The sequence below is a fragment of the Vibrio anguillarum genome (assembly GCF_001989995.2).
GTDB lineage: Bacteria > Pseudomonadota > Gammaproteobacteria > Enterobacterales > Vibrionaceae > Vibrio > Vibrio anguillarum.
Window position 1 is genome coordinate 1 of the sequence record NZ_JAHGUP010000024.1, and the last position, 57,671, is coordinate 57,671.

The 57,671-nt window shown below is 44.1% G+C and carries 51 protein-coding genes (1 of these 51 running past the window's edge); 24 read left to right on the forward strand and 27 right to left on the reverse strand.

Going from position 1 to position 57,671, the window contains the following annotated elements:
* The 5 genes from PL85_RS05710 to PL85_RS05730 form a co-directional block, all read right to left on the reverse strand.
* The coding region (locus tag PL85_RS05710; protein WP_215809349.1) for a vWA domain-containing protein at window positions 1-1,349 on the reverse strand (1,349 nt) is incomplete at its 3' end.
* Window positions 1,342-2,310, reverse strand: coding sequence for a vWA domain-containing protein (locus PL85_RS05715; protein ID WP_115340275.1), 969 nt, complete (start codon window positions 2,308-2,310; stop codon window positions 1,342-1,344). The genes PL85_RS05710 and PL85_RS05715, both read right to left, overlap by 8 nt.
* 7 nt (window positions 2,311-2,317) lie before the next feature.
* On the reverse strand, window positions 2,318-2,788 hold the full coding sequence (locus tag PL85_RS05720) for a DUF4381 domain-containing protein (RefSeq protein ID WP_013867999.1): 471 nt from the start codon (window positions 2,786-2,788) through the stop codon (window positions 2,318-2,320).
* The gene (locus tag PL85_RS05725; protein WP_017048975.1) at window positions 2,785-3,711 is read right to left on the reverse strand and encodes a DUF58 domain-containing protein; all 927 of its coding nucleotides are present in this window, start codon (window positions 3,709-3,711) and stop codon (window positions 2,785-2,787) included. Before PL85_RS05725 ends, PL85_RS05720 begins: the two co-directional genes overlap by 4 nt.
* Window positions 3,712-3,731: 20 nt before the next feature.
* The gene (locus PL85_RS05730; protein WP_017044390.1) at window positions 3,732-4,688 is read right to left on the reverse strand and encodes an AAA family ATPase; all 957 of its coding nucleotides are present in this window, start codon (window positions 4,686-4,688) and stop codon (window positions 3,732-3,734) included.
* 282 nt (window positions 4,689-4,970) lie between these two features.
* Between PL85_RS05730 and PL85_RS05735 the strand changes: the two genes are divergently transcribed.
* Together PL85_RS05735 and PL85_RS05740 are read left to right on the forward strand one after the other, a co-directional pair.
* Complete coding sequence (locus tag PL85_RS05735; protein ID WP_088721560.1) at window positions 4,971-6,887, forward strand: methyl-accepting chemotaxis protein; 1,917 nt, start codon at window positions 4,971-4,973, stop codon at window positions 6,885-6,887.
* A gap of 58 nt (window positions 6,888-6,945) precedes the next feature.
* Window positions 6,946-7,146 carry a restriction endonuclease subunit S gene (locus PL85_RS05740; protein ID WP_013867995.1) on the forward strand — a complete coding sequence of 67 codons (201 nt, stop codon included), beginning with the start codon at window positions 6,946-6,948 and terminating at the stop codon, window positions 7,144-7,146.
* Window positions 7,147-7,265: 119 nt separating this feature from the next.
* On the opposite strand, the gene PL85_RS05745 is transcribed toward PL85_RS05740, so the two are convergent.
* A complete protein-coding gene (locus tag PL85_RS05745) occupies window positions 7,266-7,946 on the reverse strand; it encodes a DsbA family oxidoreductase (protein WP_013867994.1) in 681 nt (226 codons plus the stop codon).
* Window positions 7,947-8,218: 272 nt separating this feature from the next.
* Between PL85_RS05745 and PL85_RS05750 the strand changes: the two genes are divergently transcribed.
* Window positions 8,219-9,580 carry an alpha-amylase family protein gene (locus tag PL85_RS05750; protein WP_115340274.1) on the forward strand — a complete coding sequence of 454 codons (1,362 nt, stop codon included), beginning with the start codon at window positions 8,219-8,221 and terminating at the stop codon, window positions 9,578-9,580.
* Between the two features lie 85 nt (window positions 9,581-9,665).
* Here the strand turns inward: PL85_RS05750 and PL85_RS05755 are convergent, their stop codons facing one another.
* On the reverse strand, window positions 9,666-11,534 hold the full coding sequence (locus tag PL85_RS05755) for a methyl-accepting chemotaxis protein (protein ID WP_115340351.1): 1,869 nt from the start codon (window positions 11,532-11,534) through the stop codon (window positions 9,666-9,668).
* 88 nt (window positions 11,535-11,622) lie between these two features.
* Window positions 11,623-12,231 carry a hypothetical protein gene (locus PL85_RS05760; protein WP_017043337.1) on the reverse strand — a complete coding sequence of 203 codons (609 nt, stop codon included), beginning with the start codon at window positions 12,229-12,231 and terminating at the stop codon, window positions 11,623-11,625.
* A 176-nt stretch (window positions 12,232-12,407) separates the two neighbouring features.
* Between PL85_RS05760 and PL85_RS05765 the strand changes: the two genes are divergently transcribed.
* A complete protein-coding gene (locus tag PL85_RS05765; protein WP_174223881.1) occupies window positions 12,408-13,514 on the forward strand; it encodes a 1-acyl-sn-glycerol-3-phosphate acyltransferase in 1,107 nt (368 codons plus the stop codon).
* 53 nt (window positions 13,515-13,567) lie between these two features.
* Here the strand turns inward: PL85_RS05765 and PL85_RS05770 are convergent, their stop codons facing one another.
* Together PL85_RS05770 and PL85_RS05775 are read right to left on the reverse strand one after the other, a co-directional pair.
* Entirely contained in the window at window positions 13,568-14,194 is a 627-nt protein-coding gene (locus PL85_RS05770; protein ID WP_013867989.1) for a hypothetical protein, read from the reverse strand.
* Between the two features lie 121 nt (window positions 14,195-14,315).
* On the reverse strand, window positions 14,316-14,618 hold the full coding sequence (locus PL85_RS05775; RefSeq protein ID WP_115340272.1) for a YfcZ/YiiS family protein: 303 nt from the start codon (window positions 14,616-14,618) through the stop codon (window positions 14,316-14,318).
* 510 nt (window positions 14,619-15,128) lie between these two features.
* Here PL85_RS05775 and PL85_RS05780 point away from each other — a divergent pair.
* A complete protein-coding gene (locus PL85_RS05780; protein WP_013867986.1) occupies window positions 15,129-15,590 on the forward strand; it encodes a TetR/AcrR family transcriptional regulator in 462 nt (153 codons plus the stop codon).
* A 93-nt stretch (window positions 15,591-15,683) separates the two neighbouring features.
* Here PL85_RS05780 and nadE read toward each other — a convergent pair whose 3' ends face one another.
* Window positions 15,684-16,514, reverse strand: coding sequence for an ammonia-dependent NAD(+) synthetase (nadE, locus tag PL85_RS05785; RefSeq protein WP_115340271.1), 831 nt, complete (start codon window positions 16,512-16,514; stop codon window positions 15,684-15,686).
* Between the two features lie 104 nt (window positions 16,515-16,618).
* Here nadE and PL85_RS05790 point away from each other — a divergent pair, with 104 nt between their 5' ends.
* From PL85_RS05790 to PL85_RS05815, 6 genes are all read left to right on the forward strand, one after another.
* On the forward strand, window positions 16,619-17,131 hold the full coding sequence (locus tag PL85_RS05790) for a nicotinate-nicotinamide nucleotide adenylyltransferase (protein WP_164996821.1): 513 nt from the start codon (window positions 16,619-16,621) through the stop codon (window positions 17,129-17,131).
* A gap of 40 nt (window positions 17,132-17,171) precedes the next feature.
* On the forward strand, window positions 17,172-17,681 hold the full coding sequence (locus PL85_RS05795) for a hypothetical protein (protein ID WP_017046067.1): 510 nt from the start codon (window positions 17,172-17,174) through the stop codon (window positions 17,679-17,681).
* 489 nt (window positions 17,682-18,170) lie between these two features.
* Window positions 18,171-18,737 (forward strand): diaminobutyrate acetyltransferase, encoded by a 567-nt coding sequence (ectA, locus tag PL85_RS05800; protein ID WP_017046068.1) that lies wholly within the window; start codon window positions 18,171-18,173, stop codon window positions 18,735-18,737.
* Between the two features lie 11 nt (window positions 18,738-18,748).
* Window positions 18,749-20,014, forward strand: coding sequence for a diaminobutyrate--2-oxoglutarate transaminase (ectB, locus tag PL85_RS05805; protein ID WP_115340270.1), 1,266 nt, complete (start codon window positions 18,749-18,751; stop codon window positions 20,012-20,014).
* A 9-nt stretch (window positions 20,015-20,023) separates the two neighbouring features.
* Window positions 20,024-20,410 carry an ectoine synthase gene (locus PL85_RS05810; RefSeq protein WP_013867980.1) on the forward strand — a complete coding sequence of 129 codons (387 nt, stop codon included), beginning with the start codon at window positions 20,024-20,026 and terminating at the stop codon, window positions 20,408-20,410.
* Window positions 20,411-20,458: 48 nt separating this feature from the next.
* Window positions 20,459-21,874 carry an aspartate kinase gene (locus tag PL85_RS05815; protein WP_115340269.1) on the forward strand — a complete coding sequence of 472 codons (1,416 nt, stop codon included), beginning with the start codon at window positions 20,459-20,461 and terminating at the stop codon, window positions 21,872-21,874.
* Window positions 21,875-22,007: 133 nt separating this feature from the next.
* On the opposite strand, the gene PL85_RS05820 is transcribed toward PL85_RS05815, so the two are convergent.
* The 6 genes from PL85_RS05820 to proV form a co-directional block, all read right to left on the reverse strand.
* Complete coding sequence (locus tag PL85_RS05820; protein WP_115340268.1) at window positions 22,008-23,354, reverse strand: magnesium transporter; 1,347 nt, start codon at window positions 23,352-23,354, stop codon at window positions 22,008-22,010.
* Window positions 23,351-23,917, reverse strand: a complete 567-nt coding sequence (locus PL85_RS05825) for a mechanosensitive ion channel domain-containing protein (RefSeq protein WP_013867977.1) — start codon at window positions 23,915-23,917, stop codon at window positions 23,351-23,353. Before PL85_RS05825 ends, PL85_RS05820 begins: the two co-directional genes overlap by 4 nt.
* A 136-nt stretch (window positions 23,918-24,053) precedes the next feature.
* On the reverse strand, window positions 24,054-24,584 hold the full coding sequence (locus PL85_RS05830) for a MarR family winged helix-turn-helix transcriptional regulator (RefSeq protein ID WP_013867975.1): 531 nt from the start codon (window positions 24,582-24,584) through the stop codon (window positions 24,054-24,056).
* A gap of 4 nt (window positions 24,585-24,588) precedes the next feature.
* Window positions 24,589-25,596 (reverse strand): glycine betaine/L-proline ABC transporter substrate-binding protein ProX, encoded by a 1,008-nt coding sequence (gene proX, locus PL85_RS05835; RefSeq protein WP_017043349.1) that lies wholly within the window; start codon window positions 25,594-25,596, stop codon window positions 24,589-24,591.
* A complete protein-coding gene (gene proW, locus PL85_RS05840; protein WP_017043350.1) occupies window positions 25,593-26,699 on the reverse strand; it encodes a glycine betaine/L-proline ABC transporter permease ProW in 1,107 nt (368 codons plus the stop codon). Before proW ends, proX begins: the two co-directional genes overlap by 4 nt.
* A 2-nt stretch (window positions 26,700-26,701) precedes the next feature.
* Window positions 26,702-27,889, reverse strand: a complete 1,188-nt coding sequence (gene proV, locus PL85_RS05845; protein ID WP_013867972.1) for a glycine betaine/L-proline ABC transporter ATP-binding protein ProV — start codon at window positions 27,887-27,889, stop codon at window positions 26,702-26,704.
* 327 nt (window positions 27,890-28,216) lie between these two features.
* Between proV and PL85_RS05850 the strand changes: the two genes are divergently transcribed.
* From PL85_RS05850 to PL85_RS05875, 6 genes are all read left to right on the forward strand, one after another.
* Entirely contained in the window at window positions 28,217-29,053 is an 837-nt protein-coding gene (locus tag PL85_RS05850) for a tetratricopeptide repeat protein (protein ID WP_214649638.1), read from the forward strand.
* 187 nt (window positions 29,054-29,240) lie between these two features.
* Window positions 29,241-31,151, forward strand: a complete 1,911-nt coding sequence (gene speA / locus PL85_RS05855; RefSeq protein WP_026027469.1) for an arginine decarboxylase — start codon at window positions 29,241-29,243, stop codon at window positions 31,149-31,151.
* A complete protein-coding gene (gene speB, locus PL85_RS05860) occupies window positions 31,152-32,081 on the forward strand; it encodes an agmatinase (RefSeq protein WP_013867969.1) in 930 nt (309 codons plus the stop codon).
* Between the two features lie 266 nt (window positions 32,082-32,347).
* The gene (locus tag PL85_RS05865) at window positions 32,348-34,258 is read left to right on the forward strand and encodes a methyl-accepting chemotaxis protein (protein ID WP_020977858.1); all 1,911 of its coding nucleotides are present in this window, start codon (window positions 32,348-32,350) and stop codon (window positions 34,256-34,258) included.
* A gap of 53 nt (window positions 34,259-34,311) precedes the next feature.
* Window positions 34,312-35,994, forward strand: a complete 1,683-nt coding sequence (locus PL85_RS05870) for a pyridoxal phosphate-dependent decarboxylase family protein (RefSeq protein ID WP_064626289.1) — start codon at window positions 34,312-34,314, stop codon at window positions 35,992-35,994.
* Window positions 35,995-36,152: 158 nt separating this feature from the next.
* Window positions 36,153-36,872, forward strand: coding sequence for a carbonic anhydrase (locus tag PL85_RS05875; RefSeq protein ID WP_115340266.1), 720 nt, complete (start codon window positions 36,153-36,155; stop codon window positions 36,870-36,872).
* Between the two features lie 120 nt (window positions 36,873-36,992).
* On the opposite strand, the gene PL85_RS05880 is transcribed toward PL85_RS05875, so the two are convergent.
* The 3 genes from PL85_RS05880 to PL85_RS05890 form a co-directional block, all read right to left on the reverse strand.
* The gene (locus PL85_RS05880) at window positions 36,993-38,708 is read right to left on the reverse strand and encodes a putative bifunctional diguanylate cyclase/phosphodiesterase (RefSeq protein ID WP_115340265.1); all 1,716 of its coding nucleotides are present in this window, start codon (window positions 38,706-38,708) and stop codon (window positions 36,993-36,995) included.
* A 296-nt stretch (window positions 38,709-39,004) separates the two neighbouring features.
* Window positions 39,005-40,309: an inosine/guanosine kinase gene (locus tag PL85_RS05885; protein ID WP_013867964.1), complete on the reverse strand. Its 1,305-nt coding sequence runs from the start codon at window positions 40,307-40,309 to the stop codon at window positions 39,005-39,007.
* A gap of 113 nt (window positions 40,310-40,422) precedes the next feature.
* Window positions 40,423-40,899: a CreA family protein gene (locus PL85_RS05890; protein WP_026028212.1), complete on the reverse strand. Its 477-nt coding sequence runs from the start codon at window positions 40,897-40,899 to the stop codon at window positions 40,423-40,425.
* Window positions 40,900-41,087: 188 nt separating this feature from the next.
* On the opposite strand from PL85_RS05890, the gene PL85_RS05895 reads away from it, so the two are divergent.
* From PL85_RS05895 to PL85_RS05905, 3 genes are all read left to right on the forward strand, one after another.
* Window positions 41,088-41,597: a hypothetical protein gene (locus PL85_RS05895; RefSeq protein WP_013867962.1), complete on the forward strand. Its 510-nt coding sequence runs from the start codon at window positions 41,088-41,090 to the stop codon at window positions 41,595-41,597.
* Window positions 41,598-41,667: 70 nt separating this feature from the next.
* Window positions 41,668-43,458 carry an HD domain-containing phosphohydrolase gene (locus PL85_RS05900; RefSeq protein ID WP_115340264.1) on the forward strand — a complete coding sequence of 597 codons (1,791 nt, stop codon included), beginning with the start codon at window positions 41,668-41,670 and terminating at the stop codon, window positions 43,456-43,458.
* A 141-nt stretch (window positions 43,459-43,599) separates the two neighbouring features.
* Window positions 43,600-44,292 carry an HAD family hydrolase gene (locus PL85_RS05905; protein ID WP_172859073.1) on the forward strand — a complete coding sequence of 231 codons (693 nt, stop codon included), beginning with the start codon at window positions 43,600-43,602 and terminating at the stop codon, window positions 44,290-44,292.
* Here the strand turns inward: PL85_RS05905 and PL85_RS19020 are convergent.
* Complete coding sequence (locus PL85_RS19020) at window positions 44,249-44,461, reverse strand: hypothetical protein (protein ID WP_010318303.1); 213 nt, start codon at window positions 44,459-44,461, stop codon at window positions 44,249-44,251. The genes PL85_RS05905 and PL85_RS19020 overlap by 44 nt on opposite strands.
* A 114-nt stretch (window positions 44,462-44,575) precedes the next feature.
* A complete protein-coding gene (locus tag PL85_RS05910; protein WP_064626276.1) occupies window positions 44,576-45,244 on the reverse strand; it encodes a DUF2238 domain-containing protein in 669 nt (222 codons plus the stop codon).
* A gap of 306 nt (window positions 45,245-45,550) precedes the next feature.
* Here PL85_RS05910 and PL85_RS05915 point away from each other — a divergent pair, with 306 nt between their 5' ends.
* Window positions 45,551-46,174, forward strand: coding sequence for a DNA-J related domain-containing protein (locus PL85_RS05915; protein WP_174223880.1), 624 nt, complete (start codon window positions 45,551-45,553; stop codon window positions 46,172-46,174).
* A 166-nt stretch (window positions 46,175-46,340) separates the two neighbouring features.
* On the opposite strand, the gene PL85_RS05920 is transcribed toward PL85_RS05915, so the two are convergent.
* The 4 genes from PL85_RS05920 to tesA all read right to left on the reverse strand — a co-directional run bounded on the left by PL85_RS05920 (window position 46,341) and on the right by tesA (window position 52,078).
* Entirely contained in the window at window positions 46,341-47,996 is a 1,656-nt protein-coding gene (locus PL85_RS05920; protein WP_115340350.1) for an ABC-ATPase domain-containing protein, read from the reverse strand.
* Window positions 47,997-48,083: 87 nt separating this feature from the next.
* Window positions 48,084-49,994 (reverse strand): sensor domain-containing phosphodiesterase, encoded by a 1,911-nt coding sequence (locus PL85_RS05925; protein ID WP_115340349.1) that lies wholly within the window; start codon window positions 49,992-49,994, stop codon window positions 48,084-48,086.
* A 200-nt stretch (window positions 49,995-50,194) separates the two neighbouring features.
* Window positions 50,195-51,394 carry an enoyl-ACP reductase FabV gene (gene fabV / locus PL85_RS05930; protein WP_115340262.1) on the reverse strand — a complete coding sequence of 400 codons (1,200 nt, stop codon included), beginning with the start codon at window positions 51,392-51,394 and terminating at the stop codon, window positions 50,195-50,197.
* An 81-nt stretch (window positions 51,395-51,475) separates the two neighbouring features.
* The gene (tesA, locus tag PL85_RS05935; protein WP_064626273.1) at window positions 51,476-52,078 is read right to left on the reverse strand and encodes a multifunctional acyl-CoA thioesterase I/protease I/lysophospholipase L1; all 603 of its coding nucleotides are present in this window, start codon (window positions 52,076-52,078) and stop codon (window positions 51,476-51,478) included.
* Here tesA and PL85_RS05940 point away from each other — a divergent pair.
* The 3 genes from PL85_RS05940 (at window position 52,077) to PL85_RS05950 (ending at window position 56,949) form a co-directional block, all read left to right on the forward strand.
* Entirely contained in the window at window positions 52,077-52,751 is a 675-nt protein-coding gene (locus tag PL85_RS05940; RefSeq protein ID WP_013867953.1) for an ABC transporter ATP-binding protein, read from the forward strand. The genes tesA and PL85_RS05940 overlap by 2 nt on opposite strands.
* On the forward strand, window positions 52,751-55,192 hold the full coding sequence (locus PL85_RS05945) for an ABC transporter permease (protein ID WP_115340261.1): 2,442 nt from the start codon (window positions 52,751-52,753) through the stop codon (window positions 55,190-55,192). Before PL85_RS05940 ends, PL85_RS05945 begins: the two co-directional genes overlap by 1 nt.
* Before the next feature lie 275 nt (window positions 55,193-55,467).
* Window positions 55,468-56,949, forward strand: coding sequence for an FAD-dependent oxidoreductase (locus tag PL85_RS05950; RefSeq protein ID WP_115340260.1), 1,482 nt, complete (start codon window positions 55,468-55,470; stop codon window positions 56,947-56,949).
* Window positions 56,950-56,993: 44 nt separating this feature from the next.
* On the opposite strand, the gene PL85_RS05955 is transcribed toward PL85_RS05950, so the two are convergent.
* Window positions 56,994-57,671, reverse strand: the 3' portion of a protein-coding gene (locus PL85_RS05955) for a 5-oxoprolinase subunit C family protein (RefSeq protein ID WP_174223878.1). It continues 252 nt past the right edge of the window; 678 of the gene's 930 nt are visible here — the last part of the coding sequence; its start codon lies off the right edge, out of view; its stop codon occupies window positions 56,994-56,996.

Here is a 57,671-nt window from a genome sequence, read left to right on the forward strand (position 1 = left end):
TGTTGCTGTTGCTGTTGCTGCGCTTTTTTTACGATTTCCAAATTATGCTGAGCATCTTTATGGTTTGGGTCGCGTTTTAACACCTCTTCATACAAGGTTTGGGCCTTTTCCAATTCTCCATTTTGCGCGTAGGCGTTGGCCAAGTTGTATTGCACTCGCGCACTGTCTTGTGGCAGTTGAGAGAGGGTCTCCACCGCTGCATGATATTCCCCAGCCTGATATTGAGCGATGCCTTTCCACTCTAAGTCTGTAAATTGTTCACTGGCCGCTTGATACTCCTTTGCATCAAACGCTTTTTTGGCTTGTTGATTGCTATTTAGCCAAGGTGAAGCCTGTACACTATTGCTGTGCAGTGTAGGGATGAAGAGCAGTAACAAAGAAAAAATGACGCCACGGCGAAACAAAAGCAAACACGGGATAATGAGGAGCAGCACTAACCAATAGCCATTGTTAACGCGCTCTTTCACCCTTTGTTGACTCTTGGTTGTACTGTGTGGTTGTTCGTTTTGGTCTAGTTTAGCGATCATCGCGACATCGCTATTGTCTAAGCTGATTGGTGTAAATAATCCATTTATAGTCTGCGCGAGCGACTGCATATTGGCAAAGTTGGTCTTGGCCACCACTGTCTGCCCTTGTGCATTTTTCAGTAAGCTGCCATCGCTGAGCGTAATGGGTGCCCCCGCTTGTGTGCCAATGCCTAAGATCACCAATTTCCAACGCGTATTGGTAAGCTGTGTTTCAATCTGAGTTTGCTCTTGTGAGTCGATGTCATCGGCCAATAACACAATGTCACCTTGTGCAAGGCCAGCATTTTTCATTATGTCGATGGCTAATTGAACCGCGCGAGCTGCATCTGCGCCGGGGTAGGGCATAATATCGGGCGATAGATTGGGCACTAAGTTGCTTAGGGTTGCGGTGTCGGTGGTTAATGGGCTAACGGTATAGGCATCACCTGCATAGGCGACAAGCCCTGTGCTACCTTCTTGCCATTGCGTGAGTAAGTCGAGCGCTTTATAACGCGCTTGCGTTAAGCGGTTGGGTTTTATATCAGTAGCGTACATCGATAGTGACATGTCCATCACTAATACGCGCGCGTTACTATTGCTGTAACTGGGGCGTGTTTGAGATTCAAAACTCGGACCAGCCAGCGCCAGTACTGCGATCAGCCAACTGATGCCGATGATTACGATGGCCGCGTTATGTTTTTTAGCGTTCAAACCCATCGCCTTAGCCAGATGCGGTGCTATCAAAGAGTGTCGTTTGGCACGCAGAGTGAACCAGCCCAGCAGTAGTGCTAAGGGGAATAGTGCGGTTAACCACCAAGGTGTAAGAAAAACAAACTCAGACATGATTTCTCCTTAGTAGCGCTAAGAGCATAGAAAGCACGAGCGCCATCGCCAACGGATAACCAAACCATTCGCTTTGTGGACGCCAAGTTTGGCTTGCTTGGCTTATGGGTTCTAATTGATTAATGGTGTCGTATATTTTGGCGAGATCTTGGCTATTTCGTGCGCGAAAATATTGGCCGCCAGTCATGGTCGCTATTTGTGTTAACGTCTTCTCATCTAAATCTTCCGCGGTATTGATTTTTCGAGTCATAAAAAACTCTTTGACCATCATTTCGCCCGCGCCAACACCGACTGTGTAAATGGTGGCATTGTATTTTTGGGCAATTTGCGCAGCTTCGATTGGGTCGAGCACGCCAGCGGTATTGCTGCCATCGCTGAGTAAAATCATCACCCGCTGTGGGGCATCACTATCGATAAACGTTTTGGTCGCAAGCCCAATCCCTTCACCAATGGCGGTTTGGGTGCCGATCAGCTTAAGGACGGCTTGATTAAGCTGCTGGCGAATGGTGTTTCTATCCAGAGTCAGAGGCGTTTGTAGATAGGCGTGATCGGCAAATAAGACTAACCCAAGGCGATCACCTTCGCGCTTGTCAATAAAATCAGAGAGCACATTTTTAACGGCGCTCAAACGATCAATGTACTGATCGCCAAGCAGCATATCTTCTTGGCTCATGGAGTAAGAGAGGTCAACCACCAGCATCAGATCTCGGTGTTTGGGCTGAGCAATAACCGGGTCGCCAAACCACACTGGACGGGCTGCGGCGATCAATACTAAGCACCAAATAACGCTTGCAATGATTTTAGCGATGATCTGGTTTGGTGCTTGACGCTGATTATCTTTAGGAAGGTAGGGCAGGTGAATCGCTGCCCTTTCTTTTGCTGGTGGTAAGAATCGATAAACGACCAGCGGGAGTGGCAGTAGACATAGCATCCACCACCATAATAACTCTATATTTGCCAAAGCCTAGCTATCTCCGTTTTTTAGGCGGCAAAGCATCATTAACCCATTGATAGCAGTGATTAATCAGCTCTTGGCTGTTTTCTGTTTTCTGCTTTTGGTATAACGCTTGCTGCCACAATGTTTCATTGGGAACAAAAAGAGGGTAAGAAATTTGTGAATCTAAAAAGGTGTACCACTCTTTGCCGGTAAGATGTGCGATTTCCATACGAGGGTAGTAACAAAGCGCGGCTTGACGAAGTAGCTCAATCGCTGAAGAAGGAGTTAAATGCCCAAATTGGGGGTTGAGTAAACGCAGCGCCGTTTTTTTCGGGGCTAAGCGTTTACGACGCCAACGAATGGCTAACACCAGAATCAGCAGACAGAGCAGTATGCCCGCCGCGCTTGCCCACCATCCCCAAGCCAAGGGAAACCAAGAGGGTAGCTCAGGCAGTTGCATCGCGCTTAAATCTAAAAGTGTAGCTATTGATGATTCCTTCATTCTTTATATCCGGATAGTTGTTGCAACAAAGGTTTCTCACTAGAGAGTGAGGTATAAGAAATTGCCATAGTTTGACTCAATGATTTTAGTTTTTCTTTTTGAGATTCAAAGGCTTTTTTTAACCCTAAGCGCGTACTATTTTTCGAAAAGTTGAGCCAGCTCGTCTGTTGGTCATCGGTTACGCGTTCTACACCGCGAAATTGGGTCTCTCCTTGCTCTAATGGATCGTAAATGTGCACAATTTTTACACGATTATGTCGCTGCAATTGGTTGAGTATTGGTTGTAATGTGGCATTGAAATGGACGAAGTCACTGATCAAAATCACTTCACTGCCTTTAGGGCACAAACGATTCAACGCAGTTAGGCCGCGCTGCATGCTGTGTGATTTCGTTTTATCAAGCTCCAGCAGCTGTTGGTTTTGTAGTGTCACCAACTGTTGCAACAGCTGTAATGGCCCTTTTTGGCGGCTAGTCGGTTTTAACTCAACCAGTGTCGAACCAGTATCAATCACCGCGCCCACTCGGTCCTTATTGGCAATGCTTAACCAACTGAGCAAGCTTGCCATGTGCGCCGCTTGCACTGATTTGAGCATTAACTGCGATCCAAACTGCATAGAGCGGCTCAGATCAACGTAAAGAATGACGGGTTTTTCTCGTTCTTCACTGAACAGTTTGGTATGAGGCTTTCCCGTACGCGCAGTAACGCGCCAGTCGATGGTCCGAATATCATCTCCTGCTTGGTATTGCCTGACTTCAGCAAAGTCCATTCCTCGGCCGAGTTGCTTGCTCTGATGCTGCCCCAATACTTGCGCCCATAAACTTTTAGCAGGTGGCAGCCAGCGAATAGCGTGCTGCTTGTAAGGCAACAGTTCAGCCAATGAAAGTGTGACACCCGTACTAAACGGTGGAAGTGACTCTTGCATAGTAAACCTTAGTCTTAGTGCTAAGCACTACCAACCAGTGAAAGTAAGTGAGTGATAACTTGGTTGGGATGTACGCCCTCAGCCTGTGCTTGGTAGCTCAATAATAACCGGTGGCGCAAAACCGGAAATACCATCGCTTGAACATCTTCAGGGCTGACAAAATCACGCCCACTGAGCCATGCATGAGCGCGAGCGCATCGATCAAGCGCGATGGTTGCTCGCGGGCTGACGCCCATCTCTAGCCATTGTGCCAACGTGGTATCGTAGTCTGCGGGTTTACGTGTTGCCATGATCAGGCGAATAATATATTGCTCAATAGGTTCGGCCATGTGAATGTTCAGCACTGCTTGCCGAGCACTGAAAATATCGCTTTGGCTTAATGTTGGCGGAGAGACTTTCTCAATTCCCTGCGCTTCTCCGCGGTTCAAACGTAAAATGGCGAGTTCATTTTCAGCGTCTGGATAATCAACATTTAAATGCAATAAAAAACGATCCAACTGCGCTTCGGGTAGAGGATAAGTACCCTCTTGCTCGATCGGGTTTTGGGTAGCCATCACTAAAAAAAGTTCAGGTAACGGGTAGGTTTTTCGACCTGCCGTGATCTGTTTTTCGGCCATCGCCTCGAGCATCGCAGCTTGTACTTTGGCTGGAGCGCGGTTGATTTCATCAGCCAATACTAATGAGTTAAAAATCGGGCCCGCTTGAAAAGTGAACTCACCTGTTTCAGGGCGGAAGATATCGGTACCGGTTAAATCGGCGGGGAGCAGATCAGGCGTAAATTGGATTCGATGAAAATCACCTTCTATGCAATCGGCGAGTGATTTCACGGCACGGGTTTTTGCAAGGCCAGGAGGCCCCTCGACCAAAATGTGCCCATCAGCAAGAAGTGCAACTAATAACTGTTTAACCAAACCTGTCTGGCCTATGACTTGCTGATTTAAATAGTGTTGTAGCGATTGAAACGCGTGCGATGGCATTGAATGGGTCTCCTGCTGTTTTGCTGAATTAGTAATTTATTGATTCGAAAAGTTCCATGAAAAGCGTGATGCATCAACTGATTGGCGAATTATTATCCATTTGGCGAAACGAAAGAATGTTTGGTCACCATACTCGACTATGCTTAGGAACAACCATTGTTGGCCATGATCACATTCTACGTGAAGATAAATCGATTCTATCGATAAATTTCTCAAGAGAGAGGGTTTGTTGCCGATACAAAAAAGTTATTCATGACAAGCCAATAATAAAGAGCGCAAATAATGTTCAAACTTAATTCGATGAGTATTAAGCAAAAGGTTGTATTAGGAATTACGTTCGCGGTACTCGCTTCGACGGTTATCGTTGGTGTAATGGCGCAGCGTCAAGCACGAGAGGTACTGGAGCACCGATTAATTGATATCGAACTTCCCTCGTTACTTGATCAAATCAGTAGCCAGATAGATCGAGAAGTATCGCAATTGCTCTTTTCTGCTGAGCAACTAGCCAATAATGAATTTATCAAGCAAGCCGTTCAGACGACCGATATTAATGCTGACGCTGAGGCGATGCTGATTAAGCAGCTCAATAATGTACGCGATCAATATTCGTTAAATGATGCTTCTGTGGCTAACCGAAAAACGGCGTATTACTGGAACCAAAATGGTTTTCTGCGTCAGCTTAATCAACAGCAAGATGGCTGGTTTTTTGGTTTTACGCAATCGGGACAAAAGACCATGGTCAGTATGTTCCAAGAGGCAAGTGGCGAAGTAAAAATGTTTGCCAACTACCAAAATGTCAGTGGCGATACGATGTCTGGTTTGTCGAAATCAATGGATGACATGGTGAACCTGCTCAATGGATTTAAAATCGAGGACACAGGTTTTGTCTTTTTGACCAACTCGAAAGGGGAAGTGCAAATCCATCGCCAAAAAGAGAAAGCTAAAGCCTCATTAACACAATTGTACGGCTCAAACGCAAACCAACTATTGAATAAAAGCCGCTTCAACCTGATTTCGACAACCTATCAAAACCAAGATGTTTTTGTCGCTAGTGTCTACGTGAAATCGATGGACTGGTTTGTGATTGGTTCAGTACCTGTGTCGGAAGTCTTCGCAGAATTAAATGCCGTTGCGCAAAAAATGTTGTTCACAACCTTAGCTGTGGCGGGTTTATTTATTTTGATGGGTCTTTTTCTCGCTAATAGTATTGCCAACCCAATTAAACAGATTGCACAACGCTTTACCGATTTAGGTAAAGGCGATGGTGATTTATCGCAACGGATTGAGGTATTGGGCCGCGATGAAATCGCTCAATTATCAGCGGGCTTCAACGGTTTTATTGAGAAGATTCATCAATCGATGAAAGAAGTTGCTTCTACCAGTCATGCATTGCAGTCGGCGGCGGGTCGGGTGTCGGAAAAATCGACGCGAACTCATGACAATAGCCAAGAACAGCGTGACCAAACTATACAAGTGGTGGCGGCGATCAATCAAATGGGGGCGACTATCAGTGAAATTGCTTCTAACGCGGCGACGGCAGCTGAAACAGCAAATCACGCGGCTGATAACACTGAAGTAGGACGTGAAGTGGTAAGCAAAGCCAAAGATGCCATCAGTCGTTTAGCCGCGGATATCGAAAATACGGGTAAAGTGGTGGAGCAGCTAGCATCGACCACTCAAGATATTGGCTCTATTTTAGGTGTTATCCGTGGTATTTCTGAACAAACCAACTTGCTGGCATTAAACGCTGCAATTGAAGCGGCGAGAGCTGGAGAGCAAGGTCGAGGTTTTGCTGTGGTGGCAGACGAAGTGCGCAATTTGGCCAGCCGCACGGCCTCTTCAACGGAAGAAATTCAAAAGATGATCAATCAATTACAAAACGATGTAAAAGATGCGGTCTCGGCGATGTCTTCTGGTAAGGCTGTTACACAGGAAGGGGTTGACGCTTCCGATGAAGCGGTGAACGTTTTAGTGAATATTTCAGAGCGGATCCACGATATTTCCGATCGCAACACGCAGGTTGCCACGGCAACTGAAGAGCAATCAACGGTGGTGCACACAATCAATCAAAATATTGAAGAGATCAACGCCATCAATGAAGTGACCACCAGCACCGCAGAAGAGTTGGCAGAAGCGAGCCAAGAGCTGCGTGATCTGTCTGGCCGTTTAGATAAAATGGTGGGTAGCTTTAAGCTCTAGAATCATGAGGGGGAAATCGGTACACTTCCCCCATTACGTTTATGTTTAGGTAAGTAAAATGAGTGATTTCGAAAAAGAGTTAGCACAATTGTCACAACAGGTGGCGGGTGAACCTGAAGTGAAACTGCCTTCGTTGGAAGAGCAAAAAGCGATTGTGGCTGAACTTAAGCAGCTAGAAGCGGAAGGCAAGCTGACGCCAGAAGTGCTGGAAAAGCATTTTGGACAGTTCTTTACAGAAACGGATACTCCCGTCCATTAATTCAAACCCACTTTATTTAATTTAGAGCACACAAGTTTATTTAGAGTACACAATAGTATTTAGAGTACACAATAGTATTTAGGGCACACAGTAGTGGTGCCCTTTTTTATCAGAAAACGTTATTGAGTCATAGGAAGCTGTTGCGCGATATCTTCGAGTGCCTGTTGAAGGATCTCTGTCGTTTGCGCGCCTGAGATAAGATGGCGTTGCTCAATGATCAAGGCTGGCACAGCTTGAATTCCTGCCTCTAACCACTGTTGCTCTGTGACAGAAACGGTTTTCGCCCACGACTCATCAGTTAAAACTGCGCGGCAGATTTCTCTGTCTAAACCAAGGCTCTGTACTAGGTCGAGCAAGACATCATCGTCATCTAAGGCTTGCCCGAAAGTGAAATAAGCACGAAATAGTGCCATTTCCAGCTCTAATTGTTTTCCTTGGCTATTCGCCCACATTAATAATTGATGTGCTTTACGGGTATTATAAATACGCATGTCGTCACTGAAATTGAATTGAAAGCCGACTTCTTGCCCTAGGGCGCTGAGGGTTTGGCGTGCTTGTAAACTTGCTTCTATCGACGTGCCATATTTTTTGGCTAAATGTTGCTGTAGGTGTTCACCACCTATAGGCATAGCAGGGTTGAGTTCAAAAGGGTGCCAATGGATGTCTGCATCGATCGTATCGCTGAGAGCCAGCAGCGCTTGCTCTAACCGCTTATAGCCAATGATGCACCAAGGGCAGACAACATCTGACACGATATCAATGCGTAGTTTTTTCATTTTCTTCCCTACCGCGATTGGCAATTCACTGACCTTAATTATAGCGAGATTATCAGCATAAACTGTGACTTGTTGTGTAGCCCTTTGGAAAGCTAGGCGCTTTTTTATCGCTCTACGCCTTTTCTCTCATACAAACAATATTGCAATAAGGCTGATGGAATTGCTGAAACGCTCTCTATACTCTAAAAACGTTAAATGCAGAGAATTAAACTGCGCTTTGAGAAACAAGTGACGTATTGTGAGGTTTCGCCTCTTTCAACTTGTGAGTTAACCATGATGAACAGGGACATTGACGTATGACAAATGTTCAACCAACCGATGTGATTTTGCATGCTTTTGATTGGCCGTATCGTTTAGTCGCTGAGCGTGCAGAGCAAATTTTCCAACTGGGTTATAAAACGGTGTTGATTTCACCGCCGATGAAATCGTTCAAAACCGCTCAAGGTACAAAATGGTGGCAACGTTACCAGCCGCAAGATTATCGCATCATTGATAATCAACTGGGCAATACCCATGATTTTAAACAGATGGTTGAAACCTTAACCGCATTAGGCTTGCGAATTTATGCCGATGTGGTGTTCAACCATATGGCCAACGAATCCAAATTGCGTTTGGATTTACAATACCCGAGCGCACAAGACTTAGCTTCCTACCAGAATAAAAGCGATGAGTACCAAGCGCTGCGCCTCTTTGGTGATCTGACCCAGCCACTCTTTGATAAAGATGACTTTGTGGAAGCGTTTGGCATAAAAGATTGGAAGGATCGTTGGCAAGTGCAAAATGGCCGCATTACTGGAGGGGCGCATGATCCGGGCCTACCCACGTTGCGTGATAATGAACATGTGGTTGTACAACAACAGGCTTATTTAAGGGCGTTGAAAGCGTTAGGAGTCAAAGGATTTCGAATTGATGCTGCTAAGCATATGTCTATTGAGCATTTGAAGAAAGTATGGGCCGATGACATTACGCAAGGCATGCATATTTTTGGCGAGATCATTACTGATGGCGGTGCAACCAAAGAAGAGTACCAACTTTTTCTAGAGCCTTATCTGCAAGAAACCAAGTTGGGTGCTTATGATTTCCCACTATTTCAAACGGTATACGATGCGTTACAAACAAAAGGTAGCCTGAAATGGCTGATTGACCCTTATTGTTTTGGTCAGGCGCTTTCCAACAACCGAGCGATTACGTTCACCATTACGCATGATATCCCCAACAACGCTGTGTTTGCCGACCTAGTCATGGATGAAGCCTTAGAAAATATCGCCTACAGCTACATTCTTGGTCGCGATGGGGGAGTGCCATTAATTTACACCGATTTAAACACCAGTGGCATTCTGAACCATGCTGGTCTTCCGCGCTGGCAAGAGGCATGGTGTTCGCCACAAATGGCGGCGTGTATTGCTTTTCATAATAAAATGCATGCGTTGCCAATGAAAACGCTAGAAGCGAGTGATGACTTGTTAGTGTTCAGCCGCGGTAAGGAAGGGATAGTGGTTTTGAACAAATCTCAACGCAGTCAGCGCGTTGAAATTGGTTGGGCAAATCCAATGGTAGAATTGTTTACGAAGCAGCAGTATCAACCCAATAACCAAAAGATTGTCATGGATATCGCCGCTCGTTCTAGCGCCATGCTTTGTCGGCTATCAAATGTCTGATGGTGAATAAAACGGTGAGTCGTTAGAAAAGTAAAGGCGCGTAATCAGCGCCTTTACTGGTCTACCCAGTTGCTGCGGTAGAGGATTAAACGATAAATTTATTCAATATAGCATCTTGTTCTCTGATATTTTCGGTTTGAGCTTGCATGGCGATATTGGCATTGTCAGCGGCGTCTGCAACTTGAACGGAAAGATCTTTGATCTTAACCGTGTTGTTGTTGATCTCTTCTGCTACCAAGCTTTGTTCTTCGGCTGCCGAAGCTATTTGGATATTCATATCACTAATTTGCTGAATAGCATCGCGGATTTTCAGCAGAGCATTATTCGCTTCTTCGGCACGATTGACCGCCTCAGCTGCCGTTGTTTTACTCTGATTCATCGCATTGGCAACAGACGTAGCGCTCGACTGCAACTTCTCAATCATATTACGGATCTCCGTCGTGGATTGCTGCGTTCTTTGCGCCAGCGTACGCACTTCGTCTGCAACGACCGCAAAGCCTCGGCCTGACTCTCCAGCCCGAGCCGCCTCTATCGCCGCGTTTAGTGCCAGCAAGTTGGTTTGGTCGGCAATGTCGTTGATCACTTTCAAAATGGTTTCGATGTTTGCCGTTGCATTTTCTAGTGCACTTACCTCTGTTACTGCTTCATCAATACGCGTCGAAAGATTATCGATCGCTTGCGTGGTTTGGGTCACAACATTGGTACCAAATTCTGTCGCATCATCAGCATCTTTTGCCGCCGATGCCGCGCCTTGCGCGTTGTTGGCGACATCGCCAGAAGTGGTGGCCATCTCATGCATGGCCGTAGCTAATTGCTCAAGTTCATGCAGTTGATCACGCATCGCTTCGGCCGATTCTTGCAACCCCATCGAGGTCATTTCCGAACCGCGTAAAATTTCTGAACCGATGGCTTTAGACTGGGTAATTTGTTGTTGTAAGGCTTCAGTAAAGGTATTGAAACCGACCGCTAATACCGAGAATTCTTTATCCGTGTCGGTGGCTAAGCGTTGGGTTAAGTCACCACTACCAGAGGCAACGTTCTGTATTGCATTATTGAGTGCATCAAGCGGTTTCATCAACAGACGGATAAGCACAAGCAGTATCGTAATACTGAAGACTAAAGCGATTAACGTATAGATGATCGAACTGTTGCGCAGTGTTGCTAAAGACGCATAGGCGATCTCTTCATCCAAAACGACACCGACGTACCAGTCCTCTCCAGGGACTTTTGAAAAATCTAGTGTGTAGTGTTTGCTATCGATCAGCACTTGTTTAGGCTCTTCGACGATAACGGCATTGCCTAAGTATTCTTTCATTGGCTTGCCGTTCATCTCTGCTCGAGGGTGGGCTATGGTTGTGCCATCGGATGAAACAATAAACACATAGCCTGCATCAAATAATTTTACGGTGTTGACCAATTCTGCTAACCCAGCAAGGCTAACATCGTAGAAAATGGCGCCGATAAATTTGCCGTTATCTTTAACTGGGGTAGCAATAGACACCAATATTTCATTCGTGGCAGAGTCGGCGTAAGGCGCAGTAATAATCAGTTTGTCGGCATTTTTTGCATCAATATACCAAGGGCGCACGCGTGGATTCCATGATGCGCCTGGGTTCCAAGTAGGATCATTACTGATGTAAGAGCCATCACTCTCAAAACCGACCCCAGCCAGTAAAAAAGTTTGTTTGACAATCGGCCTTGTGATGACCTTAGACATACTTTCTCGGTTAATGTCGACTTCCAACATGCTGGTGGCGTAAGCGGCAATGGCCTTGCGGCTATTGATCTCTGCACCAGCTGTATTGCTAACCCCATCCACTATTTCAGTTACACTCGCTTCAACTTGTGACTTCACTTCTTTTTGGACGGTGAAGTATTGTTGTATCGTCAGCAGAGTAACGGTGACCAACAGCAGCAAAGATGACGCCGCGACGATCTTATGGCTGAATTTCATGGCAATCCCTTCCATCAATAAATATTAATAAATGTATAGTTAGGGATTGATCATTCAGCCAGTAAACAATCCATTTTTAAGCGAAAAATTACAAATTTCGCCCGAGAACTAAAAGCGCAAGTTGTTGGCACTCTTGTTCATTTCCTTGGAAAAGCTCATCGACGATTTGGTTCAGCTTGATGCCAGACAGTTTGCGCTTTTGTGCCTCACGAACACGTAGTGCTATTTGACATTCAATTGGTAGCTCACTTACTTGATGTGGTTGCCACGCTGATAGTTTTTCGCTGAAGTTGTTTAACGATAATTTGGGTTTAAAATGCGTGGCTTCACTTTTTAGTACATGAAGAAGGTGCGAATAGATTTCATCGTTAGGTTGACATTGACTCAGGTGATCACAAGCGGCTTGGCTCAGTTCAGATAAGGTAACGTAACCCGCTTGATGGGAAAAATCGGCGGTTAAACGTACTGAAAAATCGACACGCTGCCACTGCGTATTAGGAAAAATAGTCAGCGAGCATAAACAGTCAAAAGGGATCCAAAAACTCTGCTTTGCTTCAACTGAATATTCATGTTTGCCAAGTTTACACAGTACTAATCCGCTCATTACTCGAATCAAACTGTGTTTGATGACTTTCTTGCGAGGGGTGACAACTAAGTTAGCAGACAGTAAGGCTTCAAATTGAATCGCGTAGTTCATGGTACTTCTCACTGATTTTGGGGCGCTAAGAGTACCTTGTCTCACAGAAAATGCCAAATATGCGAACTAAAATCACCTTATTCTGGTCTGACCTTAGTGAATCTGTTACGACTGTAGCTGCGAGCTACGTCAACTATGCGTAGAATGAGCCAGCTTTTTATTTGATGTATGAATATATGACCACCACAACTGATCCTTATGTAGATATCCGTCCTTACAACGACGATGAGATTCCAGCGGCTATTGACCGTTTAATCAATGATGAAGAATTTATCTCAGCTATTTTGCAACATCGTTTTGATAAACGATCTGCTTGGCTAAAATCGATACTGAGCCCTTTTGTAAAAGCATACTTAAAGTTTAAATGGGCCAAACTCACGTCCGTGGAAGCAATCCAACTTGAAGTGAAGAAATACCTCACGAAAACGCTAGAATCAACGACACAAGGTGTCACCTTCAGTGGTCTCGATAAATTGGATAAACAGACGGCTTATTTATTTATTTCGAACCACCGTGATATCGCGATGGACCCAGCATTAGTCAATTATGGCCTGTATACGTCTGGTCACAAAACTGTGCGTATTGCGATCGGTGATAACTTATTGAAAAAGCCTTGTACCACAGAGCTGATGCGTCTTAATAAGAGCTTTATTGTGAAACGCTCAGCTAAAGGTCCGCGTGAGATGATGAAAGCGCTCAGTACCTTATCTGCCTACATTAAACACTCACTTGAAACTGGAAATTCTATCTGGATAGCGCAAAAAGAGGGGCGAGCAAAAGATGGCAACGATTTTACCGATCCGGCCATTTTGAAAATGTTCCATGTGGAAGGGCGCAAGCAGAAAATAGAGTTTGCTCAGTATATTCAATCGCTCAAAATTGTCCCGGTCGCGATTTCATATGAAAATGATCCGTGTGATACGGCCAAAGCGTGTGAGTTATATGAAAAAGCGACGCATGGGCGTTATGAAAAAGGGGAATTTGAAGATATTGAAAGCATTGTCCAAGGTATTGTCGGTGAGAAAGGCCGAGTACATGTTGGCTTTGGTGAAGTGATTACTCAAGCATTTGAAACGCCAGAAGCATTGGCGCAAGAGATTGATCGCCAAATTCACGCAAACTACAAATTATTCCCGATCAATAAGTTAGCGGCTGGGATAGAAAGTAGTGATATCACGCCAGATATCCGCGCTCACTTAGAAAGCAAGCTGACCCAAATCCCTGAAGGGGCACAGCGCTATTTACTCGATAGCTACGCCAACCCAGTAAAGAATCAGCAATAATCATTAAACGATGAAGAGAGGGGCTCACGGCTTCTTCTCTTCTTTTTTCTAGCCTATCTTGCGACCGCGCCGCCAAGGGTCAGTTTGCTTGGCCATTTACTGATGACATTACCTCCCAAATAAATATTGCCATTGACGGTCATCGTGTCAGGAAATTCGGTGATTTTGGAACCTCCAATAAACAAACTCCCTTCCACGACTAAACCTTCGGGCAATTGGGTTAATGGCGTTCGAATTACGCTCAAATCTCCCTTGACTAAGAGATTCGCAGGCAGCGTTTCAAGCGGTGTATCCGTGAAATTCAGGTAACCACCGACCTTGATTCTCATTGGCCACGATTTGATTTTACTACCCAGTAAGTTCGCATAACCACGAATGGTGGTACCTTTTGGAATATTCTCTAGCAAGCTATTAGATGCTTCTAAACTACCCTGCACATTCAAGCCCTTAGGCAGGGATTTTATCGATGTCTTAGCAATATTTAGGTTGCCTTTAAGCGTGAGATTTTCGGGCAATGTTGTGTAGGGTTTATTACGCAAATAGAGATTGCCGTAATTATCAAGGTGGTTAAGAATTTGATATTGATCGAGCGGCTGTGACCATGCACAAGAGGCATAGAGAAGGTTGCATAATGTTAGTAAAAGCGAAAACTTATTCATAAAGCCTGCAGATGAAGACACGATACCTAGAGTATCGGCAGATTACGGTTAAGCTTCAATAATGCATTGCCTAGGATGAGAAAGCAAAGTGCTTGGGCGATAAAAAAGCGAGCCATGATTAGGCCCGCTAAGAGCAATTAGATTAACGAGCCAAAGAGCGCGACTTCAGTTCAAAAATAAGTTTTTCGGCACTGACTTCAAATTTGAAACGTGCATGCAATTCAGTAGAGTTATCATCTAACGGTGAAACTTCAAACTCAACATTATCTGAAACCTGTTTGGCAAGAGCGAGGTACTTCTCAAATTCAGCTTCTAGCTGAGCTTTGTTGGGAGCCATGACCATCACTTCGGCAACTTCATCACCTTCTTTGATAATAAAGCCAATTTCGCCAGCGCAGCCACATGCTTCGCAGACTTGGATATCAACGTCTTTTTCGATCCTCATTGTGAATCCTCTTAGTAAATGTATGGACATTCTAACGGGCAAATCGTTTATCAGCCACAAAAAGCCAATCAGGTTTGGGGTAAATCGCGTCTTATTTTGGTTGTTCGAAAGTTTTTAGCCATCGTTATGAATTAATGAGTGTGATACTGCTCAAATAATCACTAGTTTTTGTGTCATAAATTTGTCAGAACAGTGTTCAGTTCGTTGCGAATTGTTGATGATTGTAAGATTATTCGGTTGAAACAATTATTAATATTATAAATTGCGCTTCATCCATTAGTGGTGATGACTAATAAACTGGAAATTTAAGTTTTATTAGTGATAGCTAAAGGAGTGACAGTAACAAGCCAGTAGATAACGCTTTTAACAAGATAATTCTGGTTTGAATTTACTGTTTTAAAGGATGGTTTTTTAGACAGAAAATGCCATACCACGAGGGGTGATTCGCGAAACGGCACTATCATCGCAATTGAGTTAGATGGATTAATAAAAAAGAGAAGAGTCTGGACCATGCCAAAGCGTAGTAAAGAAGATACTGAAATCACCATTCAGAGAATAATGGATGCTGTTGTCGATCAGCTATTGAGACTGGGTTACGACAAAATGTCGTATACCACGTTGAGTCAGCAAACAGGGGTTTCACGAACGGGGATTAGCCACCATTTTCCAAAGAAAACCGATTTTACGGCCGCTTTAGATGGGCGGATTTTTAAGCTGTTTGTTGAGCATTTAGATTTTGAAAATGACCTTTCAAGCTTTTCAAATAGCTGGATAAATGCGCTGGAAAATGCACAATTTTTGGCTATTTTGCGTTTATTATTTCATCATGTTGTGACGACTGAAAATGCGGATGAATTTGCAGCAAACGGTGTCGATCGGTTATACAAAACGGTGGCTGTACAGTTTGGCAAAGAGAGCGCAAGGGAGCTTGAGTGGCTGATTGGTAAATCACTGATCAAAATGAGTCAATAATTTGGCACTTTGTGCAAGCTTGTATTGTCGACTTTAACACTAAAGCCAACTGAGAGGTTGGCTTTAGTGCTTTTTATAGAGAGATTGTGTCGATCAGTCGTACAACGTTGGGATCGGTTGACGTTTATGCTGAGTTGCTGTGTAAATCGCAACAAGACGGTCAATCACGTGCTGGGAAACAGGCTTCCCTTCTAAAAAATCATCGATTTGGTCATAACTTAAGTTTAACGCATTTTCATCTGCTTTTTGTGGTGCGAGCTCTTCTAAATCCGCAGTGGGTGTTTTTTGAACCAATTGTTGTGGTGCACCTAATTGAGCCGCTACCGCGCGCACTTGACGTTTACTCAAGCCAAACAGTGGTGCTAAATCACACGCGCCATCACCAAATTTAGTATAAAAACCGGTGATGTTTTCTGCGGAATGATCCGTGCCGAGCACTAACGCACCAACAAAACCTGCAATTTCGTACTGCGCAACCATGCGAGCGCGCGCCTTTACATTCCCTTTCACGAAATCAATTTTGGCACTGTCAGTTGGAGTTAAGCTTGTGCCTTGTAGCGCATCAAGAGAGGCTGAGTGCAGGCCATCTACACCCGCTTTAATGTTGACCGAAATTGAGTGTGTAGGTTGAATGAAGGAGAGAGCAAGCTGCGCTTCATCCTCATCTTTTTGTTCGCCATAGGGTAAACGAACGGCGATAAACTGATAGTCGTTAACAGCGTATTCTTGGTTGAGTTGTGTCACGGCGAGCTGGGCTAGACGGCCGCACGTTGTTGAGTCGACGCCACCACTGATGCCAAGCACTAAAGACTTACAACCAGATTCTACCAATTTGCGTTTAATAAACTCAACGCGCCGTTCAATTTCATAAACAGGGTCAATGGATGAGAGAACACGCATCTCATCACGGATCATTTGTTCCATTAGGGTTCCTTTTCCTGCAAGCAATATAAATCTTTGGTGTATCATACCGAAATCATCAGATTAGAAAACCGAGAAAATGGTTTTCAGACTTGAATAGGATTGCTATGACCAAAATTGCCGTCTTTGGGAGTGCTTTTAACCCTCCGAGCTTAGGACATAAAAGTGTGATTGAATCGCTAAGCCATTTCGATTTAATTCTGTTGGTACCGAGCATTTCACACGCTTGGGGTAAGCAGATGCTCAGTTATGAGATCCGTTGTGAACTTATTGATGCTTTTATTCGTGATTTGCAGTCAGATAAGATACACCGCTCAATAGTCGAAGAGGAACTGCAACAGCCCGGGCAGAGCGTCACAACTCACGCTGTTTTGTCATTACTGCAAAAACAATCACCTGATGCTGACATTACTTTTGTAATGGGCCCGGATAATCTGTTCAATTTTGCGAAATTCTATAAAGCTCAAGATATCTTGCAACGCTGGTCAGTCATGGCCTGTCCTGAAAAAGTCGCGATTCGTAGTACTGATATTCGTCAGCGGTTAGCTGAAAATTTAGATATTGCCGATTTAACGACTATCTCTGTTAGGAAAATCTTGCAGCAAAGAAAACTTTACTAGACAATCCACGCCCTTTTCGTGGTCGGAGCTGTTTGCATTCATGAAGTTAAATGTGGCTGTTTGTGCGTTAATCATGTTTTCGTCGCTGACGGAAGCTTGCGATCTCTATTCCGGTTCATTATTAACGCCAGAGTTAGAATTAACACTAGGTGCAGATAGTAGCCCAACAATGTTACCAGCATCGGGCGTCTGCTTTTCTATATTAGATAGTATGGGCTACGCATCGAAACAACTGCTGGCTTTAGGTTTATTTGAAGAATCTCCAGCCGACTCTTCTTACTGGGCCGATTGGTTTTTAAAAGCCGATTCGGATCCCCTGTTTACTCAGAAATTGGCCACAAGCTACATTGGCTTTGGAGTCTGGATACCCTCTGAATTGCTTGACGAGCAAAGTGATATGTCAACCGAAGAGTGGTTAATGAGTCACGGCTTGCAGCTAAGTATCGGTTTTGGCGAGAAAAAAGCGGGTGAGCCGCGCATGCGTTTTGACTATCGTTGGCATGAAGATTTCGACAGTGTTGTCATGATGCAAATTGAAGTTCCCTTCTAACGTTTTCCCTCAGTAAACACACTCCCTCAGAAAACAAAAAAGCCAACCGCAATATTCGCGATTGGCCTATGTAAATTGTGAACAAAGAGTATTCACTAACAACGTCAGTTGGCTAGGTGACCCTCGGCTTAAGAAGGGTCGATATAGTTATTGCAGCATACGTGCCAAGTTTTATAGCGCTTAGTTGCTATTGTTTCCTTGTTTTTTCAAACTTCCCCAAGAAAATTTTTGCAGACTGCAAATGCAAACTGCAGAAACGACTCAGATTGCTAATGCCGCTAGGTTCAATCACATTCGCTCTGCTATTCCACTTTTATTTAATTACACATCTAACTAATTGGTGGTTTTTTGGTTAAATATTCAATCTTATTTATTTATTTTAAATCAGTGATTTATATATATTGTTGTTGTTTTTTGAATTTTTGGGTTGAATTTTTCATTTGTACTGTTAGTTTATATAGAGGTTTTTAATTAGAGCTCTAACTATTCATGTGGCAGACAATGATTACAGCAGCACCTTGGGTTGCATACCCGGAAATTATGCAAACAAAGACAGAACAATGGACGTTTCGTACCCCTAATCAAGCCGACGGGCAGCGTGTACATGATTTGATTGGGCTATGCCCTCCCTTAGATGAAAACTCCTCATACTGTAACTTCCTACAAGCGATTCACTTTCAAGAGACCTGCATCTTAGCGGAAAGAAATGGCGAAACCGTGGGGTTTATTTCGGCCTATTTAAAGCCTGACAATTCTGATGAATTGTTTATTTGGCAAGTGGCCGTGCATCCAAATGCTCGTGGGCTAGGACTTGCCTCACATTTGTTACATGAATTGCTCGCTCGTGACGTTATGGCTGATGTTCGTGTATTGGAAACGACTATCACGAAAAACAATCAAGGTTCATGGAGCCTCTTTAAGAAGTTTGATCGAGCACATGGCGAGCAAGGAGAGGTATCGACCTTTCTCGATCAAACTCGTCACTTTGAAGGTGAACATGATACCGAGTATTTATACCGTATTCCGCTCAAACCTCGTTCTAACTTAACAGGATAACTATCATCGTTATGGACATTTTTAAAAAGAAAGAATCAAACGTGCAATCTTATGCCAATCACTTTCCCGTAGTTTTCTCTACGGCAAAAGGAAGCTGGCTATTTACCGATTCTGGTGATCGCTACTTAGATTTTTTGGCTGGAGCTGGTTCGTTAAATTATGGTCACAATAACGCCCTCTTTAAGCAGGCGCTATTGGAGTACATTGATAAAGACGGCATTACTCACGGCTTGGATATGCACTCCTCTGCCAAGGCTGAGTTCCTCGCGGTATTTGAAAGTCTCATTCTTGAACCAAGAAACCTCGACTACAAAGTGCAGTTTACTGGTCCAACTGGGACTAATGCTGTAGAGGCGGCAATGAAGCTGGCCAGAAAAGCCACGGGTAGAAGTAATATTGTGGCTTTCACTAACGGCTTTCATGGTTGCTCTTATGGCGCACTTGCCGCAACAGGGAATCAACATCATCGAGGCGGCGCTGGGCTTAGCTTAGATGGCGTGACGCGGCTCCCTTATGATGGCTATGCCAATATTGATGGCCTGTCGCTATTTGAAAATATGCTGAATGATAACTCATCGGGTTTAGACAAACCGGCTGCGGTATTATTGGAGGTTGTCCAAGGCGAGGGCGGCTTGAATTGCGCGTCCAACGAGTGGTTGCAACGCTTAAGTCGTCTCTGTAAGAAAAACGACATTTTGCTTATCGTTGACGATATTCAAGCTGGTTGTGGACGTACGGGAACCTTTTTCAGTTTTGAGCCATCAGCAATAAAACCGGACATAGTGACGCTATCGAAATCGCTCAGTGGTTATGGGTTACCTATGGCGATTGTGCTGCTGAAACCTGAGTTAGATGTGTGGAAACCGGGAGAGCACAACGGAACCTTTCGCGGTAATAATCACGCCTTTGTAACCGCTACAAAAGCGCTGGAAACCTATTGGTTAAATGATGATTTTACCACTCATATCGCACATCGAGCCAAGCAAGTGACGCATGTCATTCAAACCACACTGCGTCGTTTCCCCACACTGTTTAACCGCCACAAAGGGCGTGGACTAATGCAAGGCATTGAATGTAGCAGTGGTGAGATCGCCCATAAAATTGCTCGTCGTTGTTTTCAACTAGGGATGGTGATTGAAACCGCAGGCCCAAATGACGAAGTGATTAAGTTTTTCTGTCCACTCACTATCACGGAAACCGAACTCGACCAAGGTTTAGATATTTTTGCACAAGCGGTAGAAGAGCTAGCCTCTCAGTTAATAAAAAAAGCATCTTAGGAATAAAAAATGATTGTTAGAACATTAGAAGAGTGTCGCCAAAGTGAGCGCCGGGTTGTTGCTCAAACTTGGGAAAGCGTTCGTATGCTGCTGAAAGATGACAATATGGGTTTTTCATTCCATGTTACGACCATTTTTAAAGGCGGCGAGACCCATATTCACTATCAAAACCATTTGGAATCAGTGTATTGCATGTCAGGTGAAGGGGAGATCGAAGTGATAGGAGGGGAAACTTACCCGATAAAGCCCGGCACTTTGTACATCCTTGATCAACATGATGAACACTATTTAAGAGCTTATTCTGGTGCAGATATGGTTATGGCATGTGTTTTTAACCCGCCACTGACAGGAACTGAAACGCATGATGAAAAAGGTGTTTACCCAATCATTGAGTAATCACTCGCGACGATTCACTGCATTCAATTTAAAAGAAAAGGAGATCCCATGTCTTACACCGTAGAAAAAATCGGTGGAACATCAATGAGCGCTTTTGATGCTGTGCTCGACAATATTTTACTAAGGCCTCATCACCCTTATGATCGAGTGTTTGTGGTATCAGCGTATGCAACTATTACCGATGCCCTACTGGAATGCAAACGCACTGGCAAGCCCGGTATTTACCAGATGATCGCGAAACATGATACGCAATGGCAAGAAGCCATGTACCAACTTGAGCAACGTATGTTGCTGATTAATGAGCATTTGTTCGCCGATCCGATGAGTCGTATTCGCGCGGATAAATTTATTCGTTCGCGGATCTCAGAAGCAGTCAACTGCATTAATAATATTCTAGAAACGTGTCAATACTGGCAGTTTTCATTGCGTCAGTATTTGCCTCAGGTGAGAGAATTTTTATCTTCAATAGGCGAGGCTCATAGTGCCTATAACACCAGTTTGAAGCTAAAAACTCTTGGGATTAATGCATGCTTCATTGATCTCTCCGGGTGGAATAATGGGCAAGCAGGAAGCTTAGATGAGGTGATTTTGGCTGCTTTCGAAGACATTGATGTAGCAACGCAATTGCCAATCGTGACTGGCTACGCCTACTGTAATGAAGGATTAATGAAAACCTATGATCGTGGCTATAGTGAAATGACCTTTAGCCGCATCGCCGCATTAACCAACGCAACGCAAGCGATCATCCATAAAGAGTATCACTTAAGCTCCGCAGACCCGAGAATTGTAGGCGCGGATAAGGTTAGCCCGATGGGATTGACGAACTTTGACGTAGCAGACCAACTGGCTAATTTAGGTATGGAAGCGATTCATCCGAATGCGGCAGCTGGGCTGCGTCAGCAGGGGATTGAGCTCAGAATCAAAAATACGTTCGAACCAGAGCATAAAGGTACTCTCATTTCCAATGTTCATAAGCCTCAGAACTATAAGGTAGAGATTATTGCGGGCAAGGACAAAGTGTTCGCCTTGCATATTTTTGACCAAAGCATGGTCGGGAAAATTGATAATGCCAGTTATGAATTGATGGAAGTGATCGCCGAAGCTAAGGTACATCTCGTTGGTAAAGAGATGAATGCAAACTCGATGACGTATTACCTCAGTGGCAGCAGCGATAACTTAAACCACGTGTTGTACAAAATAGAGAAGCGCTACCCGAATGCATCCGTATCAGGAAAAATGGTCGCCCTCATTTCCGCAATCGGTGCATCAATGAACACCAACAACGCATTAACGCAAGGCATGCAAGCGTTAGTTAACGCAAAAATTAGCCCTATTGCCGCTCACTCGTCGATGCGTAATGTCAATGTACAATTCGTAGTAGAAGACAACGATTACAATCGCGCGATTTGTGTTTTACATGATGTGTTGATTGCGAAACCGCTATCTACCAAAAAAGCGGCTTAGCGGTTCAGATTGAAGGATCGTTCCCCCCAATCGACCCCCAATCACATAGTAATCTACGTGATTGGGGATTTATTTTCTGAGCGGCTGTTTTTTAAGTGGTTTAGCTCGCTTAGGTTTCAAGCGGTTTGGAAAGCTACAACATCACTAAACTTGCTGTGCCCAAGAAGGCAAAGAAGCCGACAACATCCGTTACTGTGGTTAAGATGACAGAGCCCGCTAATGCTGGGTCAAGCTTAAACTTATCAAGCGTGATCGGGATGAGTACCCCAAACAGCGCGGCGGTAATGATATTTACAACAATGGCCAGTGAAATGGTGGCGCCAATCATCGCTGACTGGAACCAGAGCCCTGCCAAAGCACCAATGATCAACGCCCATAACAAACCGTTAATGGAACCAATACCAATTTCATTTTTGAGCAACGCAAAACGGTTACCCGGTGTAATTTGGTTCAATGCCATGGCACGTACCATCAAGGTTAAGGTTTGACTTCCCGCAATACCGCCCATCGAGGCAACAATTGGCATCAACACCGCTAACGCGACAACTTGCGAGATGACCGTTTCAAACATACCTATAGTGACCGAAGCGAGGATGGCGGTCAGCAGGTTGATCCCGAGCCAAAGGCCTCGTTTTTTGGAACTTTTAATGATGGGTGCAAATAAGTCATCTCCTTCATCCATACCTGTACCGGCCATTAAGCGCGATTCGTAAATCTCTCGTTGTGTACTCAGGGCAAATTGCCAGTCTATTTCACCCACTAAGATTTCATGGTTATCAATGATGGCGACGGTCGGCAATTGGGAATGTTCTAACGCTTCTACTGCTTCAGAAAGTGACTGGTGAGCATTCAGCGTAAAGAGATCATCTTGCTTGATGTTTTTCAGTAAAGTTTTGCTTTCAGCAAGCAAAATTTCTGTATAACTCACGATACCTTGGAATTTTTTTGCTTTGTTGATCAAATAGATATGTTGTGGAGAGTTATAATGATATTTCTCCAATAGTATCTTGGCTTTGTCGACACTGATGCTGAAAGGCAAGGTATACACTTTACGGTTTGCCCAGTGGCCAACTTCAGTATCTTCATAGGCATTGGCTTGATCATACAATTCAAGCTCGTCGCGACTAATTAAGCGCAGCGCTTCACTGATGATTTCATCAGGCAGAGAATCGGCCCATTCGAGCAGAGATAGGTTATCGAGTTTGGCGAGAGTCAGTTTTAGTTCTATTTCTGACAGTGCGTTGATGATAGAAAAACGTACTTCAGCACGCATCTCTGTCAGTACATCAATGTGTAGCTCTAAGGGTAGGCTACGCCACAGACGTACCCGCTGCTCGACAGGAAAAGCTTCTAAGATGATTGCGATCGAGCTTTCATCAAGCCCACTTTCCACGTACTCGCCGAGTAAGTCGATTTGTTGCTGCTCATCGGCTTTTGAAATCGTTTCAATATGCAGTGAAAGGTCTTGATATTCGTTCAACGTTTTACTCCGATAGGAAGTTGTTTCTTCTCGATTTTTTTTACGGCTTTTTCTGGAGTTTTGTTTAATACAATTACAGGGCGAACAATAAAGAGGTTGTTTGGATAGAGCACTGTATTGCCATCAACATTCTCTAATACGACATTGAGTAGGTTCATGTCGACGATTTTACCTTCAACAAAATTTGCGCCATCCACCACTCGCACCCATAAACCGATGCGACAGTGGTTTTGTACAAATAAAACCAGAAATGAGGTGACGTTGCTCAGCAAAGACCAACCTGCAAACAAACCGACGCCAAGCAACGCAAAAAGTGATGAGCCAACAACCAATAACCCACGCAGTTCCACGCCCCACATCATTAGCAGAGTCAACACTAACACCAAGAAGAGTAAGGTCTTCACCAGCCAACGTGCTCGTTTAAGCCGATGAATATCGACTTTGCCTATGACCATATTCTCAAACCATCGCACGGTGTAGCTGGCTGTTTTAGGATAAATAAGCAACGCCATGATCGTGATGATCCATTGATAATTTTTTTGAAATAAGTCTAAGTATTCCATGACGAATCAGAAAAAGGAGATTTGGTTCAAAATAACCGAAATTCAGTCAATTACAACCTCTAATCTGGCTGAGGTTGATAATTGGAATTGGGTTGAGAAAAAAGTAACCAATTTGCTTTAGTCGGTCGAATAAAAACTAGAGAGGATCATCGGGTTCTAGACTAGACAATAGTGTCGATGCTTCTATTTCTGGTGTTTTCATCATCATCGATAACCGCTGTAAAGTAGAGAGAATGAGAGTTTGTTCCCATGCGTTTAACGCCTGAAATTGTTCAATAAAGCTATCTTTTAGCAGTGTGGGTGCTTTGAGTAATAATTCATCTCCTGTTGGGGTCAACAACGCATGAACTTTACGTTTATCTTGTTGATCTCGCTCTCGAATGATCAGTGCGCGCTTTTCTAAGCGATCCAAAATGCTGGTCGCTGTAGCTTGGCTCATATTAGTATGATCGGAGAGTTGCTTTATGGTCATATCGGCCGAGTTTTGGATCGCACGCATTAACAATAGTTGGGGGCTAGTGAGGCCAAAATCTTTGTTTATTTTTTTGGAATGGAGATCTGTCGCACGAATAATTTGGCGTATAGCGACCAGTACTTCTTCATGAATATCCAATACTTTCCTCCTTGAAAATAAGCAGAGCCACCCTTTTGATATGGGTGGCTCCATATTCTTACTTCGCTGCTTCTTTGGCGGTTTTTATCCACGAATCGAATTCAGATTGGTGAGCTTTTATCCAACCATTGGCATGAGCTTCAATATCTTTGGCAGAGTTTTTACCTTTACTCATGATCATGTTTTGCGCACTGATATCATTAATATTCAACTTCATGATTTCAAAAAGTTTTGCTGCGGCTGGGTTTTCTAGAGCGAATTTTTTATTGGCGACAATCAGCATACTGTTCATCTCAAAGCCGAAGTTCTTTCCATTGGGTAGGGTTGTATCGATATTTTTGCGCTCACCAGGTAGGGCAGAGAAAGGGACTTCAAGCCAGGTGACATCTTTACCAGGGACCAAAACCCCACTCACCCAATAAGGTGTCCAAGTGTAATAAAGGATAGGGTCGCCTTTTTTGTAGCGTGAAATTGTATCGGCAATGATAGCGGCATAGTTACCCTGGTTGTGAGTAACGGTCGGTCGTAAACCGTAGGCGGTTAAGTGCTCCTCAATCACCATCTCACAACCCCAGCCGGGTGTGCAGCCAGTTAAGTCTGCTTTACCATCGCCATTTGCATCAAACAGCTTGGCGATTTTAGGGTCTTTTAACTGAGCAATATTGGTAATACCGTATTTATCTGCCGTTTTTTTATCAATCAAGTAGCCTTGTGCTGCTCCTGATATATATTGACCTTTTCGATAGAACTTGGCGTCGCCGCCCGCCATCGAGTATTTGTCGGCGTGTAAAGGAAACCACCCAACGGCGAGATAGGTTGCATCGCCTTCGGCAATCGAAGTATAAGCCACGTTGTAGTCGACTTCTTTGGTCGGTTTGACATCGTACCCCAGCGCTTCCATCGCTTTGTTCACGATGAGAGTTTGAAATGTTTCTTCAGCCACTGTCGATTGTACGGGTTGTACACTAATACCTTTGCCAGGAAGTTTATCAGCCCAAGCGCTGATGGGTAATGCCGCCGATGCGATTAAACTGGTTGAGATTAACGTCTTCCATGCGTAATTCATTTCTGTTCTCCTAGATTGTTGGCACTCTGATGAGTCAGTTTTTGCTTCAGTAAATAAAAGGGTGAGATAGGGCCGGTTTGATACCAGCGTACTTTTTGATCGCGATTTTCTGTACCGATATGCTGAGTTAGGCGATCAAGTAAGATGGCGAGAATGACAATGCCAAGTCCCCCCACGGCAGCGAGTCCCATATCAAGTCGGCCAATACCACGCAAAACCATTTGCCCTAAGCCACCGACAGCAATCATGGAGGCAATTACAACCATCGACAGCGATAGCATCAGTGTTTGGTTGACACCGGCCATAATGGTCGGCATGGCTAGTGGTAACTGAATACGGTAGAGCATCTGTTTTGGGCTTGCGCCGAATGCATGGCCTGCTTCGATAAGCTCTTCGGGAACTTGTTGAATACCTAAGATGGTTAAACGAACAATCGGTGGCAGGGCGAAAATAATGGTTACCACCACGCCAGGTACGTTGCCAATTCCGAACAGCATCACGATCGGGACTAAATACACGAATGCGGGCGTGGTTTGCATCGCATCCAAAACGGGGCGGATGAATTTTGCAGCCGTTTGATTTCTGGCCAGCCAAATCCCAAGTGGCAAGCCAATCAATAGGCAAAAGAATACCGAGGTCATGACCAAGGCGAGGGTGACCATTGCTTGTGACCACGCTCCGATTAATCCAATCGTAATCAGCGAGGCTAATGAAGCGATACCCATTTTAGGTCCAGCAAGTTGCCATGTGATCAAAAATAAAATCAACAACATCACAGGCGCTGGCGTTGAAACTAACGTGGTTTCAAATGAACTTAAAATAAAATCAACAGGTACTCTGACAGCTTGAAATAATGGCCTACCGTGTTCCACTAACCAACCCAGCCCGGTTTCAACCCAGTGATCAAAGGGGATAATTGCATCTTGAAATGGGTGCAGCCAATCGAAAGGCGCGGGAGCGTCGGTTGCGCCATTTAACCAATCACCTGCTGTAGTTGGAGACGCAGTAGTCGCTGACCAAGGATCGCTGCTGACAGGCGTTTGCGCGGTAGACGCCCATGGGTCAAGCGCCTCTGTGGATTGAATGTTGGTTTCCGTTGTCATAATTATTCCCTATCCAAAGTCTGCAATAAGCGTGATTTGGTGATCACGCCGTAATAATTTCCCTGCTGATCGACAACAGGCACGGCGTAGGGGACTTCAGCAACTTGGCTGATTAGTTCACTAACAGACAGCTCCGGATCAACCGTCACAATGTCAGGCAGTAGTGCCGCGCTAAGTGATGTTTGTTGCTTGAGAGCTTGTTTCAGAGAGTCGAGCGACACAATGCCAGAGTATTTATTCGTACGGTCAACTACAATTCCGTAGTCTCGGTCATGATCCATCAGTAACTGCATTGCTGCAGCCGGGCCATCATTGTCGTGTTTTTTAAAAACGGCCGCGGGTTTTTTACGGGCAATGTCTTTAGCTGAAAAAACACTGGCAACATTAACGCCACGAAAGAATGAACTGACGTAATCGTTAGCAGGATGATGCAATATTTCATCGGGCGTGCCCGTTTGTACGACGATGCCATCTTGCATGATGGCGATACGGTCACCAATTCTCATTGCTTCATCAAGGTCATGAGAAATAAAAACGATGGTTCGCTTATCATCATTTTGCAGGCGGATTAGTTCATCTTGCATTTCGGTGCGGATTAACGGGTCGAGTGCGGAAAATGCTTCGTCCATTAACAAAATGTCAGGGTCGTTGGCGAGTGCACGGGCCAAACCAACGCGTTGTTTCATCCCACCCGATAACTCATCAGGGAATGACTCACAGTAGGCGTCTAAGCCAACCCGAGCGAGCGCTTCTTTTGCACTTTTATTACGTTCATGAGCCACCACTCCTGATAGTTCTAATCCAAAGGCAGCGTTTTCAAGAACGGTCATATGTGGCATGAGTGCGAAGTTCTGAAATACCATTGAGATATTTTTACGTCTTACATCGCGCAGCTCTTGCTCTGAAATATGAGCAATATCCTTACCCTTCAGTAAAACACTTCCTTGGGTTGGCTCAATCAGGCGGTTCAACAATCGAACTAAAGTGGACTTGCCCGAACCGGACAAACCCATAATGACAAAAATCTCCCCTTCATTGATTGAAAGAGACACATCCTTGACCCCAACAGTGAGCCCGGTTTGCTCGAAAATTTGGTCCTTATCCAACCCTTTTTCTAACAGCGGGAAAGCCTGTTGTGGAGTCTCTCCAAATACCTTGTAGAGGTTCTTAACTTCTAACACGGGTGACATGATTTACATCCTTTGTTCTTCATGGCTATTTAATGTTTAGCCGTAAATATGTATAGTACACTAAGCATTAATTTGACGATTTTCAAGTTTTAACCCAGTTTTCATTAGCTATTTTGTCATTAACTTACTGATTTTTTATATCAAAAATAAATTTAAAAAAACAAAAAATAGTTTGAGTTAAAATGGTTGTATGTGGATGACAGGCCAGAGAAATTTGGGTCCATCGGTGTGCAGATTTGAAAATGGCGACGAATAAATCGACAACGTGTCTGATGAAAGAGGTAGAGAGTGAGAAAAATAAATGAGCAACCGATTGTGCGGCAATTATTGCAGCTATTCTTGTTCCTGATAGTGCTAACGTCTTTCCCAACACTGGCACAGGAAGAGTCTTATTCTGAATCGCCAATACTGGATCGTCCTTTGGTTGAGCGCTACATATTGGATGAGCTGAAAGCGTTAAGACAAGATCAACAAGATCTTGAACGGCGACTCACGATTCAAATTACCGACAGAGAATTGTCCGTTGCAGACAAGTCACTGAATTACTCGAATGTGACGGTGACCTATTTTTTCTATGTCATCGCTGGTGTTGCCTCATTAGTTGCATTAATTGGTTGGCAGTCACTTAAAGAAGTGAAGCACAACTCGCGTGAACTGGCCGATAAACGGCTAAATCAAATTGCGCAGGAATATGAGAAAAAATTCCTCGCCTTGGAGCGAGATCTCAAGCGCAAAACACGCATCATTACCGAAAACAACCGTGAAATTGAAATTATTAATGAAATCCATAACTTATGGTTGAGAGCGCAAAGTGTCCAAACACCAGAGCAGCGTATTGAAGTGTATGACGAAATTTTAAAAATCCGTCCCGGAGATTTGGAAGCGTTGACATACAAAGCAGATGCTGCGATGGAAATTCGGGAATACTACTGGGCACTGAGCCTATGTAATCGCGTGCTAGAGTTAGATGATGCTAATGCGCCAGCCTTGTACCAACGAGCATGTGCGTATGCGCGTATCGGAGCCGAAGAACAAGCGATTGAGGATTTACAAAGAGCCACGGAAATTAGCGCTTCATTGCGAGATTTAATTGCAGAAGAAGCTGATTTAGAAGGGCTACACGGCAATAAGAAGTTTGACGAGCTGATCAGTGGCAACGTTTGATTTTGTATTAAATTTCATCCACTTTTTATAGCGAACTGGTGATAATCAAACGTAATCTTAACGACAAATTATTATCATTAGACACACATACGCTTTTAACCGTTAATGCGCCTGACGTTACAGGCGTCAAGTCGTGATATCAGACTTTCTGATTCACTTTTTACTCTCTGTTTTTGTGAGATTAGATGTGGAACAACCATCCAAATTAGATCGCGTTCGCGCTGACTACAATGTTCATTATTGGAGCCAAGGCTTCTTCGGTATTGACAATCAAGGCGAAGTTTATGTTTCGCCGCGCCATGATAAGGCGCACCAAACCCCCTTGAGTTCGATCGTAAAGCAGCTTGAAGCGCGTGATTTAAATTTGCCTGTGCTTGTACGTTTTCCGCAGATCCTGCATCAACGCGTACATAACATTTGTGACGCCTTTAATCAGGCGATTGAAGAATACCAATATCCAAACAACTACCTGTTGGTCTACCCAATCAAAGTGAACCAACAAAAAGAAGTGGTAGATGAGATTTTAGCCAGCCAAGCGCAGCTAGAGACTAAACAGCTTGGATTGGAAGCGGGCAGTAAGCCAGAATTATTGGCGGTATTGGCTTTAGCCCAACAAGCAAGTTCAGTGATTGTATGTAACGGCTACAAAGACAGAGAGTACATTCGTCTGGCCCTGATTGGTGAAAAGCTTGGCCATAAAGTATTCATCGTTTTGGAAAAATTGTCTGAGCTGGATCTCGTGCTGAAAGAAGCGAAAAGCCTAGGCGTGAAACCACGTTTAGGGCTCCGTATTCGTTTAGCTTCTCAAGGCGCGGGGAAATGGCAGGCGAGTGGTGGTGAAAAATCGAAGTTTGGGCTCTCTGCATCTCAAGTGTTGACCGTTATCGAACGCCTTAAAAAAGAGCAGCAATTAGAAGCATTGCAACTGGTGCATTTCCACTTAGGTTCGCAAATGGCGAATATTCGTGATGTGCGTAATGGCGTGAACGAAGCGGCGCGTTTTTACTGCGAGCTGCGTGATATTGGTGCGGAGATTGACTTCTTCGATGTGGGTGGCGGTTTGGCGGTGGACTACGACGGTACACGCAGTCAATCATCCAACTCGATGAACTATGGTTTAGCTGAATATGCACGCAATATCGTAAGCACGGTAAGCGATGTGTGCCAGTTATATAGTCAGCCAAGGCCAGTCATTATTTCTGAATCAGGCCGCTCGATTACCGCGCACCACGCCGTACTTATCACTAATGTTATTGGTACAGAAGCGTATTACCCAGAAGAGATTCCAGAAGTCGGTGAAGAAGCTCCGGTATTGCTACAAAACATGTGGCGTAACTGGCAAAGCTTAAGTGAAGGCTCTGATGCGCGTGCACTGATTGAAATTTACAACGATACGCAAAGCGATCTGTCGGAAGCGCACAACCAGTTTTCGACTGGCGTTATTAACCTTCAGCACCGTGCTTGGGCTGAACAGCTATCGCTGCGCATTTATCACGAATTGACACTGCAAATGAGTACCAAAAACCGTTTCCATCGTCCTATTTTGGATGAACTGAATGAGCGTTTGGCGGATAAGTTTTTTGTTAACTTTTCACTGTTTCAATCATTGCCAGATGCGTGGGGAATCGACCAAGTTTTCCCTGTGTTGCCATTATCTGGCCTTGAAAAAGTGGAAGATCGCCGCGCCGTGATGCTGGATATCACCTGTGATTCTGATGGTGCCATCGAGCAATACGTCGAGGGGCAAGGTATTGAAACAACGCTGCCAGTGCCAGCATGGAATGCTGATGAACCGTATTTGATGGGATTCTTCCTTGTAGGAGCCTATCAAGAGATCTTAGGCGATATGCATAACCTATTTGGCGACACACACAGCGTGGTGGTGAACATGGCAGAGAATGGAGAAACCGAAATCGTATCGATCAACGAAGGAGACACGGTTGAAGATATGATGCGCTATGTTCATATTGATGTGGATGCTATCCGTAAAAACTACCGCGAATTAGTTAGCCAGCGTGTGGCGGTTGAAGAACAAGAAAATGTATTGCAAGAGCTTGAGCAAGGCTTGAGCGGTTATACCTATCTAGAGGATTTCTAAATGAATGATTTGTTTACTAAAACTGATTATTCCCTGTATTCCAATGCGATGACGTTTGTACGTCGTCCTTATGTTAAAGACCCAGTAAGTGCAGATGCCGATGTCGTGGTACTGGGCGTACCTTTGGATATGGCTACATCAGGTCGCCCGGGGGCGAGAATGGGTCCAGATGCGATTCGTCGCGCTTCAGTGAACCTTGCATGGGAAGGTAAAAAGTTTCCTTGGAACTTTAACTTGTTCCAAGATACCAAAGTGATCGACGCGGGTGATTTGGTGTTTGATTGTGGTGACGCTGAAGATTTCACTTATCGCTTAGAAGCGGCGACTAGCGAAATTCTAAAAAGTGGCAAAACCATGCTTGCTTTAGGTGGTGACCACTTTATCACGCTGCCTATATTGCGTGCTTATGCCAAATATTATGGCGAAATGGCATTGATTCACTTTGATGCTCATACAGACACCTATGCCAATGGCAGCGCTTATGATCACGGCACTATGTTCTATCATGCGCCGAAGGAAGGGTTAATCTCAGCCAAGCATTCTGTGCAAGTGGGTATTCGTACCGAATACAAACAGGAAGGGCACGGTTTTAATGTCATCAATGCGATGCAAGCGAATGATATGTCAGTGGAAGAGATCGTCGCTAATATTCGTCAAACTATTGGTGATAAACCCGTATACCTAACGTTTGATATTGACTGCTTAGATCCCGCTTTTGCTCCTGGAACGGGTACGCCAGTATGTGGTGGATTGAATTCCGATAAAGTGCTGAAAATCATTCGTGCATTGGCCGGTATTAATTTGGTGGGAATGGATGTTGTTGAAGTTTCTCCTCCGTACGATCAAAGTGAGCTAACGGCTTTGGCTGGTGCGACAATTGCTCTAGAGCTGCTTTACGTTTGGGCTTCTAAGCCAAACGTGGCGTCATAAAAAATAAGTCAGCGCGCAGCACCACTGCGCGTTTTTCTTAACCATCATCTCAACGTATTTCCATTAAAAATCATCATCTTGTCTTTCAATGTAAAATTCACTTTGCGCACTCAATAATAAATATTAATGACATAACTTGCATAAGTGTTCGCCGTGTACCAATTTTATTAAGTTGGCTAGGTGTCTCATTGGTCTACCATTCATATTAATAATATGATCAAGTTTCACCTTAATCTTTCTAGCTGTTATACGGTGAGGGTGAATCTATGACTTTAGGTTTTAAAAGCAGAATATATGTGAGCGTAGCACTGCTCGTTGCGATTTCTTTAATCGTTTTGGGCACCATCAACATGCTGTCGTTAAAAGAGAAGATGATTACCTCTTTAACCACAGAAACTCAAAACAAGCTCAACTATCACGTTTCTGAACTCGAATCTTGGGTGAAAACACGTTATCAAGCCGTAGTTAAAGGTTCACAACATTTCCGATCTGCTCTTTCTGATCAAGAGAATGTCAACTTAGTTCGATTGTTAGCTGAGAGTGCGCAAATTTCAAATGTCATTATGGCGTATGACGATGGCCGTGCCTATATGTCGTTTGACAAAGACAACGGAGTTGTTACAGGTCAACAAAATTTCACCAGTAGGGATTGGTATCAGCAAGCAAAAACCTCTCGAACTGCTCAGGTAACTGAAATTTATGAAGATAAAATCACCGGTAAACAGGTTATTAGTGTAGTTATGCCTGTCTACCAACAAAGCCGTTTCATTGGTGTTTTGCTGGGAGATATCCAACTGGATGAGGTTATTGTCCAAGTCAGTAATATGCGCTTTGCCGGCGGTGCAGCGACATTAACCGACAAGAATGCTGTCTTTTTTGCCAGTGATGATCCTAGTGATATTGGACGAACGCCCTCGCAAGTCAGCCCTAATTTCCTCGAAATGGAGAAACTTTTTAGCCAGCAGGATGCTGGTCACTTGTCATTTCCTTATTTAGGTATTGAGTTTGATGGTTATTTCAAGCGCGTTAACCTAACCGATAACATGTACTGGACCATGATGGTGTTCGTCGACAAAGGTACGGCGTTAGCTAATGTGTATGAAGCGCAAAGTAGCGCTATTTACACTGGGGTGATTTTGCTCATTATCAGCGTCGCGGCAATCTTCGTCATTCTTAATTATATCTACAAGCCTTTGCTACGCCTGAAAAAAGCGGTACTTGATCTTTCGAAAGGCTCTGGTGATTTGACACGCCGCTTGGAGGTGAATGGTGATGATGACTTAGCGCAGATAAGCCAAGGCTTCAATTTATTCTCAGAAAATCTACAAAAAATGATGTTGCAAATATCTGATGCCAGTCAAAACATCTCATCTAATATTGAGCAGTTAGGTCAAACGGCAAAGGAAAATGAGCGGATGCTGCTTTCGCACTCATCTGAAACAGAGCAAGTGGTGACGGCCATTACTGAAATGAGTGAAAGTGCACGTACTGTGGCAGAGAGCGTTACGCAATCGAATCACATTACTGACTCGGCGAGCAAAGAGGCCAAACAATCGATTATTATTGTGAATAATGCGGTTGAAACGGTCAGCTCATTGGTGAGTGATGTTGAACAGATGTCTGAGCGCATTGCCAATATGAACAAAGATGCGATCAAGATCAGCGAAGTATTGACCGTGATTGGCGCTATTTCAGAGCAAACGAACTTGCTTGCGTTGAATGCGGCGATCGAAGCGGCGCGTGCGGGTGAGCAAGGCCGTGGGTTTGCGGTGGTTGCAGATGAAGTTCGTGCTTTAGCGGCGAGAACGCAAAACAGCACTACTGAAATATCAGATATGCTGGCCAAGCTACTTGAAGGGACGGATAGCGTTGTAGCCGCAATGGACAAAACTAAAAACCAATGTCAAACCACAGCAGATAAAACGTCCGAAGTTTCTGGTAGTTTAAACATCATGAGTACTTCCGTTTCCGAAATTGATGATCTCAGTACCCAGATTGCTGCTGCGACCGAACAGCAAAGTACAGTCGCAGAAGAGCTCAGTCGCAATATGCTAGCAATAAGAGACATCGTTGAATCATTGGTGGTGAGTGGCAGACAAACTGTCAGTGCTACAGAGTCACTCTCTTACTCAAACCATGAGCTTGACCGCTTGGTCTCCAACTTTAAGTTAAAGTAATAAAACGCCGCTAACGCGGCGTTTTATTTGGGATTAAGCACGGAGAGAGCATCATGAAAACAGCGTATTATAGCGTGTGGCTAGATGAGCACGCCAACCAACTGAACCCTGCGTTTGAGCAAATTTTCCAGACAGTGAAAGCGCATTTTTTTGCTCGCGATCCCAATCGTTGGCCTTTGTATCGTATTCACGAGATCGCCCGTTGGCTTGAAGAGCGAAAAATTGATGCGCCAACCGTGATAAATACTGCATTGCAGCAACAATTACGGCATTCAAACACCATTCCTCGACACTCGAGCCACGCCATTCACCCTTTTAACGACTTAGCGCTTTATGCCGCCAAACGTTCAAAAAACTGGGATGACCCTCGCTCAGTGGAAAATGTGATCTCGACACCTTGTGATCCGGCCATTCACGGTGCGCTACTTGCGACTATTGCCAACCCTAACTTGGTTTATAGCGAATATGCGGGAGATGCCATTGAACTGGAAAAATTAGTCGTGCGGCAAATCGCGCATTTAGCTGGTTATGATAGTGATCAAGCGACTGGAGTATTCACACAAGGAGGTACATTTTGTAATTTGTACGGCTATCTATTAGGTATTCGAAAAGTGTTGCCAAAGTCAGCTCTGAATGGTTTGGCGGGAGAAGATTACAGGATATTCAATTCAGAAGCGGGTCACTATTCAAACATGACAAATTTGTCGTTGTTGGGGGTTGATGTTCAAGGTAAAGCGATTCGGATCAAAGTTAAAGATAACAATGAAATGGATTTGGCTGAATTAGACCAACAATTGATTTTCTGTTTTAAAAATGGCATTGCTGTTCCTAGCATAATGCTGACATTTGGCAGTACCGATACCTTCGCAACTGATGATATTGAACAGGTTTATGCGATAAGAGAAAGAAGATGCCAAGAATATGCGATTTCGATAAAACCACATATTCATGTTGATGCTGCTGTTGGGTGGAGTATGTTGTTTTTTCAAGAGTATGATTTTGAACGCAACCCTTTATCGCTTAATCGTGCAACATTGACGGGTATTGAATCCTTATTGCCGAGGATTAAAAGTTTACAATTAGCGGATTCATTTACGGTCGATTTTCAAAAATGGGGTTATGTCCCTTATACTTCCAGCTTGGTGATGCTCAAAAACAAACACGATCTCGCGGTATTAAAAACAGACCCCGGTTATTACTCCTACTTTGAACATGCTCAAAGAGAAGAGAGCCATTTGCAATCGACCATTGAATGTTCACGCAGTGCCGTGGGTGTTTTTTCTGCCTATTCAGCACTGCAACATTTAGGTATCGAAGGCTACCAAACCGTGATTGGTCATACATTGCAAAATGCTAATTATTTACGCTGCCAATTAGCCGCTCTACCACACTGCAAGGTGGCAGCAGTAGAAAACCAAGGGCCAAGTGTTACTTTTCGTCTCTATGATCCACAGAAAGTGACGTGTGCTGAATCGATGTTTGAGCAAGAAATGAACGTCGCACGTCAGGGCTCTATGGTTGATTCGATAGTAGAGAATACGCTCTACCATCGTCATCAGTTCTTATCTCATAAAGGCCAGCATCTCAACACCAATTGGGTCGATTCGATTGCGCGCACTCATTATGATGACACTGGACATTGCTTACATATTCCGGGAGAAAAAGCGGTTTTAATGAACCCCAATACCACCCGAAAACATATCGAACAGTTTTGCCAAAACATTGTTCGGCGCTAGCCATGGAAAGGGTGAGCGCGAACTGAAATGAATGACTAGTCACGTCAATGTAATGTTATTTTTCACCACGGATGCGGTATGAAGAATGTATTACCATGTGCGCGTGATATTAACCTGAATGTTACATTTTAGATAACAAGCTGTCTCAAGGAACGATAATGAAAAAACAACTGTTGACCCTAGCAATTAGCGTTTGCTTTACCTATGTGGCGCAAGCGAATGAATGGGGATATGAAGGTGAACGTGGCCCTGAACATTGGGGACATGTTTCTAAAATTTGTGAAATGGGTAAAAATCAAAGCCCAATTGATATCAATGGCCTCGTTGAAGCTGATTTAAAATCTTTGGATATCCACTATTCAGGCGTTGTGGGTGCATTGACCAACAATGGACACACGCTGCAAGCCTCAGTTTCAGGAAAAAATACACTGGTAGTGGATGGTACAGAATTCGAACTCAAACAATTTCACTTCCATACCCCTTCTGAAAACTTGATTAAAGGACAACAATATCCTTTAGAAGCGCATTTTGTGCATGCTGATGCAGCTGGCAATCTGGCAGTTTTGGCGGTGATGTTTGAAACGGGCGCACAGAATGAACCATTAGCTCAGCTTACTGCGGAGTTGCCTAAAGTTGGGACGAGTGTGCAGTTAGCAAAAGGGTTAGCAGTACAGTCACTGTTACCTAAGCGAGATGAGTATTACCGTTTTAATGGGTCACTCACAACGCCGCCTTGCAGTGAAGGTGTGAGATGGTTGGTGGTCAAGCAGCCGAAAAGTTTGTCACAGCAACAAAGTACAGCACTACATAGTGTGATGGGAAATAACAATCGGCCCATACAAGCTCACAATGCTCGCTTAGTGCTAGAAAAAGAATAACAACGTTCTTTAAGCGATTTGAAGTCGCAGTCGGGCTCACAGGGTTTACTACTTCCTTTCCGCTCTGCTTCTTCAAATTTTAGGTGTAAGTGCTTAATTTAGCTAAGCTATTTTTTGTGCTTATCCATTGACGGCATTTAATGTATAGCGGCTTGCACTGGCTAAAGATAGTGGTTTTGAAAACCAATAGCCTTGTAAATAAGTTGCCCCCATCTCTTTAAATTTTTGGTACATGTCGCCATTTTCAACCCCCTCAATAACAATGTCGACGCCATTGGTGTGACAAAACTGGATGAGAAAGGCTAAATATTGTTCTGATGCTGGGTTGGTCAGTGTTTTCCATACAATGCTTTTGTCTATTTTAATTTGATTGAGGGGCAAATCAAAGAAGCTATTGAGTGAGCTAAAACCAGCTCCAAAATCATCCAGCGACAGTTGAAACCCCATTTCATTTAAGGAGTGAAGCTGGTTAATCGCATTTTTATCGCCATCGAGTATGACAGTTTCCGTCAGTTCTAACACAATAGAAGAGGGCAATACAGCGGAAGCCTTAGCCATCGTTAGTATCTGTTGTGGGAAGTCACTTTTCAGAAGTTGCAGGACTGAAACATTAATATTAACCCGAATATTGACCCCATTTTGTTTATTGTAACGGCCAATAAACTCACAGGCTTTTTTGAAGACAAAATAGCCTAAATCAACAATCAGCCCCTTTTTTTCTGCAACGGGAATAAATTCGTCCGGGAAAATCTCACCAAACTCTTTTGAGCGCCAGCGGACTAAGGCTTCAAAGCTGGATACCTGTCCTGATTGTGCATGAATAATGGGTTGGAATTTCACAGATAATGAACGTTGAGCTAATGCTTCCTTTAAGCCTCTTTCGATGAAGAAATAACGATCAACGTTCTTTTGAATTCGGCCACTGTAAATTTCGATACGAGAATGATTTTTGGCACTGGCAAATTGGCAAGTTCGTGATGCAATATTTAACAACTCATCGGCAGATATAGCACGGTTTATCTCAGGATAGACACCAATGCTAATATCATTACCATAGAGGTGCCCATGCTCCGTGGCGGATTTCGAATAGTGCTTCATTATTTGAGAGCAGATATGCTTGAGCTCATCGTATGAGCGTTCTCCTCTAAGTAATATGGCAAAATCGTCAGAGCGAATACGGTAAAAATCAGCAAATTCATCGGGCAGTTCACGCAGTGCACTTACGACGTGATTCAGTAAATCTTTAACAATATCTGAGCCGTATTGATTGAGATAAGACTTAATATCTTCAAGTTGGATGTAGATAAGTGAATAAGGCTCTCCAATTTTGAGTGCTTTCTCATCAATATCGAGCAGTAATTTACTTCGATTATAGAGGCCTGATGAGCTGTCAAAAAATGCAGCTTGATGAATGTAATCTTCCATCAATTTTTGATCGGAGATATCTTTATGGCTACCCACCATAAAATGTTCACCGTTCACACTTTTTGTGACCGCATTCCCCTCTAACCAGATATATTGACCATTTGCTTTTTTGACTCGGTATTGAATCGATTCCCTTGATTCAGTGGTGCTGATATGCTTGTCGACGCGGCTGTTGAGCAGTGCACGATCCATAGGATGAACCAAACTCAGCCAATCAGCATAGGAAATAGTTTCGCTGTTTACACCAAATTGTACATAAAATGTTGGATTATAGAGCACCATGTTTCCATCGCTGCTCATATAAAACAGACCTTGACTAAAAAAATCGAGAATATGAACCAGACGCTGCTTTGCAACGGCACTGTCTAGGTCTGAAATTGAATACTCTTCCTGCGGAAATGACATGGTCATGTTAATCCTAATTCAAGCGAAAGCAGCAATGGATGATAATAGTGAGTCTTGATCCAAAACATTGCTTTATGACTCATCTTTAAAGAGTACTATAACGCTTGTACTAAGATGTCTCAATTATAAAACTATTGATTCATCAATTAGGCACAAGTTATCAGTTTATTTCACGGAAGTTGTTATTTCTGAAACGAAATGGTGAGACTTAAATAACGTAGGATCGCATCGTGCGGTTTATTCGTTGTGGAAAGAATAAAAGCGACAAATTGTCGCTTTTATTCATGTAGAAGTCATACGATTTAACGATCCCAATACGCTTCTTCTAGGCTATCTTCACGTTCTGGTAATGCTCGCGATAAACGAGGAGAGTGCTGTGTGAGCACTTCGTAGCTGACACGGTTTGCATATTTGCAGATCTGAGATAACGAAGAGTAAGTGAGATATGGCACATCATGTTTGGCAGAGTTTGGAACATTACGTTGATGATAACTATTCGCAGCCATATCGTGCAATAAAGCCGATAGCGCTCCGTCTCCCGCTCCGTTAGTGTTTTTGATTTCCAATGGGCCACCCAAGTAAGGGCCAATGTGTGAATACACTTTTATTGGGTTGAGACAGTCTTGTTTTCGCATCGCACGGCTAAATTCGTACTTGTTAAATTCAGCAATATTACCCGGTAGGAGAGGCAGTTCAGTTTCGCGCTTTGCACTTTCATCAGTGTAGCTAGCCATATAAAGACCCACGGGCCCCGCGGTGCAGAGGATTAAATCTACCCATTCGAGTGCTTTGTTAGCCGCAAGCAGTGGATCTTTCTCACCAGTTAACGCTTCACCTTCTTCTTCATTCATGGCGACGACTGTGATGTTTTCTTTGATGTAGTCTTGCCACCACTTCGCATTACCTTCAATTACATACTTAGTGCCTAGGGTTAACACCACTGGAATGTGCTTGGATTTAGCGATCTCAATAGCGCGTTTGACCGCAAGTGGCATTGGATCTTCGGGCTTTCCACGCATTAAGTAAGAAGAAACAACTAAAGCGGAAGCTTTTTCAAAAACCTCTTCAGGAACACTATCGGGGCGAAGTTTATTCATATGCCCTTCATTAATGGCGAAGGTGCGCTCTCCATCATCAGAAATTAGGGTGTAGCAACGCCCGATAGGACCATCGACAGTTTGAAGATGGTTTAGGTTCATGCGCGATGAGGTTCTACACAAATAACGATAGCTGTATGAGCCGACTTCAATATTTTTGGACATCACGCCGAGCAAAACAGATTTGCTATCGGCCAACACAGAGTAGTTGTGCAGTGTGTTGCCAATCGTATCTCCCGGGTATTGGTGAGTAATTAAACCTCGTTCGACTAACTCTTCATAGAGCGCATCGGCTTTGCTCTCTTCGAGCACCAGTGAGTGACCTTTACTCAATTGATGTTTCTCTAAGAACTCATTGTCTACACGGGCTTCAATATCAACAATGGTTTGCCCAACACCGACCACTGTTGGGCGGTGGAGCATAGCCGTTTGTTGAATTTGATTGACGAGAGGGTCACGAGCATGAGTCGGAAAATAGTGCTTAGATTTACGCTGTCCAGGAAACTTCATGTTGAAAAATGAGAATTGAAAATTTCCCGTATCATATCACGGATGTGAAAGGTTCCTTTCATTTTTATTACATAAAAAAGTGAGCTAAATCCAGATCACCGAGGCGTTAGCGGCTATTTAGTGAGCGTTATGTCCGTACTATAAGCCTTAGTCCCCCAAAGCGGTACGGTCGATAGGCTGTGCTTGAAGCTACCATCTGTTTCTTTGGTAGTATAAGACAAGTAGATCAGGGTTTGATTTTCTGCATCGTAGATACGTCTGACTTTCATTGACTTGAAGAAAATGCTTTTTGACTTCTTAAACACGATTTCGCCTGATTTGCTCTTATCAATTTTCGCAATCATCTCTGGCGTAATGTCACCAGTCTGACGACACGAGATTGAGCTATCACTTGGATCAGAAAGACTCAAATTAGCCTCAATTGAAGCAATATGGCACGTAACACCAGTCACAATATCATCACTTAGATTTTCGATTTTTACGTCTTTAAGCGTGAAAAATCCGAGCGATACATCGCCAACTTCATTGCTATCGCAGCCAACTAAACCAAAGCTAAGTATGAATGCGGTGGTGATGAGTTTCTTGTTCATGTCTATAATCCATTTATCCATCTTTCTGCACATGATAGCAGCATCAAAGGAGAATGATATAGGCTGTTATGTTGATGTTTTGGCCAGCATATCTGCAGTTTAGATGAGGATAATGTGAGTAATGGCTTGTCGCATATCGATCTGGTCAGTATCCTGCTTGCAACAATGAGAAGAAGAAGTAAATAACAATGATTAACCAACCTGACGTTGCCGCCATTAAAAACCAATGGCTATTTGACCAAGTGAATGTCGAATTTCCAACAGAAGAGAGCTTACAAGGTCGAGATCTCTACCAAAAAGCGGTTGTTCAACGCAGTTCTCGCCCTTTTATTGAGCTCACTGAGGAGCCTAACCTATCGTTGCTTGAAGAGGTTTATTTGGTTGATTTTCATCGGATGACAATATGGTTTGCTCTGTTGCAAGCAAGCTTATGGAGCGATAAAAACGATCAATCAAAAGTTATCGAATTCTTTACCCAAATCATTTATTCAGCACCTTGCGAGCTTTACTTAGGTTTTCAAAACGGGGAGCCTGTGGCTGCTGGTATCGTCACCTCCACTTCACATGAGATACTCATCTCTGACATCGTTACTCTGGATAAAAATGCATTTGGAGGTGAAGATGTATTCACGCGGTTGTTGCTCGCAAAATGGCGTGCTAATCATGAGTGCAATGGTAATGTTTTTATAGAACAGTAGATTGTCCTGATGAAATTGGTACTATAGCGCCTGGTTTGGTATTAATTTTAGCCTGCACGGAGAGCTATGTATGAATAAACAGCAAATAACATATTGGCTTAGTTGGACTGCTATGGTCTGTTATGCGCTGTTTTTGTCGTTTCCTGCTAAGTCAACTCGCTGGGAGCCTAAAAATATTCTTGTGCTGCATTCATACGAATCATCTTATCAATGGACATATGAATTTCAAAAGGGCATTGATGCTGTAGTTAAGAGCAGCAAAACACCGATTAAGCTCTCCATTGAATATCTTGATACAAAAAGAATTTATAGCCAAGAGTATCTTGAGGAGGCCAAAAAATACCTCCACGTTAAATATCGTGATTATCCATTCGATGCGGTTATTATTACCGATGACAATGCGTTAAAGTTCACTAAAGGGCTCTCAAGCCTATTTAAACCAGATACGCCTATGGTTGCGGTTGGCATCAACGACAAAAGTGCCACACTCGATGACATGACTAAGTACAATAAAATTATTTATGAATCTGAAGCTATTATAGAAAACTTCTATTTAATCAAATCATTACGTCCAAAACTCAAGAGAATCTATTATTTATCAGATCAAAGCCATACTTCGCAATTGATCCGAAAAAAAGTCGATGAAGTGCTGGCTACGGATCTTTTAAAAGGTATCGAGTTTATCGATATTAACTCCATCACTTTGGCTGAAGCAGAAAAGGTGCTATTCCAGATCTCCCCTGATGATGCGGTACTGCTATCGCACTTTAATACAGAGATAAATCAAGGTGTTTACCATACTTATCAAGAGATTTCCTACCGCCTAGCACAAGCTAGCGCTGCCCCCATTTTTGTACTGTGGGAGTTTTATATTCGTGATGGTATCGTTGGAGGGCATGTTAATCGTTCTGAGCAACTGGGAAAAGATATCTTGATGGCGTTAAACCAATTTGTATCATTAGATTTGGCCTCCGCAGTTGACATGCAAATCAGTAGTGCAAGAGCGGTTTTTGATTACCAAGCCATGCAGCGACATCAGATTGACATGAAAGCCTTGCCACAGGATGTGTTGGTTCTTAATCGTCCTCTCTCTTATTTTGAACAGCATTGGAAAGTGTTACTCGCGGCTAGCTTTATTATTCTCTGTTTACTGGTTGTGATTGTTATGCAAGGGGTGACCCTCAGACAAAAAAGAGAGCTTGGCGTCAAAAACCGTAAAATAGTGGTATTGCAAGAGCGTACATTAGCCGTACAGCGGGAAATGATTCATTTACTCGGAGAAGCAATAGAAACGCGCTCTGGTGAAACGGGTAATCATGTTAAGCGGGTAGCAAGGCTCTCTGCGCTGCTGGCTCGTTTGTGCGGGTTAACGCAGCGCGAGGTAGAAATGATCGAGATCATCAGCCCAATGCACGATGTGGGAAAAATTGCGATTCCAGAGTCGATTTTGGATAAGCCTGGAAAATTAACACCAGATGAGTGGGAAATTATGCAGACTCACACTACTGCTGGTTATAACATCCTCAATACAAGCGAAGGTGATATAACTAAATTAGCTGCGATTGTCGCGCATGAACACCATGAGCGTTGGGATGGTAAAGGTTATCCTAATCAGAAAAAAGGCACAGACATTCATATATTTGCTCGCATTACTGCGATAGCGGATGTGTTCGATGTTTTGCTAAGTGAGCGTTGTTATAAAGAAGCATGGCCGCTTGAGAATGTAGTAAGTTTATTTGAACGTGAAGGCGGTTTTCAGTTTGACCCTACTTTAGTCAATTTATTGCTTAATCATTTGGATGATTTTATCCAAATCCGTAATTTGTATCCCGATACGACAAGCTATTACCGAGCCGGCTAAATACCGCCCCATTGAGTATCAAAGAGTGATGTGGCTATAAGTTATGCATATCAACTCTTATCTTCGTTTCATTCTGTTAACTCAATCATTTTATACATTCACCTAGCGGTTAAAATTAAGCATTGGATGAAGGAAGTGTTTATGACTGAGAAAAAAATAAAATGTATTATTTTCGACTGTGAAGGTACTTTAGTTGATAGTGAGCGTTTGTGCTGCGAAGCGCTAGTCAATGTATTGAACCAACTAGGAGCCCACCTTACTTTTGCACAAGTGAGTAACCATTTTGAAGGTGGGAAGATTGCGGACATACTGTTTCAGGCACTTGAACATACGAACATTAACGCCGATCTTGATCTTTTAGAGAACCTTTATCGGGATAAAGTTAATGAGCTCTTCGAGCAATATCTTTCACCCATGGATGGTGCGATAGAACTACTTGAGTATTTACGCCAGCAGGGTATTGAATACTGTGTCACCTCTAATGCACCTAAAGAAAAAATATCATCAATTTTACAACGGAGCGGTTTGCTCCCTTTGTTTGAAGGACGCATTTTTTCAGCCTTTGATGCGAATAGCTGGAAGCCTGAACCTGATTTGATTCGTTATTGTGCGATGAATATGGGATTTCTTTTGCAAGAATGTATTTATGTGGATGATTCAGCAAAAGGGGTTGAAGCGGGTATCAATGCAGAGGTACCAACCGTTCAGCTAGCACCTCTTAACCCACAGGGTTTTTCTCAAGCGCCTAATGTCGTTGTTATCGACACATTACTCGAGCTTAAGCCATGGCTCAATGCACATTGTTGGCCAAGCAATGAATGTGTTTATGACTGATTAGCGCTGTGTGTACACCAATCATTTGCTGGACGCTTTGTAAGTGGTCGGTTTTAAAACCACATTGTGCGCAGATAAACTTTTCATTGTTTGTGGAAATAAAGTATTCGTCATGTTGACAAAGTGGACAGCAGTCTATTTTTTCAAGTGTTTTATTTATATTTTTCATAATCAATTCTCAGCAGCAAAAAGGGAGAGTCATGTTCTCCGTACTCACAGAATAAACACTAATCAAAACTTGCTCTCGGTAATATTTACCTTAGTTCCAAAAATTAGAGGCATTTCATACTTCACTGTAAGGAATGTTTGATTTTGGCCTAAACCATAATAGGCAAAGTGCCGTCATTGCCCCAAGGGTATCGCATAACATGTCTTTTTGTGCGTCCCAAATGTCGCCTTGTGAACCCAGAAAAGCGATTCCTTCATCACCACCCGCGATTGAGGCATACCACCATTCAATAATTTCGTAACCTGCTGCGATACTCATGATAGAGAAAAGCCCGAACAATGAGGCAATTAGCGGTTTACAGAGCTGCTTTCTAATTAAATATTCAGCGATAGGGTAGGCATAAAAGCCAATTGAGAAATGAGCGACGCGATCAAAATTATTACGAGATGATCCGATCAGTTCGTTGAACCAAGCAAACGGAACATCTGCAAATGTATATTTAGCCCCAATGGTATGCAAACTAAGCCACACAAACATCAGAATATAAGCCGTTGAGCTAAAGCGTAGTTTTGTTGAAGCCCAATAGACGAGTGCTAAGATCCCTAGCGCAGGGATGATTTCTGCTAACCAGACAGCACGAGAAACCGGCGCGATCGCTGAAAATAGAAAGAGTACACCGTAGATCGCCGTCAAAAATAAAAGCGTGCGTGAGAAGTTGAGAGACATGTTTTTTCCTATCACAAAATACCGATGGATAGTGCCACTATTTTGCACGATGTTCAATTTTGTTGAATTCTGTATCTTATAGACGTAGAAATTTGTGTTTGAGATGTGCGTATCTACCTTCGTTTTGTGATTGATTTTCGCATCGTCTTAGCAAAGAGATCAGCAAGGTGGAGAAGATCATGCAACAACTCGATCTTTCTCTTTTTATGTATTGATAGATAGTGCGTGTGATAAACGGACTCTAGTTCAAAAAGCCAAGATAATATGCGGTAAGAAACTCGACAAAAAAGCGATATTGGATTTGAATGAAGAGAGAACCTTAATGTGAACGTCGAGACTATGTCCCAAAGTAGGCCCGAAAGTATGTCTGAAAGCTTAGAACTTACCGCTCAGTTTCAATCTTACATGGAAAATCCGCTGCTTTGGCCAATGTTGGAGGTGTTGCGTAAACAGCCTTCCGGTTGGAAAGTCCATACGTTAGCGGCACATTTAAGTGAACAGGGATTCATGCCTGTACTTGATAGCGCACCTGAAAAAGACCTCTTTAAGCGTAATTTTTTGATCATGAACGCGCTCTATCAGCTTCAAGAGACGCTTTACCCTGAAAAGTGGTTACAAGTATCAGCAATGGACATTGTACTAATGCCTGCGCATCGTGCCGTTAATTGTGAAATCGACCCAGATGAACCATTGCGTGATTATTACACTCAGTGGAAAAATTATGAGGCTGATGAAGGAGAAGTGCGCCGCTTGTTGAACGAATTCTGGACTCGTTACCGTAAAGCAATGGGTGGAACGAGTAACCTTAATATGAATCGTCTTCAAGCATTGAGGTTGTTTAAATTACCAGCGGAAGCGACGCAAATTGAAATCCGAAAAACATGGCGCAAGTTGGCACTAAAGTGGCATCCAGATAGAGACAATGGCAATGCTGAAACATTTAGAGTGTTGTGTGAAGCATGGAATATTTTGCGGCAAAATAGTTAAAGTCCAAACCTTAAACTCTAGACAAGATGTTCGCCGAATAAGGTCAACTGGCACTGTAAGGCATACCTAAGCTAACTACCTGTAATGTACTAAAGCAATAAGGTACTGAGGTAAAAAAGAAGCGATCTCTCACTTCTTTTTGCTTTTGTTGTTGGGGAGTTAATCTTTACTGGTGGTTTTTAAATTGCGACTTGCGCATACGGTTCAACGCCGCCATCACATCAATGACACGTGGTTTCGCCAAGTCACCGTGGTTTGGCATATTTTGGTGCCATGTTCCTGCTAATAAAGCCATCATCTCTTTGCTTGGTTGCGCTGACCACCCCGGAGTCTGCGCAAACTGGAACCAAGTCCAGCCAATCGCATTGACTTCAGAAGGTGACTCCAATTGTTCTAACGCATTTAAATCGGTAAATTCTTTGCCAAAGCGAAGCGAATCAACGCCTTTGGCAGAGACTCGGAATTTACCATCAACCAGTAATTTTTGCAGCGCAGTGCGATTCACCGCGCGTTCTGGGAAAATAGCCAGTGGCGTTTCACATTCGTTGTGACGAGCAGTTGGGTGCTGTTTGATGACTTCTTTAGCTTTGTTAGTCACATCAACGGCGTGGTAGTCATGCATCTGGATGACAGTATCGGCGACATCTAAGTAATCACCGGACCCCCCCATAACAATCAGTGTTGAGATATCCAAATTATCGCGAAGTTGCCCGATACGATCAACCAATGGTGTAATGGGCTCATCACCTTTACTGACCAGCGCTTGCATACGCTCATCACGGATCATGAAGTTGGTGGCGGAAGTATCTTCATCAATCAGTAATGTACTAGCGCCAGATTCAATGGATTCTTGTAACCACGATGCTTGCGATGTTGAACCGGACGCATCTTGAGTGCTGAAATCGGAGGTTTCTTTACCCATAGGTAGGTGATTGATGTAGTTGGACAAATTTAAATTATGTACGCAACGGCCATCTTCAGCGCGAATTTTCATGGCTTGATGATCCGTAACAATTCGCTCACGGCCATCACCGGGAATATGGTTGTAAATTGAACGCTCAATCGCCGTTAACAAAGTCGATTTACCGTGAAAACCACCGCCGACGATAAGGGTTATACCTTTGGGGATGCCGAGTCCTTTAATTTTTCCTTGGTTTGGTGTCTCAAGCTCAACTTCTAGCGATGTGGGGGCTTGGAAAGTAACAGCGTCTTTCATCGGCAGATCACAGTTACCTGCCAAGCGAGGTAATACGCTGCCATTAGCCACAAAAGCAACCAGATTGTGCTGTACCAGTTGTGCACGCATTACTTCTTGATCTTCGATCACAGCGCAATGCTCAAGTAGGGCATCTTTATCCAGTTCACGTTCAATGGTGGCCCGGCGAATGAATTTTGGCAGGTAGAAGGTGATGATGTTGAGCGCTTTCTTGGCCAGAATGTCACGACCTTCAGCGGGTAAATTGATGCGAAAACGAAGCTCAATACCATGCTCCGTAAAGAGAACAGCGGTACTATCAAGCACCGTTTGGCCCGTCAATGCGATGGCAATATGGTTCTCTTGCTTAGCAAACTCCGCAAAACTACGAGCGATAAAATCTCTTGCAGCCATTTGATAAGCAGGTGATTTCTCTTTTAACCATTCCAGACCGGTCAGAGACCATGCTCGAGTAGCGCGAAAGCGAGATGCAGAAGCGTAAGGGTCCGCTTGGATATGATCGATATGCAAGGTGAAATCACCAAATTCGTATTGACCTTTGATCTGCTGATAGGCGCGGTAGTTCTGTTTTTCTAGCTTTTTGAGAATTGATGTTAATAAATCCATCTCGATATCGCTCGTTTGGAAAGGAAAGGCGGCGATTATAGGAACCGCCACACTGAGAGTAAAGACATGATAAGGGATTCCTTTATCCTACAAAACCTTTGTCTCGATAGGGTGTGCATAATTTTGGTTCAGTAGCCCAGCCTCAAACTCGTCACAAGGCATCGGTTTACCATAGAAATAGCCTTGGCCAAACTCACACCCTTCACTGATGATAAAGTCTTCTTGGCTTTGATTTTCAATCCCTTCGAGGATCACTTTCAGCTTTAATTTTTTGGCAACGTGAATGATTGAGCGAACAATTTCTTTATCTTCCTCACTTTGATCCAATTGATGTACAAAGCTTTTATCTATTTTTATGCAATCGAAGGGAAATTTTTTCAAATAGCTGAAAGAGGCGTAGCCCGTGCCGAAATCATCAAGTGACAACGTCACGCCGAGTTGGTGTAGAATTCGCAGTGTGTTGCGAGCCACCACTTCATCCGCAATCAAACAGCTTTCTGTTACTTCCAACTCTAAGTACCGAGCTGGAAGTTGGTAGGTGTTCAGTAGCTCACGAACTTGGTCTGCGAATTGGGCATTCTTTAATTGGACGGCTGAAACGTTAATGGCCATTTTGAAATTATCGACCTGTTTTGCCCATTGGCTCGTTTTTTCGATGGCCGATCGCAGGACAAAGTTACCCACTTCAAAAATCAGTCCATTTTGTTCGGCCATGTGAATTAAGGTTTCATTGGATATATCGCCCAATACGGGATGCCGCCAACGTAGTAGCGCTTCTGCCCCCGTCCAGCGATGAGTGGTTGGAGAGACCTTAGGTTGAAAATAGAGCATGAGCTCATCGTTGCGCACTGCTCGTAATAAGTAGCTTTCTAATTGGTTGATTTGCCGGAGTGAGTCACTGAACACTTGCGAGTGATAGCAAAACTTATGACCGGAATCTTTGCAAGAGACCATGGCAGCAGAAGCTTGTTTGAGCAGTTCTATAGCATTGTCAGTGTCTAAACTCGTTGCAATACCAATATAGGAATGAAGATGAACATTATGGTCATCGAGCTTAAATTCAGAATGACCGATTTCGACCAATTTATGGCACAACTTTTCCAAGTGACGCGCTAATAGTTTTGTTTTGACGATCAAGACTAAATCTGTCGACGTGGGTCGAGCGGTCAATATTTCAATTTTATCGCAGCGGCCTAGTCGCTCACGATATCGAGCGATGACTTGATCCCATGCTCGGTAGCCAAAGTGAGATTGAATATGACGAGCATTAGTGAAACCAATATGAATGGCGGCAACTTCGGTGTGCTGCTTTGTTGCTTGTAAAAGGCTATTTTTGAGCTCCAGTTCAAGTGCGTTGCGATTTAAAAAACCTGTGCTGATGTCATGCCACTTTTGATATTGAATCTGTTGTTCTGCGGCGCGGCGTTTATCGATTTCTTGCGTGAGCGAGTAGTTGAGATCAGCAAGATCTTGTGTTCGGTTATCGACGCGAAGCTGAAGCTCATCATTGAGCTGCTGAAGTCTTACCTGTTGGTATAAGGTGGTGAGCTGGGATTCAATGGTATCGCGAAAACTTTCCAGTAACTGCCGATAGGTGGGGCTAAAATGGTTCTCCTTGCTATCGAGTACGCAAATGGTGCCAAACATATCACCATTCGGCCACTTTAATGGGATGCCACAATAGGCAATCATGCCCAGTGGTACATCTGGATTATGCATCCATTTTTTATCGGCTAAAGCATTCGGGACCAATAGTTCCTGCTGTGTTTGCATCACAGTTTCACAGTACAGACCTTGTCCTAAGGGTTCTTTATGTCCGGTTTGATAGGGGTTGTCGACGTTGGTATTTTTACAGAATATTTCGAGTTTTTGCTGGCTAGCACGCATGATCAATGCGCTCGGGACGTTTAAAATTTCAGCGAGTAAATTCACAATGCGTTGCCATCCATCCATCATTGAAGAGGGGATGAGCATCTCATGTGTCTTTATTTTCGACATATTATCAAATTCCTTTGGACGACAAAGCTTAAAAAAGCCGAGCATTCATTGCTCTAGACTGACGATGACAAGATCCGCTCCTATGACCATAGTATGGTATTAAGAATAAGAACGCGCCGCCAATGTAACAAAAAAAAACCCCAATAAAATATTGGGGCATTGAGATAGTTAGCTGTGTCTCGTAAATGATACGGAAGGAGTTAATCGGCTTGCTTGATATAATGGTCGATATTAATTTCTTGAGCATAATCAACACAGTCAAAGTCGAAGCCATTGAGCTGCATGAATTCTCGCTTAAAGCCCTTATAGTCACCTAGTTGCTTAAAGTTGTACTGATCCATTTTCTCCAGTAAATCGGCCACTTTTTGCTGAGTATCTGGGTTGAGCTCCCAATCATCCATACGGATCAGTCGTTCGCCATCAACGGGTACTTTGCCTTTGCTAGAGAGTTTTTCGCTAAACAGACGCTGCATCTGCTCGATACATCCTTCGTGCGTCTCTTTTTCTTTCATCACCTTATACAATGCGACAATGTAAGGGCTTAAATTGGGAATGAACACGCTCGCCTTCGTGACTAAAGCTTTACAAACAGTCGCATAAGCCCCGCCGCCATAGTTAGACAATTTTAGGTTGAGAGAGTGGCTGGTTTGGTGCAAATCAATTTTGGCGCGCCCCAGTGTACCGTCAAGATAAATGGGGTGAGTAATCTGAGGGCCGATGTATGAAAAAGCAATGGTTTTACACCCTTGTGCAATCGATTCAGTGTTGATCAGCGTATCTATCCAGTTTTCCCAATCCTCGCCACCCATTACTTTCAGTGTACTTTCGATCTCTTCGTCATTTGCAGGGGCAATGGTGGTTTCTACCCACGTATCGTTTTCTAGTAATATCGTCGCACCAGAAACGGCCTCACCAATCGGTTTGATGGCGGAGCGCCAATACTGATCTGAATTGGGTTTTGGTCTCATGCCGCTGGCGATACTGTAAATGACTAAATCGACTTCCCCTTCAAAATAGGTCTCTATCGCTTCAATCACTTGCTCGCGTACTGATGATGAAAAAACATCCCCATCGATATTGACGGCGACTCGACCCGCTTGCTCGGCCTGTTGTTTAAAAAAGAGATTGTTGTACCAACCAGCACTACCAACCCCTTTTTCTGATGGCGTTTTTTCAAAGGAAACGCCAATCGTATCGGCTTCTGAACCACCAAAGGTTAGGGCAATGCGGGCGGCGAGCCCAAAGCCTGACGATGCGCCTAAAATGAGAACTCGTTTTGGCCCGTGAGTGATCGGTCTGCAAGATTTTACGTAATTAATCTGTTGTAACACAGCTTGTTCGCATCCGAGTGGATGAGCAGAGCGAGCGACCACACCTTTGATCACAGGTTCAATGTGCATAGTTTGTACCTTTGCGGTTAGGGGAATGGTCTAAAAAATATCGTAAAACTAGGTAAAGTTCATTGAGCTGAGGCATTAAAATCAGAGATGCTCTGCTAAATGTTGCGCAACAAAATTGGCGATCCACGGCTGAGCGTCGACCGTCGGATGTAAGCCATCAGCCATCATCCACTCTGGTTTAATGATCACTTGCTCTAAGAAAAAGGGCAGTAACGGCACAGTGTGTTGGAGGCTAAGCTCAGAATAGAGGCTATAAAAGGCATCGCTGTAGCGTTTGCCATAGTTTGGTGGAATGCGAATCTGCATCAAAAGAGGGGTTGAGCCTGCTTTTTTTATTTGGCCAATGATGGCGGTTAAATTGCTGCTGATCAATTGAGATGGAAAGCCACGCAATCCGTCGTTCGCACCAAGCTCAATAAGCACCGCATCAGGGGTATGTAGGGTGAGTAGTGACGGTAAGCGGGCTAGGCCATTGCCCGTTGTATCGCCAGAAATACTGGCATTAATGACATCAATGTCTGATTTACCTTCAGCTTGCAACGCATTAGGTAGCAAGCTAGGCCAAGCGTTTTCAATCGGCATTTGGTAACCAGCGCTTAAACTATCACCCAATATCAAGAGTGTGGTACTACTAGCGCTAGCCGAGAATAATAAAATACAAATCAAGGAAAGAAGTCGAGTCATGCAAACATCCGTTATTAGAGCACATTCATTATCTAAAACAGTCTCTACCAATCAAGAGCATTTAACAATCCTAAAAGAGGTAAACCTAGAGATCAAAAGTGGTGAAAGCGTGGCGATAGTCGGAACGTCTGGTGCGGGGAAATCAACCCTGATGACGCTGTTGGCTGGGCTTGATACGCCGACACGCGGAGAGGTAGAGCTATTGGGCCAGCCATTATCTCAACTGGACGATGAAGGACGCGCGGCGATCCGCAGTCAATCGGTTGGCTTTGTGTTTCAAAGCTTTTTGCTGATCCCAAGCTTGTCTGCGTTAGAGAACGTGACGCTACCTTGTTTGTTAAAAGGTGAAAAAGAGGATGTAGATCGTGCTAAATCCTTGTTGACGGCCGTTGGTTTATCGCATCGAATGCATCACTCTCCTGCACAACTTTCAGGGGGCGAGCAGCAACGAGTCGCGCTAGCAAGAGCCTTTATGATCAATCCGAAAGTGCTGTTTGCCGATGAGCCTACTGGCAACCTTGATCAAGAAACCGCGGCAAAAGTGGTTTCATTATTGTTTGAATTAAATAAGCAGCACGGAACGACCTTAGTGCTGGTTACCCATGATCCCGCTCTTGCGGCTCAATGTGATCGTATTTTCCACATGCAAGCTGGTATGTTGGAGGAGCGGTAATGAGCGAGATGTCGAGCCGTTCACTCAATAAACGATTAATTCGCTGGAGCTTAGGTGAAATCCGCCACGGACAGTTGTGGCCTATTTCAGTGGCGCTAACCTTGATCATTGCTTGTATTTTTGCGCTGACTGCCTTAGCTGAGCGTATGGAGCAAGTGATTGTTAAACAAGGTAAAGACGCACTCACTGCCGATAGTGTGTTTGTTTCCGCAAACCCACCCCCAGCGTCATTGCTCGATCAGATCGAGCGCTTGCAACTGCCGTCTTCACAACTTACGCGTTACGCGACAATGGCATTCAGTGAGCGCGGTATGCAGTTAGTCACTGTCAAAGCAGTGGATAGTGCTTATCCGCTACGCGGTGAAATGCGTCTTTCTGATGATGTGACGACATTTCAGCACCTTGCGCCGAATCAACTGTGGTTAGATGAACGAGTGTTTGCGCAATTAGACGTTCAAATTGGTGATCAGGTCACACTGGGCGATGCTGACTTTACGGTCTCGGGACGCATCCTTGAGGAGCCGGGACTCAGCTTTAATCCGTTTCAACAGATGCCAGCGGTGTTGATCCACCAAGACGATGTGGCTCGTACTGGTGCACTTCAATTGGGAAGCCGGGTGCAATTTAGCGTGTTCATTAATGGTGATGATGGACAGATTGAAGCAGTAAAACAGCTCGTTACTTTAACGCCTAGCGATCGTTGGCGCGACCGAAATAGCGCCAGCCGAACGAATGAGGTTTTTGAACGCACAGAGCAATATTTGTCGTTAACCGTAGCGATTGTGATCATCATGGCGGCAACCACATTAGTCCTGACTTGTCAGCACTATGTTTCTACGCGGCAAAAAACCATCGCCATGTTAAAAAGCCTTGGAGCGAGCAAACGTTGGATCCGCCAATGGTTGATCGTACAAGTGGTGATTTTGTTTGTTTCTGCTGCGGTGCTTGGGGTATTGATCGGCATTGGCCTAGAGTCTTTATTACGCGTGCCGCTAGTGGATTTATTGCCTACGCCTTTACCGAGTTATGGCGCTAAACCCGCTTTTATTGCGCTGATGGCGAGTGTATTGATCGCTTTTCCTGCACTCGGCATTCCTCTATTGCATTTGCTAGATACAAGTGCGCTCAATGTCATGCAAACAGAGCGAGCGAAACCGAATCATCGCCGTAATGGGTTGCTCATCTTGATTCCGTTAGTACCGATGCTGTGGGTTTATTGGAATAACCTCTTAGTGTGGATTGTGTTGGCTGGGATCGTGACGCTTTTTGCGGTGCTTGCTGTGGTCAGTGTTTTGGTGGCTCGTAGTTTAGGACGTCTTCCGCTCTCTACCGCGCTTAAATTAGCGCTCAGCCGAATCAATCGTTCGGCAATCACGACCGGAGTCCAGTTCGGCGCGTTAGGACTATCGTTAATGTTATTGGCGATCATCTGGTTAGTGCGTACCGATTTACTCTCTGATTGGCAGCGAACCTTACCCAGCGATGCTCATAACGCATTTGCACTCAACATTTCACCAAATGAAGTTAATGATTACCTTAACACGTTAGACAGCGCCAACATTGTGCGTTCGCAAGCCTATCCGATCATCCGAGGGCGTTTATCGACTATTAATGGCATAGAAGCCAAGCAACAAGCTCAAGGTGAAGAGGGGAGCGATGCGTTGAGGCGAGAGCTTAATTTCACTTGGGGAGAATCGCTACCCAGCAACAACCAACTGACGGCAGGAACGTGGACAGAGCAAGGTGGCGTTTCGGTTGAATCCGACGTTGCTCGTGGTTTGGGGCTAAAACTGGGTGATAGTTTAGGCTTTGTGATCAATAGCCAAACCGTGGAAGCGAAAGTAAATTCCATTCGCCAAGTCGAGTGGCGAGAAATGAAGCCTAACTTCTATTTCATTTTTACCCCAGACCTATTACAGGAGATCCCTGCCACGTGGCTGGTGAGTTTCAGAGCGCAAGATCAAGATAACGCCTTGCTTGCCACCCTTGCTCGCACTTACCCTACGGTCAGTTTGATGGATATCCGGGCAATGGGCGATAAGATTCAAACTTTGCTGACGCAAATTATCTGGTCAGTGACAGTGCTGGCTGCAATGGGCGTGATTGCTGGTATTTTACTGATTTTTACCCTGTTGCGTTTAAGTTTAAGCCAGAGGCAACAAGAAATTCGCTTATACCGCACTTTAGGGGCCAGCAAGCGCCGCGTTGAGCAGACTATTTGGGCTGAATACGGTTTGATGGCGCTCATTGCCGGTGTTGTCGCAAGCCTTGGCTCTGACGCGGTGGTGGCCAGCGTCATGAAGTTCGGTTTTGAACTAGAACCTATGGCGCATTACAGCATGTGGTTGGTGCTACCCTTGGCGACGTTTTGCACATTATCGCTGGTCGTGAGTAGTTTAATTAAGCGGCTGTTAACCCCTATAAATAAAGAGTTTAACTAGCGATATCCATAATCCCAGACTGAGTTATCCACAAAAACAGTGGATAAAGTTTGGGATAACTCGACGGCTTGATAACGGCCTATTTGCGCTTAGCCCCGTAGTTACCTTGGGTTGCGCAGTTTTGTTATTCACAAGGTTGAAAAAACGTCGTTTTGGCTTTATTGAGTCAAGCAATTTTTTAAGTTATTTGTCGATTATGCGTATTGCTTGTTAGTCGTAAAACAGATAAGACCACGTGAAAAATGTGATTTTAATAACGCTTTACAAGCTTTAGAATGCATCCGGGTTTTCCAGAGTACTCGTATCTTATGTCATATAAAAAGTTCAATACAGATTCTCCATATGTCGCAATTATTGGTGGGGGTGTGGCTGGTGCCACTGCCGCCGTTCATATGGGAGAACTGGGGCTCAATGTGCTGCTTTTGGAAAAAAGCGCCGGTCTCGTTAATGGGCCGCCGATTTGCCATCTGCACGCGGGCGGTAACCTCTATCGCGAAATTTCGCAGCAGCAGTGTCTTGAGTTACTTAAGCAGTCGATTGAAACCGTCAGGCTCTACCCCCACACGCTGAATAAGCGACCTACTGTGATTGCTGTTCCGCATAGTGATGGCGGTGAGCCGCAAGCCTTATTACCAAGGCTAGAGCTTATTCAGCGCAGCTATCAACAATTGGTTGATGAAGACCCACGTAATCAGCAGCTTGGTCAACCCCAAGAGTATTTCAAACTCTACAGCCGTGAAGCACTGCAGGTATTAGCAACTCAGCAACAGAGTGATCAACCGACATCATTCGATGATTGGGTGATCCCTTTTGCTCAACATGCAGATTTAAATCAGTTGAAGTACCCAGTCATTGCGGTGCAAGAATACGGTTGGAGTGTTTTTCGGCTGGCGGCCAGTACTGAGCTTGCGTTAGCGGCGATGCCTCATTGCCAAGTTTTAACGCACGCTCAATTAATCAAATCTGATTTTATTGATGAGCAATGGCAGCTCGTTTATCTGGATGCTCAAAAGCATGAACACGTTATTCATGTCGATTATTTAGTCAATGCATGTGGTTATGAAACGGGAATAGTCGATGATTTGGCTAAGGCTCCGCGTCAACGCTTGGTGGAATTTAAAGCGGCCTACGTTACCCGTTGGGCAGAATGCGACCAGCAATGGCCAGAAGTGATTTTTCACGGGCCAAGAGGCACCCCACAAGGAATGGCTCAGCTAACACCGTATGCTGATGGTCTATTTCAGTTGCATGGTATGACCGAGGGAATCACGTTATTTAAAGATGGGTTAGTGGCCTCGCAAGCTGGATCATCACAGCCCGTATTGCCTGATTATCTCGAACGCAAAATTAAGAACGGCTGGCAACAGGACGCACTACAAGAGCGCAGTGAACGAGCCATACACCACATGAGTCAGTTCATCCCACAGTATATTCAAGCACAAGTAGCTGGTAAGCCACTGTTTGGTGCGCAGCAAATTCCCGGTCAAGATGCCACATTACGAGCCGCTGATGTTACGTTTGAAGCTCATAATTATGCGCGAATCGAAGTGGTCAAAGGTTCATCCGCGTTGGAAGCGGCAACTAAAATTGTTCAGCATTGGCAGTTAGTGAACGATGAAGACTTGCTACAATCGATAGAAGCTCGTCACCCAATCAGCATGAGTTTGGCTCTTGAGCAGGTGGAAGAGAAAGCCATCGCGTTAGCTAAGGCACGCGCTTATCCTGAAGAATTGGCAAAAATTGTCGGTATGGTTTGATTGGTGACACCTTGCGGTTTTCTAAAGGAGCAAGGTGATAGTTGTTAGTAGCCGAAATAACGCGCCCATTGGCACCAAACCTCTTGCAGGCCTTGTATATCACCTTTGACAAAACGTATTTTCTGTCCCGGTTTTGCTTGTGCCAAACGGGGCAGATCAATGCGAGCCACACACCCTAATTTAGGGTAACCGCCGATGGTTTGGCGATCGTTGAGTAAAATGATCGGTTGGCCATCTGGCGGGATTTGAATCGCGCCCAAAGCAATTCCTTCCGATAAAATAGGTGTCGCGGGTGGGGTAACCGTATCGCCATTAAGACGATAGCCCATGCGATCGGCATGCTGACTGACAGTGAAGCTGGTTTGATAAAAGCGATCGAGTTGCTGCGATGAAAATTGCAGGGCTTGGTAGCCTTCAATGACGCGTAATTTAAGTGGCAGATTATAATCAGGCTTATAACGAAAAGTGATGTGTACGGGTTTGTTATCGATAGCGTGGGGATTAAAGTACAGTGAATCGCCCGCTTGCAGTGGTACGCCGTTTTGCGTTAACCCACCAAGCTGTTCTTTGGGTACGGTGGCAACACTACCTAAATGGTGAGGCACAATGAACCCTCCGCGCACGGCCAAATAAGCTCTTAAGCCATTTTTGGCTAGGCCAAATTTCAGTGTTTGCCCGGCTTGCGCGCTAAAGCTTTGCCAATTACCAATAACTTTGCCATC

What these genes read in the sequence shown, in the direction of transcription:
- PL85_RS05725 (WP_017048975.1), bottom strand. Translation starts at nt 3,711, where the DNA reads ATGCAAGAGTCACTTCCACCGTTTAGTACGGGTGTCACACTTTCATTG.
- PL85_RS05890 (WP_026028212.1), bottom strand. Translation starts at nt 40,899, where the DNA reads ATGAACAAGAAACTCATCACCACCGCATTCATACTTAGCTTTGGTTTA.
- PL85_RS05740 (WP_013867995.1), top strand. Translation starts at nt 6,946, where the DNA reads ATGAGTGATTTCGAAAAAGAGTTAGCACAATTGTCACAACAGGTGGCG.
- PL85_RS05870 (WP_064626289.1), top strand. Translation starts at nt 34,312, where the DNA reads ATGAAAACAGCGTATTATAGCGTGTGGCTAGATGAGCACGCCAACCAA.
- PL85_RS05790 (WP_164996821.1), top strand. Translation starts at nt 16,619, where the DNA reads ATGACCAAAATTGCCGTCTTTGGGAGTGCTTTTAACCCTCCGAGCTTA.
- PL85_RS05775 (WP_115340272.1), bottom strand. Translation starts at nt 14,618, where the DNA reads ATGAGGATCGAAAAAGACGTTGATATCCAAGTCTGCGAAGCATGTGGC.
- PL85_RS05825 (WP_013867977.1), bottom strand. Translation starts at nt 23,917, where the DNA reads ATGGAATACTTAGACTTATTTCAAAAAAATTATCAATGGATCATCACG.
- PL85_RS05830 (WP_013867975.1), bottom strand. Translation starts at nt 24,584, where the DNA reads ATGGAGCCACCCATATCAAAAGGGTGGCTCTGCTTATTTTCAAGGAGG.
- PL85_RS05810 (WP_013867980.1), top strand. Translation starts at nt 20,024, where the DNA reads ATGATTGTTAGAACATTAGAAGAGTGTCGCCAAAGTGAGCGCCGGGTT.
- PL85_RS05765 (WP_174223881.1), top strand. Translation starts at nt 12,408, where the DNA reads ATGACCACCACAACTGATCCTTATGTAGATATCCGTCCTTACAACGAC.
- PL85_RS05945 (WP_115340261.1), top strand. Translation starts at nt 52,751, where the DNA reads ATGAGCGAGATGTCGAGCCGTTCACTCAATAAACGATTAATTCGCTGG.
- PL85_RS05780 (WP_013867986.1), top strand. Translation starts at nt 15,129, where the DNA reads ATGCCAAAGCGTAGTAAAGAAGATACTGAAATCACCATTCAGAGAATA.
- tesA (WP_064626273.1), bottom strand. Translation starts at nt 52,078, where the DNA reads ATGACTCGACTTCTTTCCTTGATTTGTATTTTATTATTCTCGGCTAGC.
- PL85_RS05865 (WP_020977858.1), top strand. Translation starts at nt 32,348, where the DNA reads ATGACTTTAGGTTTTAAAAGCAGAATATATGTGAGCGTAGCACTGCTC.
- PL85_RS05900 (WP_115340264.1), top strand. Translation starts at nt 41,668, where the DNA reads ATGAATAAACAGCAAATAACATATTGGCTTAGTTGGACTGCTATGGTC.
- PL85_RS05940 (WP_013867953.1), top strand. Translation starts at nt 52,077, where the DNA reads ATGCAAACATCCGTTATTAGAGCACATTCATTATCTAAAACAGTCTCT.
- PL85_RS05915 (WP_174223880.1), top strand. Translation starts at nt 45,551, where the DNA reads ATGTCTGAAAGCTTAGAACTTACCGCTCAGTTTCAATCTTACATGGAA.
- PL85_RS05885 (WP_013867964.1), bottom strand. Translation starts at nt 40,309, where the DNA reads ATGAAGTTTCCTGGACAGCGTAAATCTAAGCACTATTTTCCGACTCAT.
- ectB (WP_115340270.1), top strand. Translation starts at nt 18,749, where the DNA reads ATGGACATTTTTAAAAAGAAAGAATCAAACGTGCAATCTTATGCCAAT.
- PL85_RS05925 (WP_115340349.1), bottom strand. Translation starts at nt 49,994, where the DNA reads ATGTCGAAAATAAAGACACATGAGATGCTCATCCCCTCTTCAATGATG.
- proV (WP_013867972.1), bottom strand. Translation starts at nt 27,889, where the DNA reads ATGTCACCCGTGTTAGAAGTTAAGAACCTCTACAAGGTATTTGGAGAG.
- PL85_RS05795 (WP_017046067.1), top strand. Translation starts at nt 17,172, where the DNA reads ATGAAGTTAAATGTGGCTGTTTGTGCGTTAATCATGTTTTCGTCGCTG.
- PL85_RS05730 (WP_017044390.1), bottom strand. Translation starts at nt 4,688, where the DNA reads ATGCCATCGCACGCGTTTCAATCGCTACAACACTATTTAAATCAGCAA.
- PL85_RS05875 (WP_115340266.1), top strand. Translation starts at nt 36,153, where the DNA reads ATGAAAAAACAACTGTTGACCCTAGCAATTAGCGTTTGCTTTACCTAT.
- ectA (WP_017046068.1), top strand. Translation starts at nt 18,171, where the DNA reads ATGTGGCAGACAATGATTACAGCAGCACCTTGGGTTGCATACCCGGAA.
- PL85_RS19020 (WP_010318303.1), bottom strand. Translation starts at nt 44,461, where the DNA reads ATGAAAAATATAAATAAAACACTTGAAAAAATAGACTGCTGTCCACTT.
- PL85_RS05720 (WP_013867999.1), bottom strand. Translation starts at nt 2,788, where the DNA reads ATGAAGGAATCATCAATAGCTACACTTTTAGATTTAAGCGCGATGCAA.
- nadE (WP_115340271.1), bottom strand. Translation starts at nt 16,514, where the DNA reads ATGGAACAAATGATCCGTGATGAGATGCGTGTTCTCTCATCCATTGAC.
- fabV (WP_115340262.1), bottom strand. Translation starts at nt 51,394, where the DNA reads ATGCACATTGAACCTGTGATCAAAGGTGTGGTCGCTCGCTCTGCTCAT.
- proW (WP_017043350.1), bottom strand. Translation starts at nt 26,699, where the DNA reads ATGACAACGGAAACCAACATTCAATCCACAGAGGCGCTTGACCCATGG.
- PL85_RS05735 (WP_088721560.1), top strand. Translation starts at nt 4,971, where the DNA reads ATGTTCAAACTTAATTCGATGAGTATTAAGCAAAAGGTTGTATTAGGA.
- speB (WP_013867969.1), top strand. Translation starts at nt 31,152, where the DNA reads ATGAATGATTTGTTTACTAAAACTGATTATTCCCTGTATTCCAATGCG.
- PL85_RS05750 (WP_115340274.1), top strand. Translation starts at nt 8,219, where the DNA reads ATGACAAATGTTCAACCAACCGATGTGATTTTGCATGCTTTTGATTGG.
- PL85_RS05755 (WP_115340351.1), bottom strand. Translation starts at nt 11,534, where the DNA reads ATGAAATTCAGCCATAAGATCGTCGCGGCGTCATCTTTGCTGCTGTTG.
- PL85_RS05905 (WP_172859073.1), top strand. Translation starts at nt 43,600, where the DNA reads ATGACTGAGAAAAAAATAAAATGTATTATTTTCGACTGTGAAGGTACT.
- PL85_RS05920 (WP_115340350.1), bottom strand. Translation starts at nt 47,996, where the DNA reads ATGGATTTATTAACATCAATTCTCAAAAAGCTAGAAAAACAGAACTAC.
- proX (WP_017043349.1), bottom strand. Translation starts at nt 25,596, where the DNA reads ATGAATTACGCATGGAAGACGTTAATCTCAACCAGTTTAATCGCATCG.
- PL85_RS05815 (WP_115340269.1), top strand. Translation starts at nt 20,459, where the DNA reads ATGTCTTACACCGTAGAAAAAATCGGTGGAACATCAATGAGCGCTTTT.
- PL85_RS05950 (WP_115340260.1), top strand. Translation starts at nt 55,468, where the DNA reads ATGCATCCGGGTTTTCCAGAGTACTCGTATCTTATGTCATATAAAAAG.
- PL85_RS05895 (WP_013867962.1), top strand. Translation starts at nt 41,088, where the DNA reads ATGATTAACCAACCTGACGTTGCCGCCATTAAAAACCAATGGCTATTT.
- PL85_RS05760 (WP_017043337.1), bottom strand. Translation starts at nt 12,231, where the DNA reads ATGAACTACGCGATTCAATTTGAAGCCTTACTGTCTGCTAACTTAGTT.
- PL85_RS05880 (WP_115340265.1), bottom strand. Translation starts at nt 38,708, where the DNA reads ATGACCATGTCATTTCCGCAGGAAGAGTATTCAATTTCAGACCTAGAC.